This is a genomic window from Amycolatopsis xylanica (assembly GCF_900107045.1).
Lineage (GTDB): Bacteria > Actinomycetota > Actinomycetes > Mycobacteriales > Pseudonocardiaceae > Amycolatopsis > Amycolatopsis xylanica.
Window position 1 is genome coordinate 1 of sequence record NZ_FNON01000016.1, and the last position, 57671, is coordinate 57671.

Here is a 57671-nt window from a genome sequence, read left to right on the forward strand (position 1 = left end):
CAACCGACGCCACCAAAGCCTCGGCGGCCAGACACCCCGCCAACGCTACAACGACCGCGGCAAAGCCATCCCCACCGGCGGCCGCAGCGCCCCCAGCGGGACCACCACGCGGCCCGTCTCCGCCACCGGCGTGATCGCCTTCTCCGGCTGCTCCATCGTCCTGGGACGCGCCTGGAAACAGCACACAGCCACCGTCTACTGGCAAGGCGACCGCGTCACCATCATGATCGGCGACACGGTCGTCCGCCAGCTCACCCTCGACAGATCAGTACGCTATCAACCACTGACCAGCCAGAAACTGTCCGGAAAGTCCTGACACACATCTGTCTGCGAGGTCCTGAAACAGGACAACCGGTTAGAACCGGCCGTGCCACTCACGACTCCTAGGCGTGGACGACGCGCAGGTGCGAGGTCAGGCGGCCGTCGTCGTGCAGGATGTGGAAGTAGAGCGAGGGCGGCGCGTCCAGGTCGATCGGGCCGCCGTCCTCCCAGCCGCGGTCGCCGTTCGGCTCGAACGGCAGCAGCGAGGTCGACACCACGCCCGGCGCGATCAGCAGCGGAAGCCCGGCGAAGGTCGTGGTCGCCGCCGTGTGCACGTGACCGCACAGCAGGGCGGCCACCCGCGAATGGCGGGCAAGGACCTGGGCGAGCCGGGACTCGTCGAACTGGCGGATCCGGTCGACCTGCGGCACGGCCAGGTCGACCGGCGGGTGGTGGAAGCAGACGAACGCGGGCTTCCAGGTATCGGTGGTCGTGAGCACTTCGTCAAGCCAGGCAAGGGATTCGTCGGCGATGAACCCGTTCGGGCGACCGGGAATGCTCGAGTCCAGCGAAACGTAGAGCGCGCCGGGTGTGCTCATCACCTGGTTGACCGGCGCGTCAGCGGCGGGCTCGCCGAGCAGGCCGGCCCGGTACTCGGGCCGCTTGTCGTGGTTGCCGGGGCAGGTGATCGTCATGTGCGGCGACTTCAGCAGGGCCGCGACCTGCGCGTACTCCTCGGGAGCGCCGTTGTCGGCGAGGTCCCCGGTGACCACAACGGCGTCCACATGGGACAGTCCGTTGACGTAGGACAGCACGCGGGCCGCGCGCTCCCGGCTGCGTTGCCCGTCGTCGATATGGATGTCGCTCAGGTGCGCTATCGCGATCATCGTTGCCTGCCTTCCTCGAAATACCCCAGTGACTTCACCCAGTTCTGCACCAGCACCTGGCATGCCTCGTTGAGGTCACCCGTGCGCAGTGCCGCCGCGATCTGGCGATGCTCATCAATACTCTGCCGCGAGCGCTCGATGCCACCGAAATACAGCACGTCATAGCGCTTCAAGAGTGGTTTGGTCTGATCGATCAGCCGCAGCAGGTGCGGGTTCACCGTGCGGGACAGCAACATCGCGTGCCAGCGATCGTCCCATGCGGACAGTTCGGCGCCCTCGGCCAGCGCGGCGGACATGCCGTCGGCGATCTCGTCGAGCGGATCGGCCAGCGTCTGCAGGTCGTGCACCGGTGTCCAGCGGACCGCCAGTGACTCGAGCTCGGCGACCAGCGGGTACAGCTGCCGCGCCTCGCCGAGGTCGAGCGGCGGCACGAGGAAACCGCGGCCGAGTTCCGAGATCAGCAGGCCGCGATCGGCCAGGCCGACCAGCGCCTCGCGCAGCGGCGTGCGGCTGACGCCGAGTTCCTTCGCGAGGTGGACCTCGTTGACGCGCCCGGCCAGTCTCCCGTCGAGCACGCGGGCGGTGATCTGCGCGAAGAGCTCCTGGCGCAGCGGAGAACGTTGCATACAGTTGGACGATACTGTATGCAGTTGGTATGCAGCCAGCCGACGTTCAGCGCGCCCGTGCCGAAACCCCGGGCTGCGCCCAGGTGACCCATCTCAACAACGCCGGAGCCTCCCTTCCGCCTTCGATCGTGACCGAGACCGTCGTCGACCACCTGCGAGCCGAGTCGCTGATCGGCGGCTACGAGGCGGCGGCGCGCGAGGATGCCCGCATCGCGGCCGTCTACACCTCGATCGCGCGGCTCATCAACGCCGACGCCGAGGACATCGCGCTGAGCGACAGCGCGACCCGCTCCTGGCAGGCGGTGTTCTACGCGTTCGGGTTCACCGCCGGCGACAAGATCCTGACCTGCAAATCCGAGTACGCCAGCAACGCCATCGCCTACCTCCAGATCGCGCACCGCACCGGCGCCGTGGTCGAGGTGGTCGACGACGACGAGACCGGCCAGCTCGACGTCGCCGACCTGCGCCGCCGCGTCGACTCCAGCGTCAAGCTCATCTCGACCACCCACGTGCCCACCCAGGGCGGCCTGGTCAACCCGGCCGAGGAGATCGGCGCGGTCGCCCGCGAAGCCGGGATCCCGTTCCTGCTCGACGCCTGCCAGTCCGCTGGCCAGCTCGACCTCGACGTCCAGCGCCTCCAGTGCGACGCGCTGAGCGTCACCGGCCGCAAGTACCTGCGCGGTCCCCGAGGCACCGGCTTCGGCTACATGCACCCCCGCCTGCGCGAGCGCGTCGAGCCCGCGATGCTCGACCTGCACTCCGCCTCGTGGACGGCGCCCAACGAGTACCAAGTGGACCTGACCGCCAAGCGGTTCGAGACCTGGGAACGCGACTACGCGGCCCTGCTCGGCCTCGGCGCCGCCGTCGACTACGCGCTCGGCTGGGGCATGCCCGCCATCGAAAAGCGCGTCACCGAGCTCGCCGCCGACCTGCGCTCCCGGCTGGCCGACCTCCCCGGTGTGACCGTCCATGACCAAGGCGCCCGCAAGTGCGGCATTGTCACGTTCAGCGTCGCGGGCATCCCGGCCGAGAAGGTCAAGGCCCACCTCGCCGAGTCGAAGATCAACACTTCCGTCTCGGCGCGCACCTCGGCGCAGTACGACTTCACCGCCCGGAACCTGCCCGACATGATCCGGGCGTCCGTCCACTACTTCAACACGGACGAGGAACTCCAGCTTCTGGTCACCGAACTCGAAAAGCTCACGACTCTTTAAGAAGCTCTCGCGCGATTACGAGCTTCTGGATCTCGCTGGTCCCTTCGTAGATCCGGAAAAGCCGGGCGTCGCGGTAGATCCGCTCTACCGCGACCCCGCGCATGTACCCCATGCCGCCGTGCACCTGGACGGCACGGTCCGCCACGCGCCCGAGCATCTCGGTGCAGAAGAGCTTCGCCGAGGACGGCCCGAGTTTGCGGTCCTCGCCGGAGTCGTAGGCGTCCGCGGCGGCGAGCACCATCGCGCGGCCCGCGGCCAGCTCGGCGTGGGATTCGGCCAGAAGTGCCTGTACGAGCTGGTATTCGCCGATCGGCCGTCCGCCTTGGCGGGTGGTGCGCGCGTACGCGACCGCCTCGGCCAGTGCGCGCTCCGCCATGCCGACGCAGATGGCCGCGATGTGCAGGCGACCGCGCGACAGGGAGGCCATCGCGATCCGGAACCCGTCGTTCTCGACGCCGATGAGCGCGTTGAACGGCACGGCCACGTCGTCGAAAACGACCTCGGAGGTCCAGGCGCCGCCTTGGCCCATCTTCGCGTCGTGCGGGCCGACGGTCACGCCGGGCGAGTCGGATGGGACCAGAAGGCAGGAAATACCCTTACCGCCCACCGAATCCGGCTCGGTCCTGGCGAAGACGACGAAGACGTCGGCGAGCGGGGCGTTGGTGATGAACCGCTTGGTGCCGTTGAGGACGTAGCGTTCGCCGTCCGAGATCGCCTTGCTGACCAGGCCGCTCGGGTCGGAGCCTGCCTCGGTCTCGGTCAGCGCGAACGAGGCGATCGCCTCGCCCGCCGCGAGCCGGGGCAGCCAGGCGGCCTTCTGCGCGTCGGTGCCGTAGTTGACGATCGCCTGGCCCGCGATGCCGTTGTTCGTGCCGAACAGGGACCGGAAGGCCGGGGTCGTGTAGCCCAGCTCGATGGCGAGGCGGACGTCTTCGGCCATGCGCAGGCCGAGGCCGCCGAACTCCTCCGGCAGCGCCCAGCCGAAGAGGCCGAGCCCGGCCGCCTTCTCGCGGACCGAGGCCGGGATTTCGTCCGATTCGTCGATCTCCGTCTCGCGCGGCACGACCTCGCGGCGCACGAACTCCCGCACCGCCGCCAGTACCTGCCCGAAGTCGTCAGCATCCATAGTTCGACGTTAGCGCGTGTCTCGTGGATCTTGCGCGCGATAGCCGAGCCCAGGCGGCCCCTGGCTCTCGACTCTCATCGCACAAGATCCACGAGACGCGCGCTAATCTGAAACCGTGGACCTACGGCAAGTGGAGTACTTCGTCGCCGTAGTCGACCACGGAGGGGTGACCAAGGCCGCGGAGGCGCTCTTCCTGGCCCAGCCCTCACTTTCGCAGGCCGTCCGCCAGCTCGAACGCGAGCTCGGGGCCGAACTGTTCGACCGCACCGGACGGCATCTCGTGCTGACCGCGGCGGGCCGGTCCTTTCTGGAACCCGCGCGGCGGATCCTCGAGGACGCCGAGCGGGCGCGCGGCGCGGTGAGCGCGGTCAGCGGGCTGACCGGCGGGCGGCTCGACATCGCCGCGCTGGCCGGGTTGACCACCGATCCGCTGCCCGAGCTGGCCGGGCGTTTCCACCGCAGGCATCCTGGCGTGCTGCTCAACATCGTCGATCCCGGTGGACCCGCCGCGGTCGCCGCGTCGGTCCGGCACGGACAGTGCGATCTGGGATTGACCGAGTTGCCGGTGCACGGGGAGTCACTGCGCACGCTCCCGCTCGGTGACCAGGAGATCGTGCTCGCGCTGCCGCCCTCGCTCGCCGAAGGGCTGGCCGATCCCGTGCCGCTCGACGCCGTCGCCGACATCCCGCTGGTGATGGAGCTGGTCGACGCGACCACCCGCACCCAGCTCGACGACGTGCTCGATGGCACGGCGGGCCGGATCGCCGTCGAATGCGCGCACCGGCAGACCGTGTGGCACCTGGTCGAACACGGCGCGGGCGCGACGTTCCTGCCGCGCCGGGTGGCCGAGCGCGAGCTACAGAACGTAGAGATCCGCGGGACGGCGCCGCCGGTCAAGCGCACGATCGGGTTGATCTTCCGCGAGGGCCCGCTGTCGCCAGCGGCGGAGGCTTTCCTTTCAGCGGCAACGCCATAGGTAGCGCCTATCGGGCTTTTCGCCCACGTGTCTTTGACGGGGAGGCACTTCATCGGCGTTAATGGATCACGTGAGTACCTTTCTCGACATCGCCGTGACCGACCCGCACCGCACCGCGGTCATCGATCCCGAGGGCCGAGAGGTCACCTTCAGCACGCTGGCCGCCAGAGTGAACCAGCTGACGCACGCGCTGCGCGCGCTCGGGCTGGCGCCGGGCGACGGCGTCACCGCCATCGTCCACAATGGAATCCCGTTCTTCGAGCTGGCGCTGGCCGCCTGGCAGAGCGGGCTGTACTTCACCCCGGTCAACTACCGCTCGTCCGCCGACGAGATCGGCTACATCGTGGGCAACAGCGGCGCCAAGGTCGTCGTCGCGGAAGCCGCCATCGCCGAGACCTGCACGGCGCGACTTGACGAGCTGGGTGTGTCGCCCGCCCACCGGTTCGCGATCGGCGGCGCGCCCGGCTGGGAGGACTACGCCGACTTCGGCGCGGACGAACCGACCGGCACGCCCGAAGACCTGACCATGGGCCAGAGCATGCTCTACACCTCGGGCACCACCGGCCGCCCGAAAGGCGTGCGCCGTCCGCTGCCCGGAGGCCCGCCGGTGGTGCCCGCGGTCGCGCTGGCGTCGCTGGAGCGCATGAACGTCCATCCCGGCACCGGTGTCCACCTGGTCACCTGCCCGCTCTACCACGCAGCGCCCGGTGCGTTCTCGACCAACAGCCTGCATCTCGGGCACACGCTCGTCGTGATGGCGAAGTTCGACGCCGAGGAGACACTGCGGCTGATCGAGCGGCACGGTGTCACCGAAACCCACCTGGTGCCGACGATGTTCCATCGCATGCTGCAGCTGCCGGACGAGGTGCGCGGCCGCTACGACACGTCGAGCCTGCGCAGCGTCATGCACGGCGCCGCCCCGTGCCCGCGCGGGGTCAAGGAGCGGATGATCGAGTGGTTCGGACCGGTCGTCTACGAGTACTACGGCGCCTCGGAAGGCATGGTCACCGTCGTTGACTCCAAGGAATGGCTGACCGAACCGGGCACCGTCGGCAGGCCGCTGCCCGGGGTGACGGTCAAGGTCGTCGACGAGCACGGCGAACCCGTGCCCGCGGGCGAGGCCGGCACGCTCTACTACAGCTCCGCGCAGACGAAGTTCAGCTATCACAACGATCCCGAAAAGACCGCCGCCAACCGCGACGGTGAGTTCATCACCGTCGGCGATATCGGTTACGTCGACGCGGCGGGCCGCGTGTTCCTCTGCGACCGCCGCACCGACCTGATCCTGACCGGGGGCGTCAACGTCTACCCGGCGGAAATCGAGGGCAGATTGCTAGAGCATCCCGAGGTCGCCGACGCCGCCGTGATCGGCGAGCCCGATCCCGAATGGGGCCAGCGCGTGGTCGCCATCATCCAGCCGCGGCCGGGCGTACTGCCCGGCGACGACCTGGCCGAGCGCCTCGCCGCGCACTGCCGCGAGAAGCTCGCCGGGTTCAAGACCCCGCGCCGGTTCGAGTTCCGCGACCGGCTGCCGCGCACCGAGTCCGGCAAGATGCTGCGGCGCTCACTGCGCTCCCCCTCCTGACGCCGTGGAGCTGCGGCAGGTCGAGTACTTCCTCGCGGCGGTGGACCACGGCGGGATCACCCCGGCCGCGGCAGCGTTGCGGGTCGCGCAACCTTCGGTGTCGCAAGGCATCCGGGCGCTGGAGCGCGAACTCGGCGTGCTGCTGTTCGACCGGATCGGCCGCACGCTGGTGGTGACTTCGGCGGGCACCGCGTTCATCGGGCCCGCCAGGCGCCTGCTGCGCGGTGTCGCCGCCGCGGAGGGGTTCTTCACCGACGCGGGCGGTGTCCCGCGTGGCAGGCTCGACATCCACGCCTGGCCGTTCGTCACCGCGCATCCGGTGGCGGAGCTGGTCGGCGGGTTCCGGCAACGGTTCCCCCAGGTTTCCGTGCGCATCAACGAACTCTCCGACGAGCAGGCGGCCGCGTCGCTGATCCGCAAAGGACACTGCGAGCTGGTGTTCTGCTACCTGCCCGCGACCGCGCGCGGGCTGCCTGCCGTCGAACTCGGCAGTCACGAGTACTGGCTCGCGTTCCCGCCGGGCACCGCGGTCCCCGACGCCGATCCGCTGCCCTTGTCGGATCTGCCCGACATCAGCTGGGTCGGGGTGCCGAAAGGCAGCTCCCAGCGCACGCTGGTGGAACAGGCATTGCGCACGGCCGGGGCACGCACCCGGATGTCCTCGGTGCTGCAGAACCGCCAGGCCATCCCGGGATTCGTGCTGTCCGGCGTCGGCGCGGGCTGGCTCGAAAGCTCGGTCGCGCGGCGCCTGGCGGGACAGGGCGCGGTGGTCCGCGCGGTCGACCCGCCGATCAGGCGCGCCTACGGCATGATCTACGACCCGGCCCGCCTTTCCCCGGCAGGCAAGGCTTTCGTGGACCTGGTGACGGGATAAAGCGGGCTTTATGTCAGAACGGGATAAAGCCCGCTTTATCCCGTTCTTCAGACCAGGGCCGTGTCCCTGAGCCCGCTGAGCAGCATCCCGAAGCCACGCTCGGCCTCGTCGACCGCACTCGGGTAAAGCTCCGCGGCGGACTGGCCGCCGAGCACGCGCGTGAGGTTGCAGCAGACCAGCGCGTACTGGACGGCGATGACCTGCGCGGCCGCGAGCTTGGCGGTGAACGCGTCGAGCACCTCGGTGAACGCGCAGGCGAGCGCGGTCTCGGTGCGCTTGCCGTGGTCGATCAGGCGCAGCTTCAACGTCGGCGAGCCCATCACCAGGTGCTGGAACGCGAGGTAGCCGTCCTCGTCGTTGAGCCCGGTCGCGGGCTCGCGCTCCGCGAGGCCACGCAGGAAATGCCGCCGCAGCGCGGCGACCGGGGACTCGCCGGGCTCCCGGTCGCGCACCTGGCTCGCTGGCTGCTCGAACAGGCCCTCGACCCGGTACAGGACGAGATCTTCCTTGGTCGCGAAGTAGTTGAAGACCGTCATCTTCGACACCTCCGCCGCGACGGCGACCTCCGCGACGGAAACATGGTCGAAGCCGCGATCGACGAACAACGCGATCGCGGCTTCGGAGATCGCGCGGCGCGTCTGCAGCTTCCTGCGCTCGCGCGAACCCAAAGGCTCGCTCATTTCGCTTACCCTACAGCGCTTTGAGCGGCTCCTCGACGCAGTCCGCCACGAACCTGAGGAACCCGCCCGCGGTGCCGCCGTCGCAGACGCGGTGATCGAACGCCAGCGTCAGCTCGCACACCTTCCGCACGCCCAGCTGCCCGCCGACCACCCACGGCCGGTCGATGATCCGGCCGATGCCGAGGATCGCCGCCTCGGGGTGGTTGATGATCGCGGCCGAGCCGTCGACGCCGAACACGCCGTAGTTGTTGATCGTGAACGTGCCGCCGGTGAGCTCGGCGGGCGTCAGGCTCCCTTGCCTGGCCGCGTTCGTGCGCTCGGCGATCGCCTCGGACAATTCGGGCGTCGCCAGTGCCTGCGCGTCGCGCACGACCGGCACGACCAGGCCGCGGTCGGTCTGCGCGGCGAAGCCGAGGTGCACGTCGTCGAGCACGACGATCTCGTCGCCGTCGACGCGCGAGTTCAGCTCGGGGAACTTGCGCAGGCCGAGCACGGCGAACCGGGCGATCAGCGCGAGCAGGCTGACCGGCTTGAGCGCGGCGCGCGCCTCCATCAGGCGCGTCGCGTCGACGTCCACCCAGACGGTCGCTTCCGGGATCTCGCGGCGTGACTGCGTGAGCTTGTCGGCGACGGTCTTTCGGATGCCCTTCAACGGGATCCGGCGCTCACCGGTCTTCGCGGCGACCGGTTTCGCGGTGGCCCGTTCGACGTCGACGCGGCGGACGATGCCGTGCGGCCCGCTGCCGTCGATCCGGGTCAGGTCGAGCCCGCGTTCCTTGGCGAGCTGCCGCACGAGCGGCGAGATCACGCCCGGCTTCGGCGCGCGTGCGGTGACCGGCGCGACGCTCACGCGGGCGCGGCGGTTTCGCCGTTTCGTCGCCGATGTCCCGTAACCGATGAGGACGTTGCCGCTGTCCTCTTCGGACTTCTTGGCGTCGCTCACGGAGATCAGCGGGGTCCCGACGGCCAGCGACTGACCGGGCTGGCCGTGCAGTGTGCTGATCACGCCCGCGAACGGCGACGGCACCTCGACCGAGGCCTTGGCCGTCTCGACCTCCACCACCGGCTGGTCGACGGTGATGGTGTCGCCGACGTCGACCAGCCAGTTGACGATCAACGCCTCGGTCAGGCCTTCTCCGAGGTCGGGCAGGAGGAAATCAGGCACCGCACACCTCGTCATCCCATTGGAGCCTGGCCATCGTGTCGAGGATGCGGTCGACGCTCGGCAGGTGGTGTTCTTCCAGTTTCGGCGCGGGGTAAGGGATGTCGAGCCCGGTGACCCGCAGGATCGGCGCGTGCAGGTGGTGGAAGCACCGCTCGGTCAGCCGCGCGGCGACCTCGGCGCCGTACCCGCAGAACCCGGACGCCTCGTGCACCACGACCGCGCGCCCGGTCTTGCGCACCGACGCGGCGACGGTCTCGTCATCGAACGGCGAGAGGCTGCGCAGGTCGACGACCTCGACGTCCCAGCCCTCCTCGATCGCCGCTTCGGCGGTCTCCAGCGCGGTCGTGACCATCGGCCCGTACGCGATCAGCGTGACGTCCTTGCCCGTGCGGCGGACGACCGCGCGGTCCATCGGCGCGCCGGCGCGGTCGAGCGCGACCTCGCCCTTGGCCCAGTAGCGGCGCTTCGGCTCCAGGAAGATCACCGGGTCCGGGCTGTCGATCGCGTCGCGCAGCAGGTGATACGCGTCGGCCGGGGTGCCCGGCGTGACGACGCGCAGGCCGGGGGTGTGCGTGTAGTAGGCTTCGGAGGAGTCGCAGTGGTGCTCGACGCCGCCGATCCCGCCGCCATAAGGAATCCTGATGACGACCGGCAGCTCGACCTTGCCCTGTGTCCGGTTGCGCATCTTGGCCAGGTGACTGGTGATCTGCTCGAACGCGGGATAGGCGAAGGCGTCGAACTGCATCTCGACGACCGGGCGCAGGCCGTTCATCGCCATCCCGATCGCGGTGCCGACGATGCCCGATTCGGCGAGCGGGGTGTCGAACACGCGGCGCTCGCCGAAGCGCTCGCTGAGCCCGTCGGTGACCCGGAAGACGCCGCCGAGCGGGCCGACGTCCTCACCGAAGACGAGCACGCGGTCGTCGGCTTCCAGCGCGTCGGCGAGCGCGGCGTTGAGCGCGCCCGCCATCGACAGCTGCTGGACTTTTTCGATCGTGGTCACGCTTCTTCCCCTGCCAGCTCGGCTTCCAGCATCGCCGCCTGCTCGCGCAACGCGGCCGTGCGCTCGGCGTAGACATGGTCGAACAACGACTGCGGCCGGACGGCCACGTCGGCGTTCATTCCTTTTCGGACGGACGCGGCGAAGTCCTCGGCCTCGGCCGCGACGGCCTCGCGCCGCGCGTCGTCGAGCAGCCCGCGCCCGATGAGGTAGGCCTCCAGCCGGTCGAGCGGGTCGCGGCCGAGCCAGGCGGCGACCTCGCCGGAGTCGCGGTAGCGCGACGCGTCGTCGGCGTTGGTGTGCGCCTCGATCCGGTAGGTGACGGCCTCGATCAAGGTCGGCCCGCCGCCCGCCCGCGCGGTCTCGACGGCCTGGCGCACGGCAGAGTAGACGGCCGCCGGGTCGTTGCCGTCGATGAGCAGCGACGGGATGCCATAGCCGATCCCCTTGTGCGCCAACGAGGGCGCCGCGTTCTGCTTGCTCATCGGGACGCTGATGGCGTACCCGTTGTTCTGCACCAGGAAGACGGTCGGCGTCTGCCACACCCCGGCGAAGTTGAGCGCCTCGTGGGTGTCGCCCTCGCTGGTCGCGCCATCACCGAGCAGCACGAGCGCGACGCTGTCCTCGCCCTTGTAGCGCGCGGCGTGCGCGACGCCGACGGCGTGCAGCGTGTTCGTGGCGAGCGGCGTGCACTGCGGGGCGACGCGCAGCTCGTACGGGTCGTAGCCCAGATGCCAGCCGCCCTGCAGGAGCGTCAGCGTCTGCACCGGGTCGACGCCGCGGGTGACCAGCGCGACCGAGTCGCGGTAGGTCGGGAACAGCCAGTCCTGGGCGTCCAGCGCGACGACGGCGCCGACCTCGCACGCCTCCTGCCCGCGCGAAGACGGGTAGACGGCGAGGCGGCCCTGCTTGGTCAGCGCGGTGGCCTGGGTGTCGAAGCGGCGGCCGATGACCATGCGGCGGTGCAGGTCGAGCAGCACGTCGTCGCCCGGCATGGTCAGCTCGGAGCCGTCGATCAGGCGGCCATCGGCGTCCAGCAGTCCGATCGGGGTTTCGGACGGCAGGAGATGCCGCTGGGGCAGGCTGGTGAGCGTCAAGGCGACCTCCTGAAGTCGGGTGTCGCTGATGGTGACGGTTTCGGAGCCGTTTTTCTAGACATGTTGATCTGATCTGGACGTTTGTTAACCACGGGCGGCTATCATCGACCAAATGACCGGTTCCGAGGGCGAAACACCGAGCCTGCCTGGACAGCTGGACGACACCGACCAGGCGATCGTCGCCCAGCTCCGCGCGGACGGCCGCATGTCCATGCGCGCCTTGGCCGAGCGCCTCCACATCTCGCGCGCGAGCGCCTACTCGCGGGTGGAGCGTCTGCACCGCGACGGCGTGATCACCGGCTACAGCGCGGTCATCGACCCCGAGCGCTGCGGCTACGGCATCTCGGCGTACGTGTATCTCAAGGTCAGCCAGCATTCCTGGAAGTCGGTCAAGCAGCACGTCCTGGAGATCCCCGAGGTCTGGCACGGCGCGCTGGTCTCCGGCGAGTACGACCTGGTCCTGCTCGTCCGCGCCCGCGACGCCCAGAGCCTGCGTCATCTCGTGCTGACCAAGCTCCAGACGGTCCCCGACGTGGTGTCCAGCCACACGGTCCTGATCCTCGACGAGCTGGCACCCGACCGCGCCCAGCAGTAGCGTCCCGGGCATGCTCACGGCTTCGGAAGTCCGCAAGCTCATCTCGATGCCCGACGCCGTCGCCGCCGTGCGCGCGGCGTTCCTGGACCTGGCGGCCGGCGAGTTCACCCAGCCGACCCGGCTCTCGTTCGGCGGCGGGCGCGCGCTGGTGATGTCGGCCTACCACGCCGGTTCCGGCGCCGCGGTGGTCAAGACGCTGAGCGTGGAGCTGGAGCGATCGCCCGCCATCCTGGGCACCCTGGTCTGGAGTTCCGCGGACGGCCAGCTCGTCGCCGACGCGATCGAGGTGACCACCCTGCGCACGGGCGCGGTTTCCGGTGTCGCCACGGACCTGCTGGCCGCGCCGGACGCTTCCCGGCTGACCGTGCTGGGCGCCGGAGCGCAAGCCGCCGATCAGGTGCGGGCGGTGGCGGCCGTCCGGCCACTGGCTTCGGTGACCGTGCATGCGCGGACCTCCGCGCGGGCTTCGGCGCTGATTTCCGTTCTGCGGAAGGAGTTCCCGGCCGTCGAGTTCGCGGTGAGCGGGACGGCCGACGAGGCGGTGTCCGCGGCCGACGTGGTCTGTTGCGCGACTTCGGCTTCGGAGCCGGTGTTCGACGCGGCGGCGTTGCCGGAGAACGTGCACGTCAACGCGATCGGGTCGTATCTGCCCTCGATGCGGGAGCTGCCCGAGGAGTTGCTGGCGTCGGCGCGCGTGGTGGTCGTCGACGAGGTGGGCGCCTGCATGGAGGAGGCCGGTGAGGTCATCCACGCGGTGTCGACGGGGTCGCTCAAGCGGGATTCGTTGGTGGAACTCGGTTCCGCGCTGACCGACCCGCCCGGGGTGGGCGGGCGGACGGTGTTCAAGAGCGTCGGGGTCGCCGCGCAGGACTGGGCGCTCGCGCGCCTGCTCGCGCAGGGGTCGTGAGTGTTCCGGCCGGTTCTAACCGGTCTAGACACTCACGACCCTTTGGCCTGCGGAAGCTTGTGCGGGCGAGGGGAGACCCTGCTGCACCCAACGCAGCAGGGTCTCCCCTCGTTCGGGCATAATCGGCCTGCGCGAGTGGTACCTCTGCTCCGTTAGACGCAGCAAAGTCACCACTCGCCCGCCGCCCGAGGTGGATCGCGCAGTGAGGGTGCCCCCGAGTGCTTGCAACGCACCCAACGGTCCCAGCTCGCTGAACAACCACACGGGGTAGTCGTCGTCCTCGTGCGTCCAGCGACATTTCAAGTAGCGCATCAGACCTTGCCCCCTTCGACCATTCGATCATGCCCCTTTGGCCATGGTCCGGGTGCGTGTTTGCCGATAACCTGCAGCCGTCGACTCGAAGGGGATCACCATGCGCACCTCAGTTCGTGGCACTCTCGCCGGCGCGGCCGTACTGGGCGCGCTGCTGGTCCCGGCCACCGCCGAAGCCACGCCCGGCTCCGGCGTGACCGGCGTGATCCTGTCGAAGACCACCCTCGGCAAGACCGACTACATCCTGCGCGAGATCACCATCCAGCCGGGCGGCGGCACCGGCTGGCATTTCCACGACGGCACGCTCTACGCGTTCGTCAAGGCGGGCACCCTGACGCACAACGACGCCGACTGCGTCACGCAGGACGTGTATCGCGCCGGCGCCACCTTCGTCGAGCCCAAGGGCGCCGACAAAGTCCACATCGGACGCAACCTCGGCAGCACGCCGATCGTGCTCGACGTGCTGTACGTGCTGCCGACCGGCAGCCCGCTGGCGGAGGACGCGCCGAACCCCGGCTGCGACTTCCAGTAGCTACGTGCCGAGATCCCACGCGGGGTCGTCGTGGAACCGGATCAGCACCTCTTCGTAGCCGAGCAGCTTGCTGCCGCCTGCGTCGAGGATGCCTTCCAGGCCAGGCAACAGGTCCCGCAGCAGCGTGCGTGCTTCGGCGCCCTCGTCGTAGCCGAGCAGCACCGCGTGGAACTGCCCGAGCAGCTGCGCGAACTGAGCCGTCTCGGCTTCCTTGTACTCGGTGAGCACGTCGCCTGAGACGTCCACGTCGAAGACGCAGTCTTCTCGTTGCAGGCGGCCGAGATCCGGCTCGTACCGGCCGACTTCGCCGAGCCTGCAGACGAGTTCGAGATGGCTCTCGAGCTCGCTGACCAGCACGACGGCCGGGCGGTTGCCGGTGCGTTTCCTGGCGGGGCGGCGCTGGGGCCGCGTCAGCTCAGGCATGACTGTCTACAATAGAATCGTTCATCGGGAACCTGCCGAACGCCGGAAATCGGGGCGGTAGACGGCGGCCAGGCGTTCGACCACCGGGTCTGGGGCGCGGCCCGCGAACTGGGCCACCAGTGACGTGGCCATCTGCGCCTCGCTCGCCGGGCCGGTGCCCGCGCCGACGAGCGCGCCGACCACCTGGTCGGAGTCGGGCTCCGGCAGGGGCACGAGATGGCTGCGGGTGCCGTGGAAGCACTGCGCCGTCTTGCCGTACGCGAGCGCGGTCGCCTGCACGGACTCGGCGACGGCCGAGGGACCGACGAAACCGATCGCGTCGACGCGGGGATGGGCGATGAGCGCGTCGATGGCCTCGCGGTCACCATGGACGACATTGAAGACGCCGGGCGGCAGGCCCGCGTCGAGGAACGTGGTCGCGAGGCGCAAGGCGATCGACGGATCACGCTCGGATGGCTTGAGCACGAACGAGTTCCCGCAGGCGACGGCGGGCGCGGCGTTCCACACCGGCACCATCACCGGGCAGCCGTCGAGTTCGTCGCTGACCCGTTCCAGGAAGTCCATCAGTCCCCGCAGCCGCCGGTCCGGCTGCCACTGCGCCCACTCGTCCTGCGCCGCGACCGCCACTTCGACGGCGTAGTCGACCTCGCGCTTGCCCGCGAGCGGGACACGGATGCCGGGCAGCTCGTGAAACCGCCCCGACGTCCCGAAAACCGGCTTGCCGCCGATGAAATGGAATAGTTCGTCACTCACCTGACCCACCCTGGTCGCAGGGAGGTTTTCCTCGCAGGGCGAAGAGACATTCGTGCCAGCTCCATCCTCGTGGACACACGCCGCGCCCACGGCCGGCGACCTGGCTTCCGGTCCCGCGCGCGCAGGATCGGTCACAGTGGCGGGACCGCGCCGGTTTCGCACCGGCTTCCCCGGGAATCCGTGGGCCTTCATTTCACCCTAGGGCGGTAATTCCGCACCTGTCGAGGCCGCGAACCCGGTTTACGGGGTGGGCGCGACCATCCCAGGGGACCCCTAAGCTGACACGCCTGAGCCGGCCGAGAACGGCCGTGCGCCGAGGATCCCGCACTCACCGTTCTTGAACGCCGTACAGGAGCGGGATCCGTTGCGCCACAAGGGGGGTCGTGAGTGTCGCGGCCGGTTCTAACCGGCCTGAACACTCACGACCCGGGGTTTTCGCTAGATGCGCACCGCGGTGCCGGTGACGCGGATGCCGGGGCGGTCGTCGACCTCGACGGTCAGCACGCTCGGCCGGCCCATGTCTTCCCCTTGCAGCACCGTGAATCGCCCGCTTCCGAGCTTGCCGATCGTCCGCAGGTAGCCGCCGAACGCGGCGGCGGCCGCGCCGGTCGCGGCGTCCTCGACGACACCGCCGGGCGGGAACGGGTCGCGGGCGTGGAACAGCTCGGCCGATTCGGCCCAGACGAGGTGCACCGTGGTCCACCCGCCGCGGCTCATCACGTCGCCGAGCGCCTCGAAGTCGTAGTCGAGTTTCGCGAGCCGTTCGCGGGTGCCCGCGGCCAGCACGAAGTGCTCGTTGCCCGCGAACGCGACGTGCGGCGGGAACGCCGGGTCGAGGTCGGCGCGGTCCCAGCGGAGCGCGGCGAGCACCTCGTCGAGCTCGGTGGCGGTCGCGGGGCGCGAGTGGGCCGGAGCGCTGGTGAGCGTCGCGGTGACCTGGCCGTCGGCGACGGTCGTTTCGACGGCGATCTCGCCGGCGTTGGTGTGGAACCGCATCGGCCCGGCGCCGAAGCGCTCGGCCAGCGCCACGGCGGTGGCGATCGTGGCGTGGCCGCAGAAGTCGACCTCGGCCAGCGGGCTGAAGTAGCGGACGCGGTCGCCGTCGACGAACGCGGTCTCGGAGTAGCCGAGCTCGGCGGCGATGCGGAGCATCTCGTCGTCGCCGAGGTGCCCGGCGCCGAGCACGACGCCCGCGGGGTTGCCGCCGTGCGGGTCGGTGGTGAAGGCGGAGTAGCGCAGAACATCCATGTCTTCGATGGTGACACCGGACGCCCATCGGGTCCAACGATGATTCTCCATCGACTCCATCGGTAAACTCGATACCGTGGACACCCGGCTGATCTCGACCTTCACCACGCTCGCCCGCACCGGCGGCTTCACCGCGGCCGCCGCCGAGCTGCATCTCGCCCAGTCGACCGTCACCGCGCACATCCAGGCGCTGGAACGGGACCTGCGCGTCCGCCTCGTCGACCGCCTGCCGTCGGGCGCCGTGCTCACCGAGGCTGGCCGCCGCGTGCTGGAGCGGGCCCAGCAGCTCCTCGACGCCGAGGCGGCCCTGCGCGCCGAAGCCAGGTCCGGCGGCCCGATCGAAGGCGAGGTGACCGTCGGCGCGACCGAGTCGCTCTGCGCGTACCTGCTGCCCGGCGCGATCGCCGCGCTGCACGCGAGCCATCCGGCCGTCGACGTGCGCCTCACGCCTTCGGGCACCGCCGGCACGGTCGAGCGGCTGCGCGACGGACGGATCTCGGCAGGCCTGATCCTCGAACCGGCGTTGCGGGCCGCCGATCTCGTGATCGAGAAGGCGGGCACGCTCGACCTCGGGTTCGCCTGCGCGCCGGACCACGACCTGGCCGGGCGCAAGGCGGGCTGGGCCGAGCTCGCCGGGCACCGCTGGTTCCTGCTGGAGGAGGGCTGCACGTACAGCGACGACGTCGCCCGCGAACTGGCGGCAGGCGAGCATCCGCACATCACGCGCCTCGGCAGTGTCGAAGCGGTGCGCGCGTGCGTCGCGGCGGGACTGGGCCTCACCCTGCTGCCGACCTTCGCGCTCGCGGACCGAGGCTTGGGCAGCTTCCAGGCACCCCGCATCCGGCAGAACTCGATCTTGCTGGCCCGGCATGCCCGGCGCTCCCCCAGCCGAGCCCAGCAGGCGGTGCTGGACGAACTGGCGAAAGCGGCCGCTCTGCTGAGTTGAACACGTTCAGAAAATCCTTGCCTACCCCACCGGCCGAGCGCTACCTTGAACGTGTTCAAAAACGCGCGACCTTGGGGGATTGATGCATGCGCGAATCTGGATATCGACCCTGCTCATGGCAGTACTCGCCGGTTGTTCACCGGCCGTCGACGCGCCACCACCACCGGCGCCGCCGCCCTCGAAGTCGACCTATGTCTACGTGTCACCCAGCCAGATCTGGCACCGCAAGGTGAACGAACTCTGCGGTCCGGCCGCGGCGAGGATCGCGAAGGCGGCCACCCTTCCCGACCGCCTGGACGCGCTGGTCGCCTGGATCGTCGACGTGGAACGCGTCGAGATCCCCGCCCGGGTCGACTACGCCCCCGAGTTCGTCGCCCACCTGCGCGCGTTCAAGGAGTCGGCTCAGCTCCATTCGCTGATGCTCCGGGCCGACGACATCACCATCTACGGCGGAAACGGGAAATCACTGGACCAGACGGTCGAGGAAAGTCTCGTCCCGCTGCGCGAGGAGATCACCAAGTACGCGCGCGAGCTGGACATGCCCGCCTGCCAGAGCCTGATCTGAGGTAACGAATGGATCACGCGGAATCCCGGAGAACCCCGCTGCCAGGCCAGATCGGCTCCGCGTGACGGCTGGCGATGTTGATCACCCATTTGCCTTCGATCTTCGCGTATCTGCGGCGGGGGAAACGGCGTCCTCATTCACGTGCGCCCCGCGGCGCCTGCGTGAACGGGGGTCGGGCCTGCCGAGGGGGCAGACCCGGCCCCTTTCACGACGGGAGATAGGCGCCGAGGTTGTCGCGGGCGGGCACGACGAAGTAGCCACCACCGACGGTGAGCAGGTACGGCGCGAGCGCCTCACCGCGCAATCTGTTCTGCGCCAAGGCGAAACCGGCTTCGAAGTCGGACTGGAACGCCATGAACACGACGCCGTCGTCGGCGGGGCCGCCCTGGTAAATCCAGGAACGGCGCAGCATCCGCGGCGACGGGACGCCCGGCGTGCGCGGATTCGCCTTGCGCACATGGGAATCCAGTGGCGTCACCGCGCCGTCCGGGTCGCCGGCGAACGACGGCTCGCCCGCCGAAGGGCTGCCGTCGAGCCAGCTTCCGTCGGGTTTGCGGCCGATGATCCGTTGCTGTTTCACGGGATCGTCCGCGTTCCAGGCATCCTGTGCCAGCTGAATCACCCGCAGTGCCAGCAGGCTTGACCCGTCCGCGCGCAGCACGGCGCCTGCCAGCTGCTCGTGCACCGGATTGCCCTGACCTTCGACGAAGCCGAAAGAGTTGCGCTGCAACGACTTCCCGGCCTGATCGGCGACGATCTCGCGACGCACCGCGGCCCGCCAGCCGATCCGCGCACCACCCAGCACGGCGTCGGCTCTCGCCGCGACCGCCTCCGGCGTGTCCCCCTCGATCTGCACGACCACGTGCGCGTTCGACCGCTCAGGCCGCAGCACCTCGCCCGGGAACGGGGGCATCTCGACCAGACCGGCGGGCCGCGGCTGCGCGACGGCGTCGAAGAATCCCACGCCCAGCCCGATCGCGACGTCGTCGCCGGACTGGTGCATCTTGCGCACCGCCTCCGGCGAGACGTCGTTCAGCAGCGCGATCTGCCCGGCGGGCTTCGGACGGCGCAGTGCCACATGCCTGCCCGGCACGTCGGCCACCGTCTCGGTGGAGCACGCGGTCAAGGCCAGTCCGAGCGCGCCGAGCAGCACTTGGCGCCGGGAAGTCACGGCAGCTTCTCCAGCGCCTTCTTCGCGTTCTTGCGCACCAAAGGCTGCGGGTGGTTCAGCAACGGCTCGACCGCGCCGCGCACCCCCGGCGGTTTCAGCTTGGTCAGCGCGGTGACCGCGTGCGCGGCCACGTCGTCGTCGGAGAGCAGCTCGACCAGCAACTCCGGCGCTCGCGGATGCTTGGACCGGCCGAGTCCGTGCACCAGCATCTGCCGTCCCTTCCCGAACCGCCGCTCGCGCACGAGCGGTTCGAGCTGGTCGAACACGGAGTCGTCGTACACCACCGACAACGCGTTGCCGATGACCCAGCGCACGGTCAGGTCGTCCACCTCCTGGAACTGCCGGATCAACTCCGGAGCCGCGACAGGCCGCGCCTCCGGCACGGTCAACGCCCGCACCAGGCCTTCGCGGACCTTGCCGAGGTCCGGCCCTGGCACCCGCTCGGCCACGTGCCGCAGCCAGTCGAGCAGCACGGGAACGGCGGCGCGGTAACGGGTGTTGCTGTTCACCAGGCCCCAGAGGTCGCCGTCGACGCCGACAGCCTCCAGGTCCCGCTTGAGCGCGGCAGGGGTGGTCATGACCGTCACGGTAGCGACCGGATCAGGTTGATGAGTCCCTTGTTCACCATGTCCTGCAACGGCCCCGTCAGCTGGGTGCCCTGCCGGACGATCAGGTCGAACTGCCGCCCCGTCGCCTGCGCGAACTGGTAGAAGTCCTGCAGCTGGGCGGTGTAGCTCAGGTTCGCCACGTTCTTGACCTCGGTCAGTGTGGTCGGCGACAGCGCGTCGGGCACCCGGAAATCGGCCGTATTGGTCATCGACGGGATCCGCACCTTGGCCGCTTGGTTGATGCCTGCCAGGCTCTCGCCCTCGGCGCCGACCGCCCTGACCCGCGCCATCTTTTCCGCCATGCTCAGCCCGCCCCTGCTGAGCCAGCCGCCGAGCGCGCCGAGCGCGCACCCCGCGACCGCGGAGCCGCCGACGCTGCCCCAGTTGACCTTGCGGCCGGAGAGCCGCTGGCCGAGGTAGTCGAGCCCGCCGCCGACCGCCCCGCCGACGAGACAGCCGACGACCATCGGGTTGTTGCCGGACGGGTCGGTGAGGTTCGTCGGCGAGTTGGCCGCGTACCCGTAGAGGTTCGTGCCGCCCGCCATGCCGATCGAGTCTTCGGAGATGAACCGCTGCTGATCGGGGCTGTAGTAGCGGCTGCGGTAGTTGAGCAGCCCGGTGCCGTCGTCCTGCCTGCCGGTGAACGACAGGTCGGAGCCACGGCGGTCGCCGGTCCCGGACGGCGCGCCGAACGGGCTGTACGCCTGGTTCGCCGCGAACGTGCCGTCGGCGCGGCCGAGCGCGACCGGCGAGCCGAGCGCGTCGGTCAGCGTGGTGTCGGTGACCCCCGCCTTGGTCCGCGCGAACCACTGGTCGACGCCGCCGCCGAGCAGGGACGCGGAGACCGCGCCCGCGCCGTCGAGTTCCGCGCCCACGTTCGGGCCGTCGTAGAGGAACTTCGTGGTGACGCCGCCGACCGTGCGGCCGGACCGGTTGCCCGCCGCGTCGTAGGCGTACGTCCCGGCCAGCCCGGTCTTGCTCGTGCCGGTGAGCTGGCCGCGCGCGTTCCAGGTGTACGTCGTGGTGCCGTCGGTGAGCAGGCGGCCCTCGGCGTCGTACGTCACGCCCGGCGTGGTGAGCCGGTTCGCGTCGTTGTAGGTCAGCCCGGATCGCGCGTCGGGAAGCGTGACGTTCGCGAGCCCGCCCGTCACCGAGGTCCGCTGGCCCGCCGCGTCGTAGGTGTACGCGAGCGAGCCCTTGCCGGTGCCGCCCTGGGCGTACGTGATCCCGGTGACCTGGCCCGCGGCGTCGTACGTGGACGTCTGCGTCCACCCGCCCGGCAGCGTCAGCACGGTCGGGCGGCCCGCCGCGTCCCTGGTGATCGTGACCGCGTCGGTCCCCCGGCTCACCCCGGTCGGCTGACCGGCGGCGTCGTAGCTGTACGAGGTCGCGGGCAGGCCCGGCAGTCCGCTGGAGGTCTCCCGCCCGACCGCGTCGTACCCGTAGGTGACCGTCCCGTTAGGACCGGTGATGGCCGTGGCGCGGTCACGCGCGTCGTACTTGTAGGACGTCGTGCCGCCCGCGGTGTCCGTGAGCGAGTTCAGCCGGTCGATCGTGTCGTAGGCGTAGGTCAGCTCGGACTGGGCCGTCGTGCCGCTCACCCCGAACCTGGCCTTGGTCAGCCGGTTCAGCGCGTCGTACTCACCTGTGGCGCGCACGCCCGCCCGGTCGACGGTGGCGGTGACCCGCCCGGCGTTGTCGTAGGTGATCGTGCTGGTCTTGCCGAGCGGATCGGTGCGCGAGATCGGCCGGTCCGCGTCGTCGAACGCCCAGCGCGTGATCTTGCCGCGCGCGTCGGTGAACGAGGTGAGGTTGCCGCCCGCGTCATAGCCGAACGTGCTCGCCTGGCCGAGCGGGTCGGTCACCTTGACCGGCTGGTCCTGGGCGTCGTAGCTGGTCAGCGTGGTCGCGCCAGCCGGGTTCGTCGACGAGACCGGCCTGCCCGCCGCGTCGACGAAGGTCTGCGAGATCCGGCCGAGCGGGTCCTTGACCGAGGTCAGCGCGCCCGCCTCGTAGGTGAACGTGGTGACCGCGTTCGCGGGCGTGGTGATCTTCGCGACCTGCCCGTCCGTGGTGTAGGCGATGGTGCTCTTGCGGTTCAGCGGGTCGGTCGTGGTGAGCAGGTTTCCCTTGGTGTCATAGGAATAGCTCGTGACCTTGCCCGCCGCGTCGGTGATCGAGAGCGGCAGGTCGAACGGCCCGTAGACGGTCTTGCCGGTGGTCACCTGGTCGGCGGTCCCGGTCAGCTCGACCGTGCTGGTCGGCCGGTTCTGCGCGTCGTACTCGTAGGTCGTGCGTCGGCCGTACGGGTCGACGACCGCGTCGATCCGGTTGTCCTTGCCGCGCGTGTAGGAGGTCGTCCGCGCGAGCGGGGTGCCGAACGCCTGGGTGTCCGTGGCGACGATGTGGCTGGCGTCGAACACGACCCGGCGCACCGACCCGTTCGGCTCGGTCACCCTGGTCTCGGTGATCAGGCCGTTCGCGTCGAGGGTGTAGGCGAAGGTGTACGTCCCGCCGCCGCCCAGGGTTTGCGACGCCACACGGCCGTTCAGGTCATAGGTGACGTTGAGGTAGGCGACACCGCGCGCGTCGGTGAGCTTGGTGATGCGGTTCGCGGAATCGTAGGTGTACGTGCTGGTCTTGCCCGCGACGTCGACGACCGTGGCGAGCCTGCCCGCGGCGTCGTAGGTGTACGACGCGGAGCGGCCGATGTTGTCCTTCGCCTTGGTCACCCGGTTCGCGCCGTCGTACTCGAACGCGATCCAGCGGCCGTTGGGCGAGGTGATCTGCGAGACCTCGCCGTTGTTGCCGCCGATCCGGGTGAAGGTGATCTGGTTGCCGTTGCGATCCTGGATCGCCCGGACCCTGGAGTACCAAGGGAAGAAGTACGACGAGCCTTCGCGCAGCTTCAGCACCCAGTCGCCGTTGATCTGCGTGATGGTCGACCCGCCGAACCGGCCGGCGGTGCCCGTCGCGGTGAACACCGCGTCGCTGTAGCTCGTGCCCGGCGAGGTGCGCAGGTAATGCACCTTGCCGCCGCTGGGCAGGTTGAGGTCGACCTCCTGGTACTGCAGTTCCGAGGTGAGGAACATGTTGTAGTCCGCGCTCTGGTTGAGCCCGAACTCCCGCGCGTGCCCGTCGCCCTGCCAGTACGTGCGCGTCAGCGAGATCGGCAGCGTGTCCTTGAGGCCGAGATCGGTGTGCGCGTCGGTGAGCAGTCCGGTCGACAGGTCGACCGGGTCACCGGAGATCTTGTCGATGAGGTCCTCAAGCCAGTTCTTGTCGTGCTTGGGGTTGCCCGGCGTGTTGAACATCGAGCCGTCGAGCGTCCACAGCCTGGTCTTCTCGTCCGGCACGACCTGCCTGCCGTCGGCGCTGACCTTGCCGTGCCCGTAGACGTACCAGCCCTTGTCCTGCGGGTCGTAGTTCCAGAAGTCCACAAAGGACCCGGCGGGCAGCTTGGTGTAGTTCGGGTACACCACGCGCGCGCCCTGCGGGAAGATGGTCGCCCCGCCCGGCTGGACGGTGAAGTACACCGGCACGATCCCGTTGCGCGGCAACGGATACGGCGGCCGGTCGAGCGGGATGGCGGTGATGCCGAGCTCGCGCACCACGTTGCCGTCGAGGTCGCGCACGACCGAGCCCGCGGGCAGGCGCACCTCGAGTCCCGGGATCTCCGGCGTGGTCAGCACGATCTCGCTGCCGGTGGGTGAGGTGATCTGCTGGACGTGCCGCATGTCCAGGCGCGGCAGCCAGACCGTCGCTTCGAGCGGGGTCGTGGCGCCCGCGGTGACCTTCGCGTGGATGCGGAAGGTGCCGTAGCGCGCGGGCGTGGTCTTCGCCGCGTAGCCGTCGACGATGATCGTGGTGGCGTTGGCCGGGACACCGGTCAGCAGGAACCTGCCTTGCGCGTCCGTGGTCGTCTTGATTTCGCCGACCCGGACGGGGATGCCGGGCAGCGGGCCGCCGTCGAGGTCACGGACGTGACCGCTGATCGCGGTGATTCCCTTGTCCGCCTTGAGGTCCTCGATCTTGACGGGGTCGGGCCGCCGGGTCATCCAGTCGGCGCCCTGCAGGTTGCCCGGGTCCGGCGCCCACTGTGACGCGGTGCGCGCGTCCGGCGGCGGCACGGGCGGCACCTCGCGCTTGACCTTCGGCGGGACGTCGGGGCCGTTCTTCTCGGCGGCGGCCTGCTGGGGTTGCGGTTGCTGTTCGACGGCTTTGAGCGCGGCCGCGATGGTCGCGCCGAAGGTGATCGAGCCGGTCAGCGCCGCGTCGGGGTTGACGGTCAGCTTGTAGGCGCCGGTCTGCGGGAGCGTGACGTCGAGCTTGCTGTTGCCGTACTGCGTGCCGCCCACCTTGGCGCCGTCCGGCGCGGTGAGCGTCCAGGTCAGGCCACAGCACCCGAAGACCGGGCTGGTGTTGCTGGACTGGATGATCAGGTGCTGGCCGCTGGTCCCGGTAAAGCCGCTGAACGCGTTCTGGCCGGGGTTGGTGATCGTGACGGTCTTGGCCGTGCCATCGAGTGGCAGTGCCCCGGCGTCGAGATCGGCCGGGACGTTCCACGCGGTCAGCGTGACCGAGCCGGTGAGCGCGGCGTCCGGGTTGACGGCGATCCGGTAGACACCGTTCTGCGGCAGCACGATGGTGTCCAAAGTGGAATTGCCGTACTGCGTGCTGCCGACCCGCGAGCCATCCGGCGCCGTGAGCGTCCACGTCAGGTTGCAGCAGCCGAAGACCGGGCTGGTGTTGGTCGACTGGGAGAGGACGCGCTGACCGGTCGAGCCGGTGAACGTCGTGTACGCGTTCTGGCCGGGATTCGTGATCGTGACCGTCTTCGCGGTGCCGTTGAGGGCTTGCGTGCCCGCGTCGAGATCGGCCGGGACGTTCCACGCGGCCAGCGTCACCGAGCCGACCAGCGCGTACGCCGGGTCGACCACGATCTTGTAGGTGCCCGTCTGCGGCAGTGCGATCGTGTCCAGCGTGGAATTGCCGTATTGCGTGCTGCCGACCCGCGAGCCATCCGGCGCTGTCAGCGTCCACGTCAGGTTGCAGCAACCGAACACCGCGCTCGTGTTGGTCGACTGGAGAAGCACGCGCTGCCCGGTCGTGCCCACGAAGGTCGTATAGGCGTTCTGGCCCGGGTTGGAGATGGTGACGGTCTTCGCGGTGCCGTCCAGCGGCTGCGCACCCGCGTCGAGGTCCGCGGGGACGTTCCACACGGCGAGCGTCACCGAGCCGACCAGCGCGTACGCCGGATCGACCACGATCTTGTAGGTACCGGTCTGTGGCAGCGAAATCGGGTCCAAGGTCGCGTTGCCGTACTGCGTGTTGCCGACCCGGGAGCCATCGGGCGCCGTGAGCGTCCACGTCAGGTTGCAGCAACCGAACACCGCACTCGTGTTGGTCGACTGGAGAAGCACGCGCTGACCGGTCGTGCCCGCGAACGTCGTGTACGCGTTCTGCCCGGGATTGGCGATCGTGACCGTCTTCGCGGTGCCGTCCAACGACTGCGCACCCGCGTCGAGATCGGCCGGGACGGTCCACGCGGCGAGCGTCAGCGAGCCGACCAGAGCATAGGACGGGTTGACGACGATCTTGTAGTTCCCGTTCTGGGGCAACGAGATCGTGTCGATCGTGCTGTTGCCGTACTGCGTGGAGCCGACCTGCGTGCCATCGGGCGCGACCAGCGTCCACGTCAGGTTGCAGCAGCCGAAGACCGCGCTCGCGTTGGTGGACTGCACCAGCACCCGCTGGCCAGCCGTGCCCGCGAACGTCGTGTACGCGTTCTGCCCGGGGTTCGTGATCGTGACGGTCTTGGCCGTGCCGTCGAGCGCCTGCGTGCCCGCGTTGAGGTCGGCCGGAACCGTCCAGGCGGCCAGTGTCACCGAGCCGACCAGGCCGTGCGCGGGGTCGACGGCGATCCGGTAGGTGCCGGCCGCGGGCAGCGTGATCGCGTCGAGCGTGCTGTTGCCGTACTGCTTCGCCCCGACCTGCGTGCCGTCGGGTGCGGTGAGGGTCCAGCTCAGATCGCAGCAGCCGAAGACGGAGGACGCGGCGCTGGACTGGACGAGCACGCGCTGGCCCAGTGTGCCGGTGAACGTGGTGTACGCGTTCTGGCCGGGATTGGTGATCGTGACGGTCTTGGCGGTGCCGTTGAGCGCCTGCGCGCCCGCGTTGAGGTCGGCGGGGACCTTGTGCACGGTCACGTCGATCGTGCCCGCGCTCGTGGAGGTGTTGTGCAGCACCAGTGCCCGCGTGCCCGCGCCGGACACCGGCGTCGTCTCGACCCAGCCGCTGGTGCCGACGCAGCCTTCGGTGCCTGCTTGGCGGTTGCGCTCGTCGAAGATCTTCGCGTCGAGCCCGCAGCTGCCGAACGTGCCCGCTTCGAGCGTCGCGGCGAATCGATCGCCGTCGACGGCGTCGAAGTACCGGATCGCGTACTTGCCCGCGGCGACCGGAACGCTCGTCTTGGTGCCGGCGGTGATCGGCCCGCTGGTGTCGATGTCGGCCGCCGGGACCCCGGCAGGCGGCACGATCAGCACGTTCGCGCTCGCCGAGGTGCCCGCGGGGGTGCTGAACTGCAGCTTCCCGCTGCCCGCGCCCGGCGGCACGGTGATCGTCAGCGTGCCGGGCCCCTGCGCGGTGACCGCGGCGAGGATCCCGTTGAGCCGCACGAGGTTGTTGGCGAACTGCGGGTCCGGATTGCTCACGTTCAGCGTCACCGAACTGCCCGGCGCGGCCGTCTTCGGGGTGAACTCGCTGATCACCGGCTTGTCACCGCGGATGACCGTGATCCCGTCCAGCGTCCCGGACCCGGCAGGCGTGGTGACCTGCAGCACCCCGCTGGTGGCCGCGCTCGGCACGGTCACCACGATCCGGTCGGCCGTCGCCGACTTGACCGTCGCGGCGATTCCGTTGATCGTCACGGTGTTCCCGCTGGCGGCGAACCCCTTGCCCGCGATCGTGACGCTGTCACCGGGCCGCACGACGCTCGGCACGGCGGCCAGCACGGCGACGGCAGGCGTCCCCAGCCGATCGACCGAGGTCACGTTGCCCGCGGCGTCGTAGCCGTACCGCGCGACCTCACCCCCGGCCCCGACCACACCGGCCAGCCGCCCGGCCGCGTCGTAGGCGTAGGACGCGGGCCCGGGGACCGGCGCGACCTTCACCGAGGGCTGGACCTGACCCTGATTCCGGACCGGCGGCGCGGCCGGCGCCTGCTGCGCGGTCGCGGACGGTAATCCCGGCAGCGCCACCGCGGCCACCAGCACCGCTACCAAAGCCGCGTTTCTTTTACCGGACAAGCGTCTTCTGAGGCTCACGTGGTCTCCCAGCCAAGGGGGCGATCCTGCGCGGCCTGTATCGGCGAAACTTCCTGGCACGTAACAGAAAACGGTGAAGTTCTGACATTCGGCCCAGCCTTGGCGGTTTAATTCACTACGCCGCTCGGGCCTATCGGAACCGGCCGGTAACCCCAGGTTCAGCTCCGCCACATAGTGGAATCGGGGCCCTTGACCGAGCCTCTAGGGGATTATCAGACGTATGAAGTAATGACTAAGGTCGTCAAACCATCCCGGTTGACGACCACACAGAGCCAGAGCGGAGAATCCCCGCGTGACCCACCGCAACCAGATCCGTCTCGCGCAGGATCGTGACGTCGACGCGCTGGTCGAGGTGCTGGGCGACCGCGAGTTCGTCAAGGACCGCCTGGATCGCCAAGCGGCCGGCCTGGGAGAGCTGCTGACCATCTGGTCCGGCGACGTCCTGCTCGGCTCGATGTACATCTGGCTCGAAGACGCCGAAGAGCCGGAGCTGCGGAAATGGCTGCCCGGGGTGCCCCTGTTCACCCGGATCGAGGTGCTCGAGCGCTATCGCGGCAAGGGCATCGGCACAAAGCTGATCCGCGCGGGTGAGGACCGGCTCCGCAAAGCCGGGTATCGGAGCGTGGCGCTGGCCGTGGAGATCACGAACTTCGGCGCCGAACTGCTCTACAAGCGGCTTTACTTCGACGAGTGGGAGCACGGCCAGATCACCTGCGAAGGCGTCGAGGTGCTCGAGGACGGCTACCGCAAGCCCTACAAAGAGACCTGCCGGATCATGGTCAAAAGGCTCGAGGACTGACCGGCACGTACTCGCCGCGATGCTGCAGGCCCAGCTCGGCCAGCACTTTCGCGGGATGGAGCCCGGTCGGCGCCTGGCGGAGATGCCGCCGCCATTTGCGGCGGTCGAGCGACAGCGCCGCGAGGTAGTCCAGGCAGAGCTCGGCGGTGATCAGCAGGCTGCGGATGTGCGCGGCCTTGAGCGCGGCGAGCACCCGCTCCCGCTCGGCGTCCGTCCCGCCAGCCGACTCGATCCTGGCGACGATCTCCCGGATGAAGGTGCGGCGCCTGGTGAGGAACGCGCGCCAGTACCGCAGATCCGTTTCGAGCGGCCGATGCTCGTCGAGCCTGGCGAAAACACCTTCCGCGAGCGCGTCGCCGAATTCTTCCGAACGCGCCCTTTCGGTGTCGAGGAATGGATCGTACGGCCCTTGCACCGCGGTGCCCACGACCCCCGACGGGCGTAATCCGTGATCGTCGAGCAGGAAGAACCAATCCTCGTTGTAGATATCGGGGAAGAACGATTCGAATGATTCCGCGGAGATCGCGAGCGCGCCGCCGCCGATGAACATTTCCTGCGAGCCGCCGGAGTAGCGGTTGGCGTGGCAGACCACCGAGTTGTCAGGGAAACCCGTGATCGAAAGGCCCACGTTGGCGTAACGGTCGAGCAACCGAACGGCGTCCGTGAGATCGGCCATCCGGGGGATGAAGATGTCGTCGTCGAGGAACACGACCCGCTGCCAGCCCAGCGAACGCGCCAGCAGAAGACCGAGATTGCGCTTGCGGCCGGTGTCCGTCCGCCTGGCGAACCGGGTGCCGCGCAGCAGCCGCGTGGTGTGGAACTCGGGCAGCAGCCCGTCCGGCAGCACCTCGACGTCGACGGAGATCAGCTCGACGCCAGCGGCCTCCGCGAGCTCGGCGGTGCGGGCTGCGGAGGCGCGCTTGCTGCAGAGCACGACAAGCGTGCAGTTCAACCGGGCGGCGGCGGCGACCGCCGTGTGCATCTGCTCGGGAAAACGCGCGGTGGGGACGATGATCGCGTCGACTCCGGCGGCGCTGGTCGCCGTGGTGCCCCGGCGGTTGAGGAGAGGGAGGTGGGATCCTTGGTGGTGGGAGCCGGACGCGACGTCCCATGCTCCCGGCGTGACCAAGGTCTGATTCACAACGGCTCCTCCGACCACTCGTGCAGCCGTACCTTCGGATCGGTCCAGTCTGGCGCGACGGGCCTGCCGTTCACCACGGACACACGACTGAGGATACTGATGCTTCTGCGCCCCGCGAAGCGCCTTTCGATGTACGCCTGGTTCCGCCTGCTGAACAACGGGTCGGTCAGCGCGCGGACCGCGCCCAGTGTGCCGCGTCCGTACATGCCGTTGCAGATGGTGACGGTGAGCGCGGAATTGAACGGACTCGGCCCGTGGTAGAAATGCGCGACATCGTCGACGAGAATCGTCTTGCCGTTCACCTCCTGCAAATGGGGAACGAAATTCTTCTTTTCACCTCCCTCGTTGATCTCGAAATGTCCTGATTCCGAATGCTCCGGGCGCACTTCCTGCCGCAACGGCAGCCGCAGGCGCCGCAGCAGGTCACGCGTGAGCACATTCCAGTCCACCCCGCCGAGTGAGATCAGGTGGATGGCCGGATAGTCGGCGCTGCCGAGCTCGGACGCGAGCCGGTACCGGACGTCGGCGCCGGGGTTGAGCGCGCGGATGTGGCCGTACAGCTCCAGCAGCGCGTCCGGGTCCGCGTAGGTGTAGAGCCGCACGTAGTCGGGATCGTCGACGTTGGCGTACGGGAAGTCCTTGAGCATCTCGTCGGGCAGCTGCGAGCACACGATGGTGATCGGCTTGCCGTCGTCGAACCGCAGGAGGTTGCTGCTCCCGGCCGCGGCTTCGACGGGCTCGCTCGTGGCCGCCGTGCGCAGCCCGGTCAGCTCGGCGAGCAGGTCACCCCGCGCCGCCCGCTCCTCCTCGGTCAGCTGGCGGACGTCGAGCAGCTGATACGGCTCGCCCGCGACCGAGCGTTCGGTGGCGAAGAAGGTCGCGTACGCCTCCAGCCGGTGCACCGGCGGCGGCTTGGGCGTGGTGCTGCTCTCCCATGAGGAGATCGAGGCGACACTCACCGAGCGGCGGGCCGAGAGCGCCTCGGCCAGCTGGCCCTGGGTGATGACGCACCGGGGCCACTTCTGCTCCCGCAGCTCCTTGAGCCGCCGGGCGAGCATGAGCCTCGGTTCCTCATACACCTGCACGGCACCAGGCCTTCCAGTTGACTTCAGTTTAGCTTGCTGAAGATCGGGGTATACAGACTGAATCGGCTGCTGTGCACGGAATGTTACGACAAGGCCTCGATCCGGCCATGGCCTGGTCGGCGGGCATGAGGACCTGGTCACTGGCATTGTCCGCGCCACCTTCAGCCTCTACTCTGAAGCTTAGCGAATTTCGTGAAGTTTCAGCAAATTTCAGCTTTACCTGGCGAGCGAGGGAATCGAGGGTCGCCATGAACCGTCACCAGATCTTGCCGAGGCACCGCACGATTCTCGTCCTCGACATCGAAGGCTCCACCAGCCGCACCGACACGGCCAAGGCCAGGCTCCGCTCCTCCATGTACGCGATCCTGGAAGAGGCACTGCGCTCCAGCGGGATAGCCGCCGAGCACCACGACCCGCCCGCCGACCGCGGCGACGGCGCGCTCATCCTGGTCCACCCGGTCGACGAGGCCCCGAAGACGCTGCTGCTCAACCGCGTGATCCCGCGACTGGCCGAGCAGCTCACCGTGCAAGACCCGGAGCACAGCTTCCGCCTGCGCGTCGTCCTGCACGCGGGCGAGGTCAACTACGACTCCCAGGGTGTCTTCGGCGAGGCGCTCGACATCGCCTTCCGCCTGCTCGACGCCCCCGAGGTCAAACGCAAGCTCCGCACGATCGACGCGCCGCTGGTGCTGGTCGTCTCGCACGACATCTACCAGTCGGTGATCCGACACGGCTACGAAGGCATCGACCACAAGTCCTTCGAGCCCGCGGTGAAGGTCCGCGTCGCCGGGGCCCGCCACCGAGGCTGGATCCACATCCCCGAGCAGAGGAGGGCAGGTGAGCGTTTTTTAGGGCGCTTAGAACCACCCGTGACGCTCACGACGAATCGAGGGTGAGGACAGTGCTGGGCGCGGACAGGCGGATTACCAGCTGGCGCACGACCCGACCCCCAAAGACGTTTCGTGCGGTCAGCCGGCAAGCCCGGCGTTCTTCCACGCAGTTCGATGTGGTGAACTTCAGTTCCACCTCACGAAACTGAGGCTAGTGTAGTCACACCCGGACCACGCCTCTTCGCCTCGCCGATTACCCGAACGGAGCAAGGGGGCGGAGACCGGTCACCTTAGGATCGAGGACGTCGCGCCGGCGGTCGGCGAACCGGGTCCGCTCCTGCGTAGGGTGGGATCGGCGAGACCGGAGGGGAGAAGCGGTAATGGGCACGCCGAATTCGCGAACCGGCCTCGCCAAGACCAGGCTGGACCAGCTGTTCCGCGACCATTCCCGTGAAATCCGGCGTGAAATGCACGCTACCGAAATGGCGGCCGCCATGGCCGAACTCGGTGAGCCGGTCACCGACACTTATCTTCGGATGCTGCGGTACGGCAGGCGGCCGTTCAACCCGTCGGACGGCAAGCGGCGTGCGCTGGCCTCGATACTGGACGCCCGCCCCGAACAACTTCCGGCTGGCGAGACGGGGCGGGCGGCGCTCAATGAGTTGTGGCAGGCCAAACTCGTCACCGAGCGGAAGGAACCCAGCACCCGCGAAGTGACCGACTGGCTGCGGCGCCATCACGGCGTCGCGATCACACCCCGGTATCTCCAGCAACTGCGCGACGGGGTCGCGAACAACCCGTCCGCGGCGATCGTCGGCGCGCTGGCCGCCTATTTCGGCGTGCCCATGGATTATCTGCTGGCGCAGCCGGAAAGCGGCGAAGAGCCCGCCCCCGCCACCCGGGTCGAAAGCGAGGAGGACGAGGTCCGCCTGATGTCGATGCGGTTGTTCGGTGTTTCGCCGCAGGGCAGGGCCTTCATCACCTCGGTGATCGAGGATGTCCGGCGTAGCGAAAAACTCGATCCCCCGGCGGAAAACGGCGAGTAGGCCGTCCGCTCAGAGCTGTTCCTCGCGGAAGACGTCGAGGTCGACGAATCGGGGCGGCTCGGTGCACAGTTCGACGAACCGCTCGTGAATCCCGTTGGTGGACGGCAGCGCCGAATTGCGCACGGCGTCGTCGTGGGAGCGGAATTCCAGGATCTCCACGAAATGCTGCGGATCATGGCGATCGCGCCCCACCCGGGTCCGGACGGCGGTCCGCTCACCGCCGCTGTCGGCGATCCACTGGGTGAGCAGCGCGTCCACCGCCTCCGGCTGTGTCGTCCGGTAGTCGATGAGCTGGACAAAGGTCACTTGTTCTCTCCCGTCTTCGCGTAGCCGCGAGCCAGTCCGTCGTCGTACGCGTCGGCGACCCGGAGCAGGAACTCGACTTCCTGCTCGAAATCGTCCCCGCCGACCCCGGCGATGTTCTCCGGCTGGGCGGCGGGCGGGTCACCCTCGTCATGATGGCGCAGTGCGGCGGCCAGCCAGCGGGCGGTCACGGACGCGTCCGCCAGCTCGGCGGGCACGGCCCGCCGCTCGACATCGGCGTGCGCCGCGTCCAGGTCGCCGGCATCGACATAGCTGCGCAGCACGACGATCGCGTCCCGGATCTCGACGACCCGGCGGTACAGCGGCAGCCGGGCCGGGACGGCGGGCAGGATCCGCGCCATCGGCGCCCGCGCCAGCCGGACGTGCGGCGCGGCCTCGGTCAGCGTCCGCCACAGCGGCCCCAGCCGCCGGTAGGCGGCGTTGTGGCGGACACGCTGCTGGATGTCGGGGATCAGCGGCAGCGCCGCGCCGATGGCGATGCCGAACGCGGCGACCCCGTCGATTTCGGAGAACCACGCGATCCAGCGCGGATCGTGCGTCACCAGCCACACCAGGTTGAGCAGCCACGGCAGCGCGTTCGCGAGCCAGCCGAGCGCCAGGGCGAGCAGCGCCCACCGCATGGCCCAATGATCCATCCGCCGCGCGCCGAGCAGGCACACCACCGCACAGGCCGTCAGCGCCACCACACTGAAACCGCTGACCAGGAAGAAATACCCCAGCGGAAGACCGGTATGGCCGGGACGCGGGTTTTGCGGATCGACAGCCACATAGATCCACACGACGACACCCGCGGTGATGGCCGCGGCCAGGTAAGGCCAGTGCCGGTACTTGCGATGACCGTTGGCGATCAGCACGAACCGAAGCACGGCCGCCGCGCTCACCACCGTCACCAGATGCGTGCCCAGATACGTCGCGTACCGGCCGAACAGATCGGCGAGCGCGGTCTGCACGACCTCCATGTAGAGGGTGGTGACCACCGTGATCAGCATGACCGACACCCACAGCGGCCGCTGCCCTCGATCACGGATCGCCTGCGGGAACCGGACGAGGACGACGAGCCACATGCAGAAGACGCCGATTGTCTCGACAGAAAGAGTCATCTCGCGCAGAAACCCGCTATCTCGTCCGATGGAATCCGAGCGCCTGCTCGAGCCGCCCCCACAACCCGGTCAACGGCGAGGACACCGGCAGCCGCCCGGCTCGTTCCAGCAGGAGCGTGGCGACCATTTCCGCCTCCTGCTCCTGCCGCGAGCTGTAGCGGATCCGGGGCAGCACCTGGCGAATCCAGACCGGGTCGCCCGCGTCCAGATGGCGGTAGAGGTACTGGTTGTCCTCCAGCCCGACTTCGTCGTGCTCGCACAGCATGTGCCCGATCTCGTGCAGGATGATGTGCAGCCGGTGCAGGCCGGAGGTCTGCTCGTCGTAATAGATGTAGTCACCGCGCTTGGTCGCCAGCCACATCCCGGTCGGGCAGTCGGGCGGCGTCGGCCGCGGCAGCGGCTTGAGGCGGATGGTGCTGCCCCGCCGGTCGGCGATCTGGTCGCACAGCGCCTGCGCGGTGAACGGGCGCGGCAGCTCGATGTCACGGATGACCTTGCTGCAATACCGGCGCAATCCGGTCACCCTCAGCAGCCTCCACGTCCGGTGGTCGATCGGCAACCGACAGTCTAGTTGCGGGCAGGCCGACCTGTCGATCATCCGGCAGGCCTGGTGTGGTGGGCGCAGTAGGGATCGAACCTACGACCGCTCGGGTGTAAACCGAGTGCTCTCCCGCTGAGCTATGCGCCCCGAGCCGGTGACGCCCGGGAGGCGTCACCGAAATGCCGAACTCAGGCGAGTTCGGCCACGGCCTTCTTCCATGCGCTCTGGTCGCGCGCCTCACCGGGCGCGTTGACCTCGGCGAAGCGGACGATGCCTTCCTTGTCGATCAGGAAGGTGCCGCGGACGGCGAGACCGGCGGTCTCGTTGAAGACGCCGTAGGCCTTGGCGACCTCGCCGTGCGGCCAGAAGTCGGACAGCAGCGGGAACTGGTAGCCCTGCTGCTCCGCCCACGCCTTGAGCGAGAACGGGGTGTCGACGGAGACGCCGAGCACCTGGACGCCCTGGCCGTCGTAGTCGGCGAACTCGTCGCGCAGCTGGCACAGCTCGCCGGTGCAGGTCCCGCTGAACGCGAACGGGTAGAACACCAGCAGGACCGGCTTGTCACCCTGGAAGGACGACAGCTTGACCGGCTGCTTGTTGTAGTCGTTGAGCGTGAAGTCCGGGGCTTGCGTACCGACCTCGACGGCCATGCCTCTGTAGTCCTCTCACCGCGTCGAACCGTGCCTGCGGGTCAACCCTATCGTGTCGCCCGCAGTGCCCGGTTCAGCGCTTGGTCTTGGACTTCGGCGGTACGAGCTTCGTGCCGGCCCAGCCGGCGGCGACGCTGATGTTGGCCGTCTGTGAGAGCCCCACAGTGGGCACCGCTTCCGCGATTTCGCTTGGCTCGACGTGCCCAGGCTGTCCCGTCTTGGGGGTCAGCACCCAGACCACGCCGTTCTCGTTCAAGAGGCCCCGGACCTCGAGCAGCGCGTCCCCGAGATCACCGTCGTCGTCACGCCACCACAGCAGCACCACGTCGATGACCTCTTGGGCATCCTCGTCGAGGATGTCAGCGCCGATCGTCTCCTCGATCGCCGAGCGGACGTCCTCATCGACGTCCTCGTCCCAGCCGATCTCCTGGACCACCATGTCCGGCTTGATCCCAAGCCTCTCGGCGACGCTGTTCTGATCAGCGTCTCCCGCGGCGACCACTGTTTTCACTCCTCCAACTTACGACGGAGTGAGGCGGCGAACCGCCTCACTCGGGTACACGATGCGACTAGCGAACACTGGTGAGGGCTTGCGCGCAACCGTCCACACCGGATCGGCCACAACTCGTGTCGCAGGGTACGACCCTTACCACCCCCTTCGCGACGGCAATTACGTCGTTCAGGGGCCCCTGCGGTCGGCGCCCCGGCACCGGCGTCGCATAGGGTGAGGAGAAGTCGCGCGCGCGATACATCCACGCCGTGGAGATGTCGCGCCCGGGTCGCGCAACGTTACCGGACAGTAGCGGTGACGGCGGCGGGATTTGAGACGACGATGGCAGGGATAAGACGCTGCTAGCAGACCGACAGAGCACAAACCATTGGCGAGGAGATCCCTTGGCCCCGCAGAACGACGGCGCCCCCAGCACGGAGGCCCCGGCACGCGTCCGAGTCATTCGTGACGGGTTGGCGGCGCACCTGCCCGACATCGACCCGGAGGAGACCGCCGAATGGCTGGACTCCTTCGACGAGGCGCTCGCAAGGGGAGGTCAGCAGCGTGCGCGGTACCTGATGCTGCGCGTCCTGGAGCGAGCCAGGGAGCGCAACGTCGGTGTCCCGCCGCTGACCGCGACGGACTACGTCAACACGATCCCCACCGAGAACGAGCCCTGGTTCCCCGGTGACGAGGAGATCGAGCGCCGCTACCGCGCCTACATCCGCTGGAACGCGGCGATCATGGTGCACCGCGCGCAGCGCCCCGGCATCGGCGTCGGCGGCCACATCTCGACGTACGCCTCGTCCGCGGCGCTCTACGAGGTCGGCTTCAACCACTTCTTCCGCGGCAAGGACCACTCCGGCGGCGGCGACCAGATCTACATCCAGGGTCACGCCTCACCCGGCATCTACGCCCGCGCGTTCCTCGAGGGCCGGCTGAACGAGCAGCAGCTCGACGGATTCCGCCAGGAGTTCTCGCACGCGGGCGAGGGCGGCGGCCTGCCGTCGTACCCGCACCCCCGGCTGATGCCGGACTTCTGGGAGAACCCGACCGTGTCCATGGGCCTCGGCCCGATGAACGCGATCTACCAGGCGCGGTTCAACCGCTACCTGCGTGACCGCGGCATCAAGGACACCAGCGACCAGCACGTCTGGGCGTTCCTCGGCGACGGCGAGATGGACGAGCCGGAATCGCGCGGCCTGATCCACGTCGCGGCAGGCGAGGGTCTCGACAACCTGACCTTCGTGATCAACTGCAACCTGCAGCGGCTCGACGGCCCGGTGCGCGGCAACGGCAAGATCATCCAGGAGCTGGAGTCGTACTTCCGCGGCGCCGGCTGGAACGTGATCAAGGTCATCTGGGGCCGCGAGTGGGACTCGCTGCTGCACGGCGACCGCGACGGCGCGCTCATCAACCTGATGAACACCACGCCGGACGGTGACTTCCAGACCTACAAGGCCAACGACGGCGCGTTCGTCCGCGAGCACTTCTTCGGCCGCGACCCGCGGGCGAAGGACCTGGTCAAGGACCTCACGGACGCCGAGATCTGGAACCTCAAGCGCGGCGGCCACGACTACCGCAAGGTGTACGCGGCGTACAAGGCCTCGCTGGAGCACCACGGCCAGCCGACGGTGATCCTCGCGCACACGATCAAGGGCTACGGCCTCGGCTCGTCGTTCGAGGGCCGCAACGCCACGCACCAGATGAAGAAGCTCACCCTCGACGACCTCAAGCTGTTCCGCGACGCCCAGCGCATCCCGATCAGCGACGAGCAGCTCGAGGCGAACCCGAAGCTGCCGCCGTACTACCACCCCGGCAAGAACTCGCCGGAGATCGAGTACATGGTCGGCCGCCGCCGCACGCTCGGCGGGTTCCTGCCCGAGCGCCGCGCCGCGCGCGCGAAGGCGCTCGTGCTGCCCGGCGACAAGGTCTACGAAGGCATCCGCAAGGGCTCCGGCAAGCAGGAGGTCGCCACCACCATGGCGATCGTCCGGCTCATCCGCGAGCTGGCGAAGGACTCCGAGATCGGCAAGCGGATCGTCCCGATCATCCCGGACGAGGCCCGCACCTTCGGCCTCGACTCGATGTTCCCGACCGCCAAGATCTACAACCCGCACGGCCAGACGTACACCTCGGTCGACGCGAGCCTGATGCTGGCGTACAAGGAGTCCGAGAAGGGCGTCATCCTCCACGAGGGCATCAACGAGGCCGGCTCGACGGCGTCGTTCACCGCCGTCGGCACGTCGTACGCCACGCACGGCGAGCCGATGATCCCGATCTACATCTTCTACTCGATGTTCGGGTTCCAGCGGACCGGTGACGGCATCTACGCGGCCGCCGACCAGATGGCCCGCGGGTTCATCCTCGGCGCCACCGCCGGCCGCACCACGCTGACCGGTGAGGGCCTGCAGCACGCCGACGGCCACTCGCTGCTCCTCGCGGCGACCAACCCGGCGATCGTGGCGTACGACGCGTCGTTCTCGTTCGAGATCGCGCACATCGTCCGCGACGGCCTGCACCGCATGTACGGCGACACCGGGCCGGACGGCAACGGCGAGAACGTCATGTACTACATGACCATCTACAACGAGCCGTACCAGCAGCCGGCCGAGCCCGCCAACCTCGACGTGGACGGCCTGCTCAAGGGTCTGTACCGCTACGCCGAGGCGCCCGCGGGCAGCGGCCCGGAGGCGCAGATCCTGGTCTCCGGCGTCACCATGCCGGACGCGCTCAAGGCGCAGAAGCTGCTCGAGGAGGAGTGGGGTGTGCGCGCGGCCGTCTGGTCGGCGACGTCGTGGACCGAGCTGCGCCGCGAAGCGGTCGAGATCGACCACGACAACCTGCTCTACCCGGGCAGCGAGGCACGCGTGCCGTACGTCACGCAGGCGCTGTCCGGCACCGAGGGCCCGGTCGTGGCCGTCTCGGACTGGATGCGCGCGGTGCCGGACCTGATCCGCCCGTGGGTGCCGAACGACATGCTCACCCTCGGCACGGACGGGTTCGGGTTCTCCGACACCCGCCCGGCGGCGCGGCGCAAGTTCCTGGTCGACGCCCAGTCGATCGTGGTCGGCACGCTGTCCGCGCTGGCCAAGCAGGGCAAGGTCGACCAGTCGAAGGTGGTCGAGGCGGCGCAGAAGTACCGCATCGACGACATCGCGGCGGCCGGTCCGCAGACCTCGGACTCGGGTTCCGCGTAAAGAAGTGCTAGAAAGGACCCGGCAGACATCGGATGTCTGCCGGGTCCTTTCACATTCGGGAGATGATCGTGTGACGAAACGCCGCCTGCCCAAGCCGAGCGAGCTGAAGCAGATCCTTCGCCCGAAGCCGATCGTCCTCAACCCGACCGAGCGCCGCCTCGCGGGCGCGCACACCATCGCCGACCTGCGGATGCTCGCCCGCAAGCGCACGCCGCGCGCGGCCTTCGACTACACCGACGGCGCCGCCGAGCTCGAAGACAGCCTGCGCCGCGCGCGGCAGGCCTTCCGCAGCGTGGAATTCCACCCCAACGTGCTGCGCGGAGTGTCCGATGTGGACACCAGCGTTTCGATACTCGGCAAGCGTTCCGCGCTGCCGTTCGCGTTCGCGCCGACCGGGTTCACGCGCATGATGAACCACGAGGGCGAGGCGGCCGTCGCCCGCGTCGCCCAGCGCAACGACATCCCGTTCTCGCTCTCGACCATGGCCACGACCTCGATCGAGGACGCCGCCGCGGCCGCGCCCGACGCCCGCAAGTGGTTCCAGCTCTACGTCTGGCGCGACCACGGCGCCGGCGAAGATCTGATGAATCGCGCCTGGGCGGCCGGGTACGACACGCTGCTGCTGACCGTCGACACCCCGGTCGCGGGCGCGCGCCTGCGCGATGTGCGCAATGGTCTGACCATTCCGCCCGCGCTGACCTTGAAGACCTTCCTCGACGGCGCGACGCACCCGGCATGGTGGTTCAACCTGCTGACCACCGAGCCGCTGACCTTCGCGTCGCTTTCGCATTTCGACGGCACGGTGGCCGAGCTGCTGAACAAGCTCTTCGACCCGACGCTGAACTTCGACGACCTCGACTGGGTGCGCGCGACCTGGCCGGGCAAACTCGTGGTCAAGGGCATCCAGAACGTCTCGGACGCCCGTGACGTGGTCAAGCATGGCGCCGACGCGGTGCTCCTGTCCAACCACGGCGGCCGCCAGCTCGACCGCGCGCCGACCCCGATCGAGCTGCTCACCCCGACACTCGACGCGGTCGGCGACGACGCCGAGGTCTGGGTCGACACCGGCATCCTGTCGGGCGGCGACATCGTCGCGGCCATGGCCCGCGGCGCAAGCGCTTGCCTCATCGGCCGGGCGTTCCTGTACGGCCTGATGGCGGGCGGCGAGCGCGGCGTCCAGCGGACGGTCGACATCCTGCGCACCGAGATGGTGCGGACCATGCAGCTCCTGGGCGTGCGCACGATCGCCGACCTCCAGCCCACCCACGCCACCCTGCGGTAGCAGGACGACCTCGGTATCCACGCCCTCAGCTCGCACGAGAGCGTCAGCCAGCTGACCTTCCTAACCGAGTCGTTACATTTGCAGTGGGTCGGCACCTTCGCCGACCCACTGGTGCTTACGAGTGATCATCGATCATTTTTGTTACGTTGCAGCTTCCCAGGACGAGTTATCTAGATACACCTGGACAACTCACTGGAAGGGGTCACATGGCAACGCCCCGAGCTCACTATCGCCCGATACTCGTAACCAAACGGGGCGAACTTGCTGCAGTCGAGGAGTTATCCAACGACGCGAAAGCACGAATGACACCTCTGTTTGTCGCACACCCGGTGGAGTGGAACTACGAGACAGATAGCCCCGCACGAACCGCCCCAGAGCACGTCGCCGGACTCGGCCACAAGCTGGCGAAAGCAATGGGTGCGGGGCGCGCTTTTTTTGATCCTGTATTCTTAACCGAGAACACGGAATGGCCTTACTCGGAACCGCATCCACTACATACAGTAATCACAGATGCGGCCGAACGACAGCTCCGGCTTGTACCTGTCGTTGGACTGGGGCGCCACTCTAGCTATACCGCCGCAGCGGCAGAGATTAACCGCAAGACAGGCGAAGGCGCGTGCGTTCGCTTAAGTCCACAAGAATGGCCGACAACTCCTTCAAACATCCAAGACCTCGAAAGTCTGCTTACCGCCATTAAAGTCGACCCGACGAACGTGGATTTAATACTCGACCTGGCGGAAGAAGTCAACAGCAGCCTAGCGGTCGGACTTGTTTCCACCACCTTGTCGACACTGCCACACTCGTCAGATTGGCGTTCGCTTACAATCACAGCCAGCTCCTTCCCGAAAGACTTGTCTGGCATACAAAAGGGCAATATAACTCGAATCCCGCGTCGCGATTGGAAGCTGTGGAACAGCACGGTCATTTATGCACGCAATGAAGGTCGGCGAATTCCCGACTTCGGCGACTACGCCGTCAGCCATCCCGATCCGGTCGTTCAGGCGGACCCGCGAATACTCAGCATCAGTGCGTCGTTGCGTTATACCGCAGACGCAGACTGGCTCGTGGCAAAAGGAGAACTATTCAAGGGCCGAGGAGGAACGGGGTCAGGTGGTGACGCAGCCATCCATGTAGCACAAATGATAGCCGATGCTCCCGAGTACTGCGGACGCGACTACTCCGCTGGCGACCTTTGGATCCATCAGGTCGCAACGACTGCCAGCAACGGCGGCAATCCCGAACGGTGGCGCCGAACAGCGACCAATCACCATCTCACATTCGTCACAAACAGCCTCGCCAACCCTGGCGAGACTTCAAACGAGATCTGACTACAAACTGCAGCTCAGTCAGCTCGACGGACTCGACTAGCCGCTGCCACACCATACGCCGAGGCTTGGAACGCACTCCATGGTCCAAGCCACGTGCAGTAAGTTCCTCAAGAGCCTCATCGCGCCACAAGAGCTGAACAAGCTGCCACGGATCGACAGATGGATTCGGCGACCCAACCCTAGTCAATACCAGCTCGACACCGACATCTCCACCGCCAAGCGCCGCATAGACGCGCCACCACTCTGGCAACAGGTCAAAAGCATGATCATGATGTCTATCCGCGACCACCAACGCCGCGTAGTCGAACACCTTCGAGTACACGGTGACCTGAGCCGGAAGCCGCCGAAGCGTATCCCGCGCGCTCTTGATCTCGTATCCCCACAGCGCTCCGTTTACTGCTGCAACATCAACCCTGACCAACCCGCCAAGATCAAGTTCGTCGACGAACAGCGTATCCGTACCGGGATGCCACACGCGCATGTCGCGACCAAGCTGCTCGCGAACATCCCGGTCGTGCACCACGAACTCCGATCGCGTCATCAACTCATCAAGAAGTGAAGACGGTAGCCGAACAAGTTCTTCGACACTCGTTCAGCCACGTACACTCCCGTGCAAAGCCTCTTCGACCGGTCAAGTACGACTGGAGCTTGACGAGGCGCGGGGGTTGTGAGGAAGATCTCGGCCACGCAGTGAAAGGGTGTTTTCGCATCGTGGAAACGGGGACCCGGTCATGTTCGTGCAGGAACTCGCGCCGTTAGGCAGTCTCGGCTGGTCCGCTCTCGTCGCCGTGTTACCGCTGGCCACGGTGCTGGTGCTGCTCGGCGTCGTCCGGATGAAGGCGCACTGGGCGGCGCTGATCGGGCTGGCGGTCGCGCTCGCCGCCGGGATCGCGGTGTTCGGGATGCCGGTGGGCCAGGCGATCTCGGGCGCGTTCTCGGGCGCCGCGTTCGGGTTGTGGCCGATCATGTGGATCGTCGTGAACGCGCTGTGGATCTACCGGCTGACCGTGCGGACCGGGCATTTCGACGTGCTGCGGCGCAGCTTCGCGAACGTGTCCGACGATCAGCGGATCCAAGCGCTGATCGTGGCTTTCTGTTTCGGGGCACTGATGGAAGCGCTTGCCGGCTTCGGGGCGCCGGTCGCGATCAGCGCGGTCATGTTGGTGGCACTGGGTTTCAGCCCGGTCAAGGCCGCCGTCGTGGCGCTCGTGGCCAACACCGCGCCGGTCGCGTTCGGCGCGATGGGCACACCGGTGGTCACGCTCGCGCAGGTCACCGGGCTGCCGCTGGATCAGGTCTCGTCCATCGTCGGGCGGCAGACGCCGTTGCTCGCGTTGTTCGTGCCGCTGCTGCTGGTCGTGATCGTCGACGGCAAACGCGGGCTCAGGGAAACCTGGCTGCCCGCGCTGGTGTGCGGCGTCGCGTTCGGGGTCGTGCAGTTCGCGGTGTCGAACTTCGTGTCCGCGCAGCTCGCCGACATCGGCGCGGCGCTCGCGGGCGCGGCCGCGCTGGTGCTGGTCGTCGGGGTACGCAGGCGCGGGGAAGGCACGGACGAGCGCAAGGACGTCGTCAAGGCGTACGTGCCTTACGCGCTGATCATCGTGATCTTCTCGCTCGCGCAGGTGCCGCCGATCAAGAAGCTGCTCGACCAGGCGACCTGGAAGTTCCACTGGCCGCTGCTCAACGTGGCCGCGCCGAACGGGAAACCCGTGTCCGGCAACAATTTCACCTTCACCCTGCTCAGTACCGGTGGCACGCTCGTGCTGATCGCCGGTGTCATCACGGCGGTGTTCCTGGGTGTTTCGCTCAAGGACACCGCGCGGGAATGGCTCGCGACGATCAAGGAACTGCGGTTCGCGATCCTGACCGTGATGGGCGTGCTCGCGCTGGCTTACGTGATGAACCTGTCCGGCCAGACCGCAACCATCGGCAACCTGATCGCCGGCGCGGGCGCGGCGCTCGCGTTCTTCTCGCCGGTGCTGGGCTGGCTCGGCGTCGCCGTCTCCGGCTCGGACACCTCGGCGAACGCGCTGTTCGGCGCGCTCCAGGTGACCGCGGCGACCAAGACCGGGCTGCCCGCTGACCTGCTGGCGGCGGCGAACAGCTCGGGTGGCGTGCTGGGCAAGATGATCTCGCCGCAGAACCTGACGATCGCGTGCGTCGCGGCGAGCCTGCCGGGCGAAGAAGGCATGCTGCTGCGCAAGGTCTTGCCATGGAGCATCGGGCTGCTCCTGCTGATGTGCCTGATCGTGGCCGGTCAGGCGAGCCCGGTGCTCAGCTGGATGCTGCCGTGACCGCGCGCCCGGCGGCGACGCGCTGCGCCGAGCGGTTCCAGCTCCACCAGCCGTGCACGACCAGCGCCGCGAAGATCAGGTAGACGGTCGCGGAGAACCACAGCCCCGACTTGATCTGCAGCGGCACACCGATCGCGTCGACCACCAGCCACACCAGCCAGAATTCGACGAGACCCGCGCCCTGCGCCCCGAACGCGACCAGCGTCCCGACGAAGATCGCGGCGTCCGGCCACGGCGCCCACGAGGCGTCGAGCGCGTCCAGCAGCAGCGCCATCGCGGTGGTGCCGACGGCGAACGCGCCGATCATGACCAGGCGCTCGGTCCAGCTGCCCTGGCGCACGACCACGCCGTACACCGGATCCTGGCGCCTGGACCAGGCCCACCAGCCGTACAGCGAGATCAGCAGGATGGCGACCTGCCTGCTGGCGAGGCCGCCGAGGTGCGCGGAGACGTAGACGGCGAACAGCAGCACGGTCGCGCCGACCTGCACCGGCCACGTCCACAGCGTGCGGCGCTGCGCGAGGAAGACGACGGCGAGCGCGCACAGCTGCCCGAGCAGCTCGGCGATCGAGATCCACTGGCCCAGCACCGTGAAGCCGTGTTGCAGCAGGAAACCCACGCCAGTGCCCCTTTCCGTCCCCAGGTCCAACATGCTCCTGGCGCGGGGCATTCCCTAGCAAGTGTGAGCCGAAAGACTCGTGAGTGGCATGACCGGTTCTAACCGGCCATACCACTCACGAGTCCTTGGCGCCTTCCTCGTACGCCAGGTCAGCGAGGCCCGGGGCGCGCCATGCCCGCGGGCGGCGTCGGCGTGTCCATGCCGTTCGCGATGGGCTCGGAGGTGCGCGCGGCGGGCGTGGTGTGGTCGCTGGTGCTCAGCTGGCCTTGGACATTGGCCATCCAGCCGTCCCAGCGCTGCTGCGCGGGCTTGATCAGGCCGCCGCCGAAGCCGACGACGATCACGCCGCCGATCGTGGCGAGCACGGTGACCAGCACCGGCATGGTGACCGTGGTGGCGATCTGCACCTGGTTCAGCGCGGCGATGATGCCGAACGCCATGATCAGCCAGTAGGCCATCGTGCCGACCAGACGACCGGCCGGGCGGCCCGACAGCGCGCCCGTGACGGCGCCGCGGACGACCTTCGCGATGGCGGCGGCGACGATCAGCAGCACGACCGCGACGACGATCTTCGGCAGGAACGCGATCACGTCATTGAGCAGCTGGCTCACCGGATTCGTCGGCCCGAAAACACCGAACGCCAGCTGCAGCGCGATCAGCAGAATGAAGTAGTAGACCAGCTTCGAGATGATGTCGGTGGCGTCGACGTTCGAATTCTTCAGCATTCCGGTGAGCCCGGTCTTCTCGACCAGTTTCCCGAATCCGAGCTTTCCGAGAACCATGCTCAGGCCTTTGGCCACCGCTTTCGCAATGAGCCAGCCGATCAGCAGAACGATCAGGAAACCGAAGAGTTTGGGCACGAACGTGGCGACCAGGCTCCACGCCTGGCCGAGCCCCTCCTTCAGCTGATCTCCCATGACTTCCTCCTCGGCTGCGGGTGAAATTCGGCTACCGGGAGAAGCGTTGATCAGCGGCAAGCCCCCGGCAACTCAGGTCCACGATTGGGTGAGACGGGTGGCGAGGAAGATCGCCCGCACCCATACTTGGAACTACCGGTGGGGACCGGGGAGACGAGGCCGCCCGGCGTAGCGAAAACGCTCGCCGGGCGGCCTCGAGACATTTCCGGGCCAAAACGTTCGCACGGGTCGTGAGTGTTTTGACCGGTTAGAACCGGCCGGAACACTCACGACCCTCGGGCTCCCCCGCGCAGAGCAAAAGCGGCGTATGCGACGAGGGGCGCCCCTGCGTGCCGGAACGGCCAACATCCGTACGGGAAGCGCAAACATCCGCGCCTCGAGTCTTTGCCGCTCCCGCACGCGAGTTTGCCCCTCCCGCACGCGAGTTTGCCGGTCACGTACGCGAGTTTGCCCGTCCGGCACGCGAGATCGGCCTTCGCGGGGCATCCGAAGGCTGGGTGGCGCGGGGGGTCGTGAGTGTTTTGACCGGTTCTAACCGGCCGGAACACTCACGACCCCCGCGCGCGGGTCCTACGGGGCCTTGAGGGCTTCGCGGAGTTTCACCTTCGCGCCGGTGCGCATCACGGCGCCGGAGTACATGCGCCCGGCGAACCAGATCAGCAGCGGGATCGTGGCCACCACGAGCACCACCGAAAGCGCGGCCTCCCACACCGGCACCCCGCCCATCGCCAGGCGCATCGGCATCAGGGTCGGCGAGAACACCGGGATCATCGAGAGCACCTCGACGAACCCGCTGCCCGGGTTGGACGGCAGCACCGTCGCGCCGACGATGTACCCGGCGATCACGAACGTCAGCGCGGGCGCCACCGCGCCGCCGACGTCCTCCTGCCGCGACACGAGCGCGCCGAGCCCGGCGAACACGATCGCGTACATGAAGAAGCCCAGCAGGAACCAGACGATCAGCCAGATCACGATGCCCAGCGCGGCCGAGACCGACAACGTCAGGACGCCCGCACCCAGCGCGGCGCCGATGCCGAGCCCGCCGATCAGCACCATCTGGATGAGCCCGACCACGCCGATCCCGAGCACCTTGCCCGCCATCAGCTGCCACGGCCGGATGGTCGCGAGCAGCAGTTCGACGACGCGGCTGGTCTTCTCCTCGACCACGCCCTGCGCCACGATCTGGCCGTTGATCATCAGCGAGATGTAGATCAGCAGGCCCGCGATGTAGCCGAGCACGAGCTGCTCGCCGCTGTAATCGAACGGTTTCTCCATCGGCAGCACCTCGACCGACGCGTTCGCCACCGCCGCCTGCACCTTCGCCGCGTCGCCGCCCTGCGCTTCGATCTCCTGCTTCAGCGCGAGCTGACCGGCGAGCACGTTGAGCGCGTTCTTCAGCTTGCCGTCGAGGTCCTTCTTCACCACCACGCGCAACTTCGTCGCGTCGCCCACGATGAGCGCGTCGAGTGAGCCGTCGGCGACCTTCGCGCGGCCAGCGGCCTCGTCCGGGACCTGACTGGTCTCCAGCTTCTCGCCGATCGCCTGCGCGCTGGCCTGCAAGGGCGCGGCCAGCGGTGCGGTCGGGCCGACCACGCCGACGGTCGTGCCGCCGGACGAGCCGATCAGCTTCGCGACGAACACCCCGCCGACGATCAGCACCAGCATCGCGAGCGTGGAGATGCGGTACGCCTTGGACCGCAGCCGCGTGCCGATCTCACGCGAGGCGACCAGCCGCACGGCCGCTGCCGGGCTCAGCCGGACATCCTTGTCGGTCATGCGGGCACCTCTTCGGTCACGACGTTGCGGAACAGTTCGGTCAGCGACGGCCTGCGGCGCGCGAACTCGTGCACCGGGCCGGTCGCCAGCGCGGCCTTGAGCACCAGCTGGTCGTCGGCACCGTTCAGCAGCTCGAGTTCGGTCGTCTCGCCGTACTCCTTGACCTTGACGCCGGGCAGCCCGTCGGCCCAGCCGTGCGGCGCGCGCGGCGCGTGGACGCTGAGCCCGGCCGTGCCGCCCGCGCGGAGCTCGTCGACCGTGCCCGTCTCGACCATCTGTCCACTTCGGACGATGCCGACCCGGTCACACAGCCGCTCCACCAGCTCCAGCTGATGACTGGAGAACACCACGGGCACGCCTTCGTCGGCCTTTTCGCGCAAAACCTGGCTCATCACGTCGACCGCGACCGGGTCGAGCCCGGAAAACGGCTCGTCGAGCACGAGAATGCTTGGATCGTGCACGAGCGCGGCGGCGAGCTGCACGCGCTGCTGGTTTCCGAGGCTCAGTTTCTGCACTTCGTCGTCACGCCGGGACGCCACGCCGAGACGCTCGGTCCACGTTTCCACCGACCGCTGGGCGGCGGAAGCCGACATACCGTGCAGCCGCGCCAGATAGACCAGCTGCTCGGCGACCTTCATCCGCGGGTACAGCCCGCGTTCCTCCGGCATGTACCCGATGTGCCTGCGCGTTTCGAGCGTGATCGGCTTCGACTCCCAGCGCACCTCGCCGCCGTCGCTGCTCAGCACGCCGAGCGCGATCCGCATGGTGGTGGTCTTGCCTGCGCCGTTGCTGCCGACGAACCCGAACAGCTCCCCCGGTCGGACGTCGAAACTCATCTCGCGCAGTGCGACGAAATCGCCGTACCGCTTCGTGATGGCGTCGATTTCCAGCATGGTCACTCCCCTCTCTTCTCGCGTAGAGGGTAGGGAGAATCCGCGAGCCGCGCCTACCAACAAAGGTTGACGATGGCCACGATCCGGTTGCGAACCGGCGGCGGGAAGTAGGATCGCCTGACCATGGCAGAAGCGATCACGAAACGACGACCACCGCGGCATCACGGCCTGTCCGCCAAGACACTCCGGCAGCTGGAGCGGGCCACCGGCAGGCTCGCGACGGCGAGTGTCGCCGCCATGGAGGCGCGGCTGCCGTGGTTCGGCAGGCTGACCGCGGACCAGCGCGCGAGCGTGTTGCTGATCACCCAGGCGGGTGCCGCGGGCTTCGTCGCCTGGCTTCGTGATTCGAAGGAAGCGCTCAAGCTCACCACCGAGGCGTTCCGCGACGCGCCCGCCGAACTGTCGCGCTGGATCAGCCTGCGCCAGGCGGTCGGCCTGGTCCGGCTCGCCATCGAGGTCTTCGAGGAGGAACTGCCCGAGTTCGCCGTGAACGAGGCGGAACGGGCCGCGCTCATCGAGGGAATCCTGCGCTATGGCAGGGAAATCGCCTTCGCCGCCGCCAACTCCTACGCCGCGGCCGCCGAGGCGCGCGGCGCCTGGGACGCCCGGCTGGAGGCGCTGGTCGTCGACGGCATCGTCCGTGGCGACGCCGAGGAGTCGGTGCTCTCCCGCGCGGCAGCGCTCGGCTGGGACCCCAGCCTCAAAGCCACCGTGTTGGTCGGCACGCCGCCGTCGGACGACCCGCCGGCGGTCGTGTTCGAGGTGCGCAGCCGCGCCGCCCGCGTCAGCCGGTCCGTGCTGCTTTCGGTGCAGGGCTCGCGCCTGGTCGTGGTCGTCGGCGGCCCGACCGACGGCACCCAGAAGGACCGGGAAGCGCTCGGCAAGCTCTCGCTCGCGTTCGCCGACGGCCCGGTGGTCGCCGGGCCGACCGTGCCGAGCCTCGCCGAGGCACACCACAGCGCCGCGGAAGCGCTCTCCGGCCTGCGCGCGATCGTCGGCTGGCCCGCGGCCCCGCGCCCCGCGCGCTCGTCGGAACTGCTGCCGGAGCGGGCTTTGTCCGGCGACGCGGAAGCCGAACGGCGCCTGATCGAGGAGATCGCCAAGCCGCTTGAAGACGCCGGGCCGACGCTGCTGACCACAGTGGAGACCTATTTGGAGAGTGGCGGCGTGCTGGAAACCTGCGCACGCGAGCTGTTCGTCCACCCGAACACCGTGCGATATCGCCTGAAAAAGGCCTCGGAGCTCACCGGCCGCAACCCGGCCGAACCACGGGACGCATTGGTACTGCGGATCGCGCTGACCGTGGGCAGACTCGCCAGGGCACGCGGCATATGGTGACGGCGGTAACTCCCCGGCTACCCTGAGGTGACGCACTTCACGGGCAATTCTGCGTGAACCCGACAAGGCATCCGAGTGAAAACCCAGGGGAAACCGGGCGCGTTTGGAGGGTTCCTACAACTACACCCGGTGTACTTGGTGAGTGCCGACATCCCGACCATGGCTGCGCACCGTGTTCCCTAAGAGGGTGACTGCCGTACTCGCCCCAGGACAGGGCTCCCAAGCTCCCGGAATGCTGGCTCCGTGGCTCGAACTCGACGGTGCCCGCGCACTCGTCGAGCGCTGGTCGGAGCGGGCGGGACTGGACCTGGCCAAGCTGGGTACGGACTCGCCCGCCGAAGAGATCCAGGACACCGCGATCGCGCAGCCGCTGATCGTCGCGAACGCGCTGCTCGCCTACGAGCAGGTCGCCAAGCTGGGCCTGCCGTCCGGCACCCCGGTCGCCGGGCACTCGGTCGGCGAGCTGGCCGCGGCCGCCGTCGCCGGGGTCTTCTCCGCCGAGGACGCCGTCGCGCTCGCCGCCGTCCGCGGCGCCGAGATGGCCAAGGCGTGCTCACTCGAACCCACCAGCATGGCCGCGGTGATGCTCGGCGACCCCGAGCAGATCGTCGCCTGGCTGGGCGACCACGGCCTCGCCGCCGCGAACCGCAACGGCGCGGGCCAGATCGTCGCCTCCGGCGCCGCCGACGCGATCGAGCGCATCCTCGCGTCGCCGCTGGAGGGCACCAAGGTCCGCGCGCTCAAGGTCGCGGGCGCCTTCCACACGCACTACATGGCACCCGCCGAGGAGGCGCTGCGTGCCTACGCCGCCGGGATCACCCCCGCCGACCCGACCAGGCCGCTGCTGTCCAATGCGGACGGTAAGGTCGTCACCAGTGGCGCGGAGTACCTCGAGCGGCTCATCACCCAGGTCACCAGCCCGGTGCGGTGGGACCTGACGATGGAAGGCCTGGTGTCCCTCGGCGTCACCAGCACACTCGAACTGCCCCCGGCAGGCACGCTGACCAACCTCGTCAAGCGCCAGCTCAAGGGAACCGTGACCAAGACCATCGCGCTGAAGACCCCTGCCGAGCTGGCAGCCTTGCGCGAGCAGGAGGACGCTCAGTGACAGACCGACCGACCTTGCGGCTGAAGCAGGGGCCGAGCGCGACGCGCATCCTCGGCGTCGGCAGCACCCAGCCCGACCGCGTGGTGACCAACGACGATCTCTCGAAGATCATGGACACCAACGACCAGTGGATCCGTGACCGCGTCGGCATCATCGAGCGCCGGTTCGCCGACAAGGACGAGCTGCTCGTCGACATGGCGGTCAAGGCGGGCACGCGCGCGCTCGAGGACGCCGGGGTCGACCCGTCCGATGTGGACACCGTGATCGTGCCCAACTGCACGATGCCGGGCCAGATCCCGAACGCCGCCGCCCAGGTCGCCGACCGCATCGGCATCAAGGCGCCCGGCGCGTTCGACCTCAACGCCGCCTGCGCCGGGTTCTGCTACGGCCTCGGTGTCGCCTCCGACCTGATCCGCGCCGGTTCCTCGAACAAGGTGCTGGTCATCGGCGCCGAGAAGCTCACCGACTGGGTCGACCCCACCGACCGCGCCAACGCGATCATCTTCGCCGACGGCGCGGGCGCCGCGCTGGTCGGCGGCTCCGACACGCCGGGTATCGGCCCGGTCGCCTGGGGCAGTGCCGGTGACCTGGTCGAGAGCATCTACCTGCGCGACGGCCAGTGGATCTTCCAGGAGGGCCAGTCGGTCTTCCGCTGGGCGACCACGCAGATCGCGCCGATCGCGGTGCGGGCGCTGGAACTCGCGGGCCTGCAGCCGTCCGATGTGGACGTGCTGATCCCGCACCAGGCCAACCTGCGCATCGTCGACGCGATCGCGAAGAAGCTGCGCAAGCTCGGCGCGCGCGAGGAGATGGTCGTCGCCGACGACATCACCTATTCGGGCAACACCTCGTCCGCCTCGATCCCGCTGGCGCTCGACCACATGCGCAAGGCGGGCACCGCCAAGTCCGGTGACGTCGTGCTGGCCGTCGGCTTCGGCGCGGGGCTGTCCTACGCGGGGCAAGCGTTCATCTGCCCGTGATAACACTTTCCCCGGCAGCACCCCGCCGGGGACAGGCCAACCGAGAAACACCTATGAAAGGGAACATCAATGGCTGACACCAAGGAAATCCTCGAGGGCCTCGCGGAGATCGTCGAAGAGGTCGCCGGTGTGTCGCAGGACGACGTCACCGCCGAGAAGTCCTTCGTGGACGACCTCGACATCGACTCGCTGTCCATGGTCGAGATCGCCGTCCAGGCCGAGGACAAGTTCGGCGTCAAGATCCCGGACGACGAGCTGGCCAACCTCAAGACCGTTGGCGACGCGGTGAACTACGTCTCCGCCAACCTCAAGTAAGACCGTTTCCCAAGCGCCGACCTCGGGGAGAAACCCATGAGCAAGAACGACGTCGTAATCACCGGGTTCGGCGCCACCACGCCACTCGGCGGTGACGTCGCGTCCACATGGGACGGATTGCTGGCAGGCCGCAGCGGCGTGAAGACGCTGGAGGCCGACTGGGTCGAGCGATTCGGCCTGCCGGTGAAGATCGCTTCCAGGCTCGCGGTGGAACCCACCGAGGTGCTGCCGCGGGTACAGGCACGACGGCTCGACCGCAGCGAGCAGGTCGCGATCATCGCGTCCCGCGAAGCGTGGGCACACGCCGGGCACGGCGAGGACACGGTCGACCCCGACCGGCTCGCGGTGATCATCGGCACCGGCATCGGTGGCGCGAACACCCTGCTCGACCAGGACGACCTCCTGGAGACGCAGGGCCTGCGCAAGGTCTCGCCGCTGACGGTCCCGATGCTGATGCCGAACGGCCCGGCCGCCCACGTGGGGCTGGAGCTCAAGGCACGCGCCGGGGTGCACGCGCCCGTTTCGGCGTGCGCGTCCGGCGCCGAGGCACTCGCCTGGGCCTGGCGGATGATCACGCTCGGCGAGGCCGACGTGGTCGTCGCCGGTGGCGCGGAGGCCGCGATCGCCGCGATCACCATGGCCGGGTTCGCCCAGGCCAGGACCATGAGCACCCGCAACGACGACCCCGAGCGCGCTTCGCGCCCGTGGGACATCAACCGCGACGGCTTCGTGCTCGGTGAGGGCGCCGGGGTCATGGTGCTGGAGCGCGAGGACTACGCGAAGGCGCGGGGCGCGACCATCCACGGACGGCTGGCCGGGATCGGCACCAGTGCCGACTCGTACCACATCACCGGACCCGACCCCGAGGGCACGGGACAGGCCAAGGCGATCAGCGCGGCACTGCGCACCGCCGGCCTCGACCCCAAGGACGTCGGGCACGTCAACGCGCACGCCACCTCCACCCCGGCAGGCGACGTCGGCGAGACGGTGGCGATCCGCAAGGCCATCGGTGAGCACCCGCTGCTGAGCGCGCCCAAGGGCAACCTGGGTCACCTGCTCGGCGCCGCGGGCGCGGTCGAGGCCATCGCGACGGTGCTGTCGATCAAGGAGAGCGTCATCCCGGCGACACTGAACCTGGAGAACCAGGACCCCGGTGTCGTGCAGGAGGTCGTCTCCGGCGAGCCGCGCAAGGTGGACCTCAAGGCCGCGGTCAGCGACTCGTTCGGCTTCGGTGGCCACAACGTGGCGCTGGCGTTCGTTCCCGCCTGATATTCCAGCTGTGCGAACGCGGTGGCACCCGGTCCGGGTGTCACCGCGTTTCGTCTGTCAGCACTTTTCCTTTTCCGGCGTCGACCCATCGGCCGGGTCGATCTTCCACGCGCCGTTCTCGTTGACCATCGGCAGCACGACGCGCCAGCGGATACAGGGCTCCATGAGGTCACCCGGCGCGGATTCGACCGCCTGCGTGCTCGTGAACCCGACCAGCACCCGCAGCGAGCCGACCGGCGCCTCGATCCGGTAGATCAGGACGCTGCCATCCTTCGTGGACTTGTAGTCGTCCAGCCACTGGTCCCGGGGCTTGCTGCTCAGCCGCTTGGCACTGGCCACGCTGGCCCAGAGGTCGTAGTTCTTCTGATTGATCGAGCGGAAGTAGATCTGCAGCGCGCCGCGCACCCCTTCGCCGTCGGGATGGGCCGCCGCGTCCGCGGTCAGGAAGACCTCGTCGCTGCCCGGCTGGTCCTCCGGCGCCAGCGAGACCGACGTCGGCAGCGTGCCGGGGACGATCGGGGCCGCCGCCGGCGGGCTGTAGAGCTCGCGGGCGAGCAGGCCGCCGCCGACCGTCAACGAGACCACCACGATGAGTGCGGGGATGAGCCAGCGCTGGGTGGAGGTGGTCGTCACGCGGCCACCCTAGCGAACAGCTTTACCCGACCTGGTGGAGCCAGGTGACGGGCGCGCCGTCGCCGGCGTGCCGGAACGGCTCCAGCGCCTCGTCCCAGTTCGCGCCCAGCAGCTCGTCGAGCTTGTGCGCCAGGTGCTCGCCTGCGCGGCTGCGCGCGACCAGCGAACGGAGCTGGTCCTCACCCACGACGATGTCGCCGTTGGCGCTCGTCCGCCCATGCCACAGGCCCAGTCCGGGCGCGAAACAGAACCGCTCGCCGTCCACGCCGGCGCTCGGCTCCTCGGTGACTTCGAAACGGACCATCGGCCACGCCTTCAGCGCGGACGCCAGCTTCGCGCCGGTGCCCGAAGGCGCACGCCAGCCACACTCGGCGCGCAGTTGACCGGGACTGGCCGGCTGTGCCGTCCACTTCAGGTCGACCCGGGCGCCCAGGGTGCCCGAAAGTGCCCACTCGACGTGCGGACATACCGCAGACGGCGACGAGTGGACGTACACCATGCCTCGGGTGTTGCCACGGGTGCTCACTGCTGACCTCCGCTACTCGACGAGATGCGTCTTCCCCTACGACCTCTCGAGCCCGGCTGCCGGTTCACTCGTTGCACGTCTTCGGCACGGCTACCACATTCTGCACCCCAGACGTGCTCTTTGGCCACACGAAACCCACAAGTCACACCCGAATGGGAAGCCCGCGCGCAAGTTGCACATCCGATGATGGTGAAAGCTCACTACACTGTTGGACTGTTTCGGGCGGTCTTTTGCGTTCTGCGGTACCGATGAGCGGACGTTTTCACCCAGCGGGAAAAGGTGAGTGTCCACTTAGGTCACCCGGACGTTCGGGCCATGTTGCCCCGGTGTGCCCACCCAGCACGCTAGCGTGGTGAACTGGCGGTGTCGACAAAACGGGGAGGAAGCGACGTGCGGCTGGTTCGTCTCGCGCCACAGCCGTCGCGGGTGGCCGAGGACATCCGCGCGGCACTGGCCTCGCTCGGGCGGGGCAGCACGGTCGTCGGCGGTATCGCGCTGGCCGGCATCAAACCGTTCGGCGACGAGCGGGTGGTCGACGCGTTCGTGGTGCTGCCACGGGGAATCCTGATGGTCATCGGCGTCGACCTGCCGGACCCGGCGCTCAAGCTGGAGGCACCGCTCGAAGGCGCGTGGCAGGCCGACGGCTGGCCCCTTGTCGGCGCCGAGAACGAGGTCAACCCGGCGACCAGGGCGCTCGCCATGGCGAAGGCGGTCGCCGTCCAGCTCGCCGAGGCCCACCCCGACGTGCCGACGCTGAGCACGGTGATCGCGGTCGGGCCGTACGTCGAGGCCGTCGACCAGCCCGCCGCCGATCTGGCCGGGCGCACGAGGGTGCTGCACCCGACGCCGACGAGCATGCACGCCGCGACGGTCTCGCTGGCCGACTCGCCGCGCGCGATGTCCGTCGGGCAGGCGCGCAGCGTGCTGAAGACGGTCGCGGCCAACACGCCGCGGCTGCCGGACGAAATGCTGCTCGGGGAAGGATTCGCCGAGCACGCCGACGAGCCGACCGTGGTGCACGTGAACCCGCTGATCGCGCTGAGCCCGACGGTGCCCGCCGCGCATCCCGGCAAGCAGCGGGTTTCGGTGGCTTCGGCGCCGCCGCCCGCTCCCCCGGCGCGGCAAGAGGCCAGACCACGGACGGTCGCTCCGCCGCCTGTGCGCCCTGCCGCTCCTGTCGCCCCGGCCGCGCCGGTTCCTCAGTCGGTTTCGTCGCCCGTTTCGCCGCCGGTTCCGCCGCCGGTGAAGCGGAGACCCTCGCTCGTCCGCTGGCTCCCGATCGGCGCGATCGGGATGCTGGCCGTGCTGCTGATCGCCGCGATCCTCGTCGCGAGCGGCGGCGGCGAGACCCCGCCGCCCCCGCAGGCGTCCCCGTCCCCCACGAAGAGCGTCGCGCCGCCGTCGAGCAGCCGCCCGATCGAAAGCCTGCAGTTCACCCCGCAGGACGCCGCCGCCGACCAGAAATGCGCGTCGCACGCGTTCGGCGATGTGCAGGCGAGCTTGGGCCGCACCAGTTGTACAGCGGTCAAGCGCGGCAGTTTCGCGGCGAACATCGACGGCAGGCAGGCGGCCGCGACCGTCGGCATCATCGAATTCCCCGACGCCCAGCAGGCGACCGACTTCAAGGCGGTCGCCGACACCCCCGGCGGCGGCGGGATACTCGACCTCGCCACCGAAACCGGGAAGTGGACCGGCGAAGCCCCGAAATTCGACGGCGCCGCCTACGCCAGCTCGCTCGACGGCACCTCGGTCCGCCTGGTCCAGGTCGCCTGGCTCCCCGGACCGTCCAAACCGGACGACCCCGCCCTCCAGCGCGCCGCCAAAGCCGCCCTGGACCTCCCCATCAACGTCTAAAAGCCCGAAAGCCACTTTCGTCAGGTGTGATAGCCCGAAAGCCACTTTTGTCAGATCGCATCTGACGAAAGCCACTTTCGGGCTTTGACGACGGCTGGGGAGGGTCAGAGGCCGTACTCCTCCAGGAGGCGGAGCCAGATCTCGCTCATGGTCGGGAAGGCGGGGACCGCGTGCCACAGGCGGTGCAGCGGGACCTCGCCGACGATCGCGATCGTGGCCGCGTGCAGGAGTTCGGCGACGTCCTGGCCCGCGAAGGTGACGCCGAGCAGCACCGAGCGCTCGGTGTCGACGACCATCGAGGCCTTGCCAGCGAAGTCGTCCGCGTGCAGTGACGAGCCCGCGACGGCGATGTCGATTTCGACCACGCGGTCCGGCTTGCCCTCGCGGGCCGAGGTGAGGCCGACCGAGGCGACCTCCGGGTCGGTGAAGATCACCTGGGGCACCGCGTGATGGTCGGCGGTCGCGGCGTACGCGCTCCACGGCTCCGGCTTGACCGCCTCGCCCCGCGCCAGTGCCGCGACGGCGTCACCTGCCGCACGGGCCGCGTATTTGCCCTGGTGGGTCACCGGGGCGCGGCCGGTGACGTCGCCGGCCGCGAACAGCCAGCCTCCGTCCACTTCGGACACTCGGCCCGCGTCGTCGACGGTCAGCGGCTTGCCCGGCGTCAGGCCGATCGACTCGACGCCGAGGTTCCCGGTGGCCGGACGGCGCCCGGTCGCGACGAGCAGCTTGTCGGCGATCAGCTCCACACCGCCGCGCAGTTCGAGCTTCGCGGCACCGTCCACTAGGGACGCACGCTCCAGCCCGGAGCCGGCGTGCACGGTGACACCGTCGGCACGGAGCCCGGCCGCGACGGCGTCGCCTGCGAACGCGGGCAGTTTCGGCAAGGGCCTTGCCCCGGTGAGGATGAGGTCGACCTTCGCGCCGAGCCGCGCCCACGCCTGCGCCATCTCGACGCCGACCACGCCGCCGCCGAGCACCGCGAGCCTGGCGGGCACCGCGCTCGCCGAAGTCGCTTCACGGGAACCCCACACGGGAATCTCGTCGAGCCCCGGGATCGGCGGGGTCACCGGGACACTGCCGGTGCAGACGATCACCGCGTGGCGCGCGACGAGCACCCGCTCGCCGACGGTGACCTCCTTGACGCCGGTGATCTTCCCCTCGCCGCGGATCGGCTCGATCCCCGCGCCGCTCGCCCAGTCGAACTGGCCGGTGTCGTCCCCTTTGGACGTGAACCAGTCGCGCCTGGCGAACACGGCCTCGGGGTCGAGCGCGTCACCCACCGGGACGCCTGGCAGGCGTTTCGCGGCCGCCAGCGCGTTTCCCGGACGTAGCAACGCCTTGCTCGGGATGCACGCCCAATAGGAACATTCACCGCCGAAACGTTCCTTTTCCACGAGCGCGGCGGTCAGCCCGCCACGCACCGCCCTGGCCGCCGCGTTCTCGCCGACGGGCCCCGCGCCGATCACCACTACGTCAAAAGTCTGTACGGACATGCTTTCAATCCACACCACCACGCACGTTCGCGCAACCCAGCGGTATCCTCGTGCGAGCTGGAGAACTCGGCGACGGCCGGTTGCAGCAGAGTCAGACTTCGATCGAGCATCCCGGGAGTTTTCGTGGCCCAGAACACTGCTGTGCATTTGCTGGACGACCTCAACGGCGAACCCGCCGAGGAAACGGTCAGCTTCGCCCTGGACGGGATCGAGTACGACATCGATCTTTCCGCCGAGAACGCCGGAAACCTACGCGAGATCTTCGACGCCTACGTGACGAACGGACGCCGCGTCGGTGGCCGCAAGCGCGCACCGCGGATCATCGCGCAGCCGAAGGCTTCGCGCCGGAAGGCGGCCCCGAAGGCCGCCGCGGCGGCGAAGACCGCGGTCGCGAAGAAGGCCGCCCCCGCGAAAGCCGCTCCGGTGAAGGCGGCCCCGAAGCGCGCCGCCGCCGCCAAGGCCGCACCGGTCAAGGCGACCGCCACGCGTGCCAAGACCACCAGGACGGCCAAGGCCGCACCGGCCGCCGCCGCCAAGAAGGCTGCCCCGGCGAAGGTCGCCGCCAAGCCCGCTGCCAAGACCGCGGTCAAGAAGGCACCGGCCGCCAAGCCCGCGGCCAAGGCGACCGCCGCCAAGCCTGCCGCCAAGGCCACCGCTAAACCCGCAGCCAAGACCGCGGCGAAGCCCGCCGCGCGCGCCGCCGCCACGAAGACCACCGCCGCCAAGACTCCCGCCGCGAAGACCGCTGCGGCCAAGGCTCCAGCCGCCAAGGCACCGGCCGCTACGACACCGGCTGCCAAAGCTCCCGCGAAGACCGCCGCCAAGCCCGCGGCCGCCAAGACGGTCGCGGCGGACAAGCCGGTGGCGGCGAAGACGACCCGCACGATCCGCAAGGCCCCGCCGGTCAAGTTCTCGGCCGCGCAGTAAGCCACACCCCGGGATAAAGCCCGCTTTATCCCGG

The 57671-nt window shown here is 68.9% G+C and carries 51 protein-coding genes, 1 tRNA gene, 1 pseudogene and 1 riboswitch; of the genes and pseudogenes, 24 read left to right on the forward strand and 29 right to left on the reverse strand.

Annotated features, from left to right (window positions below; genetic code table 11):
• Positions 1-316, forward strand: a pseudogene (locus BLV57_RS41190) (IS481 family transposase); the annotation flags it as partial.
• A 67-nt stretch (positions 317-383) separates the two neighbouring features.
• Here the strand turns inward: BLV57_RS41190 and BLV57_RS41195 are convergent.
• Together BLV57_RS41195 and BLV57_RS41200 are read right to left on the reverse strand one after the other, a co-directional pair.
• Positions 384-1148: a metallophosphoesterase gene (locus BLV57_RS41195; RefSeq protein WP_091299844.1), complete on the reverse strand. Its 765-nt coding sequence runs from the start codon at positions 1146-1148 to the stop codon at positions 384-386.
• Complete coding sequence (locus BLV57_RS41200) at positions 1145-1774, reverse strand: GntR family transcriptional regulator (RefSeq protein WP_091299847.1); 630 nt, start codon at positions 1772-1774, stop codon at positions 1145-1147. Before BLV57_RS41200 ends, BLV57_RS41195 begins: the two co-directional genes overlap by 4 nt.
• A 29-nt stretch (positions 1775-1803) precedes the next feature.
• On the opposite strand from BLV57_RS41200, the gene BLV57_RS41205 reads away from it, so the two are divergent.
• Positions 1804-2988, forward strand: a complete 1185-nt coding sequence (locus BLV57_RS41205; protein ID WP_091299849.1) for an aminotransferase class V-fold PLP-dependent enzyme — start codon at positions 1804-1806, stop codon at positions 2986-2988.
• Here BLV57_RS41205 and BLV57_RS41210 read toward each other — a convergent pair.
• Positions 2975-4114: an acyl-CoA dehydrogenase family protein gene (locus tag BLV57_RS41210; RefSeq protein WP_091299852.1), complete on the reverse strand. Its 1140-nt coding sequence runs from the start codon at positions 4112-4114 to the stop codon at positions 2975-2977. The two genes, BLV57_RS41205 and BLV57_RS41210, sit on opposite strands and share 14 nt — an antisense overlap.
• A 115-nt stretch (positions 4115-4229) precedes the next feature.
• Between BLV57_RS41210 and BLV57_RS41215 the strand changes: the two genes are divergently transcribed.
• From BLV57_RS41215 to BLV57_RS41225, 3 genes are all read left to right on the forward strand, one after another.
• On the forward strand, positions 4230-5090 hold the full coding sequence (locus tag BLV57_RS41215) for a LysR family transcriptional regulator (protein ID WP_091299854.1): 861 nt from the start codon (positions 4230-4232) through the stop codon (positions 5088-5090).
• Between the two features lie 70 nt (positions 5091-5160).
• Complete coding sequence (locus BLV57_RS41220; protein WP_091300060.1) at positions 5161-6675, forward strand: AMP-binding protein; 1515 nt, start codon at positions 5161-5163, stop codon at positions 6673-6675.
• 4 nt (positions 6676-6679) lie between these two features.
• Positions 6680-7549 carry a LysR family transcriptional regulator gene (locus BLV57_RS41225; RefSeq protein ID WP_091299856.1) on the forward strand — a complete coding sequence of 290 codons (870 nt, stop codon included), beginning with the start codon at positions 6680-6682 and terminating at the stop codon, positions 7547-7549.
• Positions 7550-7596: 47 nt separating this feature from the next.
• On the opposite strand, the gene BLV57_RS41230 is transcribed toward BLV57_RS41225, so the two are convergent.
• From BLV57_RS41230 to pdhA, 4 genes are read right to left on the reverse strand one after another with little or no spacing between them, the layout of a single operon-like run.
• The gene (locus BLV57_RS41230; RefSeq protein WP_091299859.1) at positions 7597-8229 is read right to left on the reverse strand and encodes a TetR/AcrR family transcriptional regulator; all 633 of its coding nucleotides are present in this window, start codon (positions 8227-8229) and stop codon (positions 7597-7599) included.
• A 10-nt stretch (positions 8230-8239) separates the two neighbouring features.
• Complete coding sequence (locus BLV57_RS41235; RefSeq protein WP_091299862.1) at positions 8240-9394, reverse strand: dihydrolipoamide acetyltransferase family protein; 1155 nt, start codon at positions 9392-9394, stop codon at positions 8240-8242.
• Positions 9387-10364, reverse strand: coding sequence for an alpha-ketoacid dehydrogenase subunit beta (locus tag BLV57_RS41240; RefSeq protein WP_091300062.1), 978 nt, complete (start codon positions 10362-10364; stop codon positions 9387-9389). The genes BLV57_RS41235 and BLV57_RS41240 overlap by 8 nt, the downstream gene beginning before the upstream one ends.
• A gap of 29 nt (positions 10365-10393) precedes the next feature.
• Complete coding sequence (gene pdhA, locus BLV57_RS41245) at positions 10394-11491, reverse strand: pyruvate dehydrogenase (acetyl-transferring) E1 component subunit alpha (RefSeq protein WP_091299865.1); 1098 nt, start codon at positions 11489-11491, stop codon at positions 10394-10396.
• A gap of 112 nt (positions 11492-11603) precedes the next feature.
• Between pdhA and BLV57_RS41250 the strand changes: the two genes are divergently transcribed.
• From BLV57_RS41250 to BLV57_RS41265, 3 genes are all read left to right on the forward strand, one after another.
• Positions 11604-12086: an Lrp/AsnC family transcriptional regulator gene (locus BLV57_RS41250; protein ID WP_176969041.1), complete on the forward strand. Its 483-nt coding sequence runs from the start codon at positions 11604-11606 to the stop codon at positions 12084-12086.
• A gap of 10 nt (positions 12087-12096) precedes the next feature.
• Positions 12097-12993 carry an ornithine cyclodeaminase family protein gene (locus BLV57_RS41255; protein ID WP_091299868.1) on the forward strand — a complete coding sequence of 299 codons (897 nt, stop codon included), beginning with the start codon at positions 12097-12099 and terminating at the stop codon, positions 12991-12993.
• 412 nt (positions 12994-13405) lie between these two features.
• Positions 13406-13837 (forward strand): cupin domain-containing protein, encoded by a 432-nt coding sequence (locus BLV57_RS41265; protein WP_091299872.1) that lies wholly within the window; start codon positions 13406-13408, stop codon positions 13835-13837.
• Here the strand turns inward: BLV57_RS41265 and BLV57_RS41270 are convergent, their stop codons facing one another.
• The 3 genes from BLV57_RS41270 to BLV57_RS41280 form a co-directional block, all read right to left on the reverse strand.
• Positions 13838-14260, reverse strand: a complete 423-nt coding sequence (locus BLV57_RS41270; RefSeq protein ID WP_091299874.1) for a hypothetical protein — start codon at positions 14258-14260, stop codon at positions 13838-13840.
• Between the two features lie 21 nt (positions 14261-14281).
• Complete coding sequence (locus BLV57_RS41275) at positions 14282-15013, reverse strand: aldehyde dehydrogenase family protein (RefSeq protein ID WP_091300068.1); 732 nt, start codon at positions 15011-15013, stop codon at positions 14282-14284.
• A 73-nt stretch (positions 15014-15086) separates the two neighbouring features.
• Positions 15087-15228, reverse strand: a riboswitch (cobalamin riboswitch).
• Positions 15229-15451: 223 nt separating this feature from the next.
• The gene (locus BLV57_RS41280; RefSeq protein WP_218134996.1) at positions 15452-16261 is read right to left on the reverse strand and encodes a PhzF family phenazine biosynthesis protein; all 810 of its coding nucleotides are present in this window, start codon (positions 16259-16261) and stop codon (positions 15452-15454) included.
• 76 nt (positions 16262-16337) lie between these two features.
• Here BLV57_RS41280 and BLV57_RS41285 point away from each other — a divergent pair, with 76 nt between their 5' ends.
• On the forward strand, positions 16338-17207 hold the full coding sequence (locus BLV57_RS41285; protein ID WP_091299876.1) for a LysR family transcriptional regulator: 870 nt from the start codon (positions 16338-16340) through the stop codon (positions 17205-17207).
• Positions 17208-17322: 115 nt separating this feature from the next.
• On the forward strand, positions 17323-17772 hold the full coding sequence (locus BLV57_RS41290) for a hypothetical protein (RefSeq protein WP_091299879.1): 450 nt from the start codon (positions 17323-17325) through the stop codon (positions 17770-17772).
• 205 nt (positions 17773-17977) lie between these two features.
• Here the strand turns inward: BLV57_RS41290 and BLV57_RS41295 are convergent, their stop codons facing one another.
• From BLV57_RS41295 to BLV57_RS41305, 3 genes are read right to left on the reverse strand one after another with little or no spacing between them, the layout of a single operon-like run.
• Positions 17978-18943 (reverse strand): Dyp-type peroxidase, encoded by a 966-nt coding sequence (locus BLV57_RS41295; protein WP_143047295.1) that lies wholly within the window; start codon positions 18941-18943, stop codon positions 17978-17980.
• Positions 18940-19521, reverse strand: a complete 582-nt coding sequence (locus BLV57_RS41300; RefSeq protein WP_143047296.1) for a HEAT repeat domain-containing protein — start codon at positions 19519-19521, stop codon at positions 18940-18942. Before BLV57_RS41300 ends, BLV57_RS41295 begins: the two co-directional genes overlap by 4 nt.
• Before the next feature lie 5 nt (positions 19522-19526).
• Entirely contained in the window at positions 19527-26876 is a 7350-nt protein-coding gene (locus tag BLV57_RS41305; protein ID WP_176969042.1) for an RHS repeat-associated core domain-containing protein, read from the reverse strand.
• A gap of 292 nt (positions 26877-27168) precedes the next feature.
• Here BLV57_RS41305 and BLV57_RS41310 point away from each other — a divergent pair, with 292 nt between their 5' ends.
• Positions 27169-27675, forward strand: a complete 507-nt coding sequence (locus BLV57_RS41310) for a GNAT family N-acetyltransferase (RefSeq protein WP_091299889.1) — start codon at positions 27169-27171, stop codon at positions 27673-27675.
• Here BLV57_RS41310 and BLV57_RS41315 read toward each other — a convergent pair.
• Both BLV57_RS41315 and BLV57_RS41320 read right to left on the reverse strand, forming a co-directional pair.
• A complete protein-coding gene (locus BLV57_RS41315; protein ID WP_091299892.1) occupies positions 27656-28816 on the reverse strand; it encodes a hypothetical protein in 1161 nt (386 codons plus the stop codon). The two genes, BLV57_RS41310 and BLV57_RS41315, sit on opposite strands and share 20 nt — an antisense overlap.
• Positions 28813-29895, reverse strand: coding sequence for a helix-turn-helix domain-containing protein (locus tag BLV57_RS41320; RefSeq protein ID WP_245757739.1), 1083 nt, complete (start codon positions 29893-29895; stop codon positions 28813-28815). The genes BLV57_RS41315 and BLV57_RS41320 overlap by 4 nt, the downstream gene beginning before the upstream one ends.
• 254 nt (positions 29896-30149) lie before the next feature.
• On the opposite strand from BLV57_RS41320, the gene BLV57_RS41325 reads away from it, so the two are divergent.
• Together BLV57_RS41325 and BLV57_RS41330 are read left to right on the forward strand one after the other, a co-directional pair.
• Positions 30150-30797 (forward strand): hypothetical protein, encoded by a 648-nt coding sequence (locus BLV57_RS41325; protein ID WP_176969043.1) that lies wholly within the window; start codon positions 30150-30152, stop codon positions 30795-30797.
• A gap of 314 nt (positions 30798-31111) precedes the next feature.
• Positions 31112-31777: a hypothetical protein gene (locus tag BLV57_RS41330; RefSeq protein ID WP_091299899.1), complete on the forward strand. Its 666-nt coding sequence runs from the start codon at positions 31112-31114 to the stop codon at positions 31775-31777.
• Positions 31778-31786: 9 nt separating this feature from the next.
• Here BLV57_RS41330 and BLV57_RS41335 read toward each other — a convergent pair whose 3' ends face one another.
• The 6 genes from BLV57_RS41335 to BLV57_RS41360 form a co-directional block, all read right to left on the reverse strand.
• A complete protein-coding gene (locus BLV57_RS41335; protein WP_091299902.1) occupies positions 31787-32083 on the reverse strand; it encodes a hypothetical protein in 297 nt (98 codons plus the stop codon).
• Positions 32080-33201 carry an MAB_1171c family putative transporter gene (locus BLV57_RS41340; protein ID WP_143047297.1) on the reverse strand — a complete coding sequence of 374 codons (1122 nt, stop codon included), beginning with the start codon at positions 33199-33201 and terminating at the stop codon, positions 32080-32082. The genes BLV57_RS41335 and BLV57_RS41340 overlap by 4 nt, the downstream gene beginning before the upstream one ends.
• A 16-nt stretch (positions 33202-33217) precedes the next feature.
• Entirely contained in the window at positions 33218-33724 is a 507-nt protein-coding gene (locus BLV57_RS43575) for a hypothetical protein (RefSeq protein ID WP_176969044.1), read from the reverse strand.
• A gap of 90 nt (positions 33725-33814) precedes the next feature.
• Positions 33815-33889 (reverse strand) — tRNA-Val (locus BLV57_RS41350).
• A 41-nt stretch (positions 33890-33930) separates the two neighbouring features.
• Positions 33931-34392 (reverse strand): peroxiredoxin, encoded by a 462-nt coding sequence (locus tag BLV57_RS41355; protein ID WP_091299910.1) that lies wholly within the window; start codon positions 34390-34392, stop codon positions 33931-33933.
• A gap of 73 nt (positions 34393-34465) precedes the next feature.
• Complete coding sequence (locus BLV57_RS41360) at positions 34466-34894, reverse strand: DUF3052 domain-containing protein (RefSeq protein ID WP_091299913.1); 429 nt, start codon at positions 34892-34894, stop codon at positions 34466-34468.
• Positions 34895-35286: 392 nt separating this feature from the next.
• On the opposite strand from BLV57_RS41360, the gene aceE reads away from it, so the two are divergent.
• The 3 genes from aceE to BLV57_RS41375 all read left to right on the forward strand — a co-directional run bounded on the left by aceE (position 35287) and on the right by BLV57_RS41375 (position 40692).
• Complete coding sequence (gene aceE / locus BLV57_RS41365) at positions 35287-38082, forward strand: pyruvate dehydrogenase (acetyl-transferring), homodimeric type (RefSeq protein ID WP_091299916.1); 2796 nt, start codon at positions 35287-35289, stop codon at positions 38080-38082.
• Positions 38083-38152: 70 nt separating this feature from the next.
• Positions 38153-39364: an alpha-hydroxy acid oxidase gene (locus BLV57_RS41370; protein WP_091299920.1), complete on the forward strand. Its 1212-nt coding sequence runs from the start codon at positions 38153-38155 to the stop codon at positions 39362-39364.
• A 206-nt stretch (positions 39365-39570) separates the two neighbouring features.
• Positions 39571-40692 carry a beta family protein gene (locus tag BLV57_RS41375; RefSeq protein ID WP_091299923.1) on the forward strand — a complete coding sequence of 374 codons (1122 nt, stop codon included), beginning with the start codon at positions 39571-39573 and terminating at the stop codon, positions 40690-40692.
• Here BLV57_RS41375 and BLV57_RS44470 read toward each other — a convergent pair.
• Positions 40646-41233, reverse strand: a complete 588-nt coding sequence (locus BLV57_RS44470) for a sce7726 family protein (protein WP_143047300.1) — start codon at positions 41231-41233, stop codon at positions 40646-40648. The two genes, BLV57_RS41375 and BLV57_RS44470, sit on opposite strands and share 47 nt — an antisense overlap.
• Positions 41234-41423: 190 nt before the next feature.
• Here BLV57_RS44470 and BLV57_RS41385 point away from each other — a divergent pair, with 190 nt between their 5' ends.
• On the forward strand, positions 41424-42986 hold the full coding sequence (locus BLV57_RS41385; RefSeq protein ID WP_091299927.1) for an L-lactate permease: 1563 nt from the start codon (positions 41424-41426) through the stop codon (positions 42984-42986).
• On the opposite strand, the gene BLV57_RS41390 is transcribed toward BLV57_RS41385, so the two are convergent.
• The 4 genes from BLV57_RS41390 to BLV57_RS41405 form a co-directional block, all read right to left on the reverse strand.
• Positions 42967-43605 (reverse strand): nicotinamide mononucleotide transporter family protein, encoded by a 639-nt coding sequence (locus BLV57_RS41390; protein ID WP_091299929.1) that lies wholly within the window; start codon positions 43603-43605, stop codon positions 42967-42969. The genes BLV57_RS41385 and BLV57_RS41390 overlap by 20 nt on opposite strands.
• 149 nt (positions 43606-43754) lie before the next feature.
• Positions 43755-44522 (reverse strand): mechanosensitive ion channel family protein, encoded by a 768-nt coding sequence (locus tag BLV57_RS41395; protein WP_091299932.1) that lies wholly within the window; start codon positions 44520-44522, stop codon positions 43755-43757.
• 570 nt (positions 44523-45092) lie between these two features.
• Positions 45093-46298 carry an ABC transporter permease gene (locus BLV57_RS41400; RefSeq protein ID WP_091299935.1) on the reverse strand — a complete coding sequence of 402 codons (1206 nt, stop codon included), beginning with the start codon at positions 46296-46298 and terminating at the stop codon, positions 45093-45095.
• On the reverse strand, positions 46295-47191 hold the full coding sequence (locus BLV57_RS41405) for an ABC transporter ATP-binding protein (protein WP_176969045.1): 897 nt from the start codon (positions 47189-47191) through the stop codon (positions 46295-46297). Before BLV57_RS41405 ends, BLV57_RS41400 begins: the two co-directional genes overlap by 4 nt.
• 123 nt (positions 47192-47314) lie before the next feature.
• Between BLV57_RS41405 and BLV57_RS41410 the strand changes: the two genes are divergently transcribed.
• From BLV57_RS41410 to BLV57_RS41430, 5 genes are all read left to right on the forward strand, one after another.
• Positions 47315-48529 carry a PucR family transcriptional regulator gene (locus BLV57_RS41410; protein ID WP_091299939.1) on the forward strand — a complete coding sequence of 405 codons (1215 nt, stop codon included), beginning with the start codon at positions 47315-47317 and terminating at the stop codon, positions 48527-48529.
• A gap of 172 nt (positions 48530-48701) precedes the next feature.
• Positions 48702-49637, forward strand: a complete 936-nt coding sequence (locus tag BLV57_RS41415; protein ID WP_091299941.1) for an ACP S-malonyltransferase — start codon at positions 48702-48704, stop codon at positions 49635-49637.
• Positions 49634-50617 carry a beta-ketoacyl-ACP synthase III gene (locus BLV57_RS41420; protein ID WP_091299942.1) on the forward strand — a complete coding sequence of 328 codons (984 nt, stop codon included), beginning with the start codon at positions 49634-49636 and terminating at the stop codon, positions 50615-50617. Before BLV57_RS41415 ends, BLV57_RS41420 begins: the two co-directional genes overlap by 4 nt.
• A 69-nt stretch (positions 50618-50686) precedes the next feature.
• Positions 50687-50932, forward strand: a complete 246-nt coding sequence (locus tag BLV57_RS41425; protein WP_091299945.1) for an acyl carrier protein — start codon at positions 50687-50689, stop codon at positions 50930-50932.
• 36 nt (positions 50933-50968) lie between these two features.
• The gene (locus tag BLV57_RS41430; RefSeq protein ID WP_091299947.1) at positions 50969-52201 is read left to right on the forward strand and encodes a beta-ketoacyl-[acyl-carrier-protein] synthase family protein; all 1233 of its coding nucleotides are present in this window, start codon (positions 50969-50971) and stop codon (positions 52199-52201) included.
• Positions 52202-52258: 57 nt separating this feature from the next.
• Here BLV57_RS41430 and BLV57_RS41435 read toward each other — a convergent pair whose 3' ends face one another.
• Together BLV57_RS41435 and BLV57_RS41440 are read right to left on the reverse strand one after the other, a co-directional pair.
• The gene (locus BLV57_RS41435) at positions 52259-52834 is read right to left on the reverse strand and encodes a hypothetical protein (RefSeq protein WP_091299949.1); all 576 of its coding nucleotides are present in this window, start codon (positions 52832-52834) and stop codon (positions 52259-52261) included.
• A 22-nt stretch (positions 52835-52856) separates the two neighbouring features.
• The gene (locus BLV57_RS41440; protein WP_091299951.1) at positions 52857-53333 is read right to left on the reverse strand and encodes a DUF3145 domain-containing protein; all 477 of its coding nucleotides are present in this window, start codon (positions 53331-53333) and stop codon (positions 52857-52859) included.
• Between the two features lie 417 nt (positions 53334-53750).
• Here BLV57_RS41440 and BLV57_RS41445 point away from each other — a divergent pair, with 417 nt between their 5' ends.
• A complete protein-coding gene (locus BLV57_RS41445; protein WP_091299954.1) occupies positions 53751-55214 on the forward strand; it encodes a hypothetical protein in 1464 nt (487 codons plus the stop codon).
• A gap of 104 nt (positions 55215-55318) precedes the next feature.
• Here BLV57_RS41445 and BLV57_RS41450 read toward each other — a convergent pair whose 3' ends face one another.
• On the reverse strand, positions 55319-56710 hold the full coding sequence (locus BLV57_RS41450) for a dihydrolipoyl dehydrogenase family protein (RefSeq protein WP_091299956.1): 1392 nt from the start codon (positions 56708-56710) through the stop codon (positions 55319-55321).
• Positions 56711-56833: 123 nt separating this feature from the next.
• On the opposite strand from BLV57_RS41450, the gene BLV57_RS41455 reads away from it, so the two are divergent.
• The gene (locus tag BLV57_RS41455) at positions 56834-57637 is read left to right on the forward strand and encodes a histone-like nucleoid-structuring protein Lsr2 (protein ID WP_245757741.1); all 804 of its coding nucleotides are present in this window, start codon (positions 56834-56836) and stop codon (positions 57635-57637) included.
• Positions 57638-57671: the final 34 nt, after the last annotated feature.

What these genes read in the sequence shown, in the direction of transcription:
- BLV57_RS41200 (WP_091299847.1), bottom strand. Translation starts at nt 1,774, where the DNA reads ATGCAACGTTCTCCGCTGCGCCAGGAGCTCTTCGCGCAGATCACCGCC.
- BLV57_RS41330 (WP_091299899.1), top strand. Translation starts at nt 31,112, where the DNA reads ATGGGCACGCCGAATTCGCGAACCGGCCTCGCCAAGACCAGGCTGGAC.
- BLV57_RS41240 (WP_091300062.1), bottom strand. Translation starts at nt 10,364, where the DNA reads ATGGCGGGCGCGCTCAACGCCGCGCTCGCCGACGCGCTGGAAGCCGAC.
- BLV57_RS41430 (WP_091299947.1), top strand. Translation starts at nt 50,969, where the DNA reads ATGAGCAAGAACGACGTCGTAATCACCGGGTTCGGCGCCACCACGCCA.
- BLV57_RS41280 (WP_218134996.1), bottom strand. Translation starts at nt 16,261, where the DNA reads ATGGATGTTCTGCGCTACTCCGCCTTCACCACCGACCCGCACGGCGGC.
- BLV57_RS41300 (WP_143047296.1), bottom strand. Translation starts at nt 19,521, where the DNA reads ATGACCACCCCTGCCGCGCTCAAGCGGGACCTGGAGGCTGTCGGCGTC.
- BLV57_RS41250 (WP_176969041.1), top strand. Translation starts at nt 11,604, where the DNA reads ATGACCGGTTCCGAGGGCGAAACACCGAGCCTGCCTGGACAGCTGGAC.
- BLV57_RS41385 (WP_091299927.1), top strand. Translation starts at nt 41,424, where the DNA reads ATGTTCGTGCAGGAACTCGCGCCGTTAGGCAGTCTCGGCTGGTCCGCT.
- BLV57_RS41375 (WP_091299923.1), top strand. Translation starts at nt 39,571, where the DNA reads ATGGCAACGCCCCGAGCTCACTATCGCCCGATACTCGTAACCAAACGG.
- BLV57_RS41425 (WP_091299945.1), top strand. Translation starts at nt 50,687, where the DNA reads ATGGCTGACACCAAGGAAATCCTCGAGGGCCTCGCGGAGATCGTCGAA.
- BLV57_RS41195 (WP_091299844.1), bottom strand. Translation starts at nt 1,148, where the DNA reads ATGATCGCGATAGCGCACCTGAGCGACATCCATATCGACGACGGGCAA.
- BLV57_RS41230 (WP_091299859.1), bottom strand. Translation starts at nt 8,229, where the DNA reads ATGAGCGAGCCTTTGGGTTCGCGCGAGCGCAGGAAGCTGCAGACGCGC.
- BLV57_RS41450 (WP_091299956.1), bottom strand. Translation starts at nt 56,710, where the DNA reads ATGTCCGTACAGACTTTTGACGTAGTGGTGATCGGCGCGGGGCCCGTC.
- BLV57_RS41210 (WP_091299852.1), bottom strand. Translation starts at nt 4,114, where the DNA reads ATGGATGCTGACGACTTCGGGCAGGTACTGGCGGCGGTGCGGGAGTTC.
- BLV57_RS41405 (WP_176969045.1), bottom strand. Translation starts at nt 47,191, where the DNA reads ATGCTGGAAATCGACGCCATCACGAAGCGGTACGGCGATTTCGTCGCA.
- BLV57_RS41400 (WP_091299935.1), bottom strand. Translation starts at nt 46,298, where the DNA reads ATGACCGACAAGGATGTCCGGCTGAGCCCGGCAGCGGCCGTGCGGCTG.
- BLV57_RS41270 (WP_091299874.1), bottom strand. Translation starts at nt 14,260, where the DNA reads ATGCCTGAGCTGACGCGGCCCCAGCGCCGCCCCGCCAGGAAACGCACC.
- BLV57_RS41340 (WP_143047297.1), bottom strand. Translation starts at nt 33,201, where the DNA reads ATGACTCTTTCTGTCGAGACAATCGGCGTCTTCTGCATGTGGCTCGTC.
- BLV57_RS41290 (WP_091299879.1), top strand. Translation starts at nt 17,323, where the DNA reads ATGGCAGTACTCGCCGGTTGTTCACCGGCCGTCGACGCGCCACCACCA.
- BLV57_RS41395 (WP_091299932.1), bottom strand. Translation starts at nt 44,522, where the DNA reads ATGGGAGATCAGCTGAAGGAGGGGCTCGGCCAGGCGTGGAGCCTGGTC.
- BLV57_RS41410 (WP_091299939.1), top strand. Translation starts at nt 47,315, where the DNA reads ATGGCAGAAGCGATCACGAAACGACGACCACCGCGGCATCACGGCCTG.
- BLV57_RS41255 (WP_091299868.1), top strand. Translation starts at nt 12,097, where the DNA reads ATGCTCACGGCTTCGGAAGTCCGCAAGCTCATCTCGATGCCCGACGCC.
- BLV57_RS41355 (WP_091299910.1), bottom strand. Translation starts at nt 34,392, where the DNA reads ATGGCCGTCGAGGTCGGTACGCAAGCCCCGGACTTCACGCTCAACGAC.
- BLV57_RS41205 (WP_091299849.1), top strand. Translation starts at nt 1,804, where the DNA reads ATGCAGCCAGCCGACGTTCAGCGCGCCCGTGCCGAAACCCCGGGCTGC.
- BLV57_RS41265 (WP_091299872.1), top strand. Translation starts at nt 13,406, where the DNA reads ATGCGCACCTCAGTTCGTGGCACTCTCGCCGGCGCGGCCGTACTGGGC.
- BLV57_RS41440 (WP_091299951.1), bottom strand. Translation starts at nt 53,333, where the DNA reads ATGGTGTACGTCCACTCGTCGCCGTCTGCGGTATGTCCGCACGTCGAG.
- BLV57_RS44470 (WP_143047300.1), bottom strand. Translation starts at nt 41,233, where the DNA reads ATGACGCGATCGGAGTTCGTGGTGCACGACCGGGATGTTCGCGAGCAG.
- BLV57_RS41325 (WP_176969043.1), top strand. Translation starts at nt 30,150, where the DNA reads ATGAACCGTCACCAGATCTTGCCGAGGCACCGCACGATTCTCGTCCTC.